This is a genomic window from Acrocarpospora macrocephala, assembly GCF_009687865.1.
GTDB lineage: Bacteria > Actinomycetota > Actinomycetes > Streptosporangiales > Streptosporangiaceae > Acrocarpospora > Acrocarpospora macrocephala.
On record NZ_BLAE01000076.1, the window covers coordinates 1 to 57,547 of the forward strand.

The following is a 57,547-nucleotide window of genomic DNA, read 5'->3' on the forward strand; positions in this document are numbered from 1 at the left end:
GGCCAGCTGCATGGCGAGCCGGATCAGACGGGAGGCGCCCGCATCGCTCATCCCTGCTGAGGCGCGCAGCCAGGTCCCGGTGGAGGCGTGCCCGCCGCTGCCGGCACTCCTGGCCTCACCGGACGCATGCACCCGCCCCACCCGAGCGGCGATCGCCGAGTCAAGCCGGTCCTGGGCGAACAGCAGGTCCTCCGTCTCGCCTACGCACAACCCGCAGCTCTCCGGCAGGTCGGTCAGCGCAATCCGGGAGGCGAGCTGTCGCATCTGGGCCACCAGCACCCCGGAATCCCCCGGCTCGGCAGAGCCCTCCGGCCCCGAGCAGGCGCCGCCGGTGCAGCGGCCGGCGTCAGTGGAACGGCCAGCGTCAGTGGGGCTGTCGATGCGGCGGCCAGCGTCAGAGGAGCGGCCAGCGTCGGTGTCGGTGGAGCGGCCGGTGTTGGGGGAGCGGCCGGTGTTGGGGGAGCGGCCGTGGAGGAACTGCGGCCATGCGTTCTGCCGCAGTGTGTTCTGCTGCCCCGCGTCGCCGTCTGCGTCGCTGTAGGCGTCGTCGGCGGAACGCTGGGGCGGGACGTAGTCCGGGTCCAGCATCGTGCCCTTCAGGAACGCGGGCAGCTCGCGTCCGCGGGCATCCCCCGCACGGGAGGAATCCCGCACGTCGAACAGTGACCCGAGCATGGAAGGCGCCCCCCTCTCGCACCGGCGGATCCGAACAACCACCCTCACGCTATCGGGCTGCTACGACAAAACCTGGCCTTGATCCACAACAAAACCGCAGGTCACACGACTTGTGAAAAGATCTACCCACCTGGCGCCATCCCCGGGTTGAGAGAGCTCTCCGATCCCGGGACAGCGGGTGAAGCGCTGCAGGTCACAAGGTGATCGCCTACAGCATGGCGTGGCCGGAAAACGCGACAAGACCCCACAGAACGGCGGTTACCACACACAACCGATCAACGGTGTCGATCAACGGTGTCTCGTTGTCCGTGCAGTCGGCCACGCCGCCGGTCCTGCCCGCCATCCACGCCATCGCCAACCACTCTGACCAGCACGAACAGGTGAGCAAAGGGCGGCGAACCCGTGCACATCACCGACCCCCGCCAGGCCTGGGCACAGCTCCCCGATCCCCGGGACCCACGCGGGCGACCTCACCCGCTGGTCGTCATCCTCGCGCTGGTCCAGGCGGCGATCGTGTCCGGAGCGGTCTGCCAGGCCGCCATCCGGCACGGGATCCCAACAGCCCCGAGCCGGTCCTGGCGCAGCTCGAAGTCCGGCGCGACCGATGGACCGGCCGCTATCAAGCCCCCGCACCCCGACACACCGTCGACCCGAGTGTGACACGACCGCGCAGGTCAACGCAGCACACCTCGACGCCGCGCACGCCGCTCACTGGGCCGCCCAGCTCACCGATCTATACGAACGACCCCCGACGAGCTGATCCCCTTGACCGTGGACGGCAAGACCCAGCGCGGCACCGCACACAGCCCCGCCCAGCATCGGCTCGGCGCCCACCTCGCCCCGCGGCGGCCTGACCATCGCTCAACTCGATGCCGGCTCCAAGACCAATGAGATCACCGAGACCACCGCCTTCCAGCTGCCACTGAACCAGCTCTCGGACCTGACGAACACGGTCATCGGAGCGAACATGACGCGGACATGATGCACTGCTGGCGCGCCCACGCCTGCTACCCGCACCGCCGCGGCGCTTCCTCCCTCTTCCCGGCCGGCCGGAACCAGCCCGGCTTGTTCGACCAGCTCGACAACCTGGCCTGGAATCTGGCCTGGAACCAGGTTCTGATCGCCTGGACGACCTACGACCGTGGCCACGCCCGGATCGAGATCCGTACCATCCAGGTCCGACCCGTCCCGCCCACAACCCGGTTCCCGCACCCTAAACAGGCCTACCTCGTCGAACCTCACGTCTTCGACCTGAACTGGAAGCCCTTATCGAGCGTAGCGGTGCTGGGCGTCACGAACCTGACCGTGACAATGGCCGGTCCCCGCTGCCTGGCCGAACTCGTCCGCAGCCAATGGTCTATCGACAATCGTGATCATTACGTCCGGGACGTGACCGTCAGGGAAAACCGCTGCCGGGTTCGCACCGCCTCGGCCCGTCGATCCCGGCCACCATGCGTAGCTACGCGATCGACGCGCTACGCCTGCTCAACTTCACCAACATCCCTCTTCGGGTGCCGGGTGCCGCTGGGCCCGCGACGACTTTCACAACCCGCTGATCGCTCTCGGTCTCACGATCTGAGAACTCCTTCAGCCCTGACGAACTCCCAGCGGGATGAATGGCGGTGCTACCCGCGAATACGCAGTCCACGAGGCGTGGGATGGAACCCTGCTGCCTCCAGGGCGGCCCCCAGCGGTGACGATGTGATCGCAGTCCCGTCCGCTCGCTCAACGGTCAGCTTGCCCAGCGCCCCTTCTCGTACGGCGGTCGCCAACGCGGTCACCGCCGGGCGAAGGTCATCCTCCGCCCCGAAGGAGAGCAGCGTCTTGCCCCCACGCTCCACATAAAGGATGAGCCGCCCGTCGACCATGACCACCAGCGACCCCGCCTTGCGCCCCGGGCGATGGGTGACGTCCTCGGCCCGGTCGGGCCACGGCAAAGCGGCTCCATAAGGATTGGCCGGATCAGCAGCCGCCAGCACGACCGTGCGCCGAGGCGGTCGACCGTGGCCATGGGCCGTCACCCCGGCCTGCCACAGCGAATCGAGCGGCGACGCGCCATGGCTTGCCGCCTCGGCTTCCGCGGCGCTCGACGGCGCCATGGCCCGCATCCGATCGACGGCCCCCGGACTGGCGAACTGCGCCCCGCCCAGACCTTCGACGAAGTAGCCGCGACGGCATCGCCCGCTCTCCTCGAACGCTCGAAGCACCTGGTAGACGGCCGAGAATCCGCCAGGCAGACGCTCCGAGGTGACGCCGCCCCTGGTCAGCACGCCATGTCGCTCAAGCAGCACCTCGGCCTGCGCGTGGGCGCGCTGGGTGCCGTCCCCGGCGGGCTCCGGCAGCAACCACCACCGGCCGCCAACCGTCGGCGGCCCCGTACGCGTCGGCAGGACCGCGCGCCGCCGCCGTGTCGCCGCCGGTCGATGCGCGGGCCTGCCCGTGCCCAGCGTCGCCCGCAACGGCGCGAGCGTGTCCCCGGTCACCCGCCCCGACCAGACGAGATCCCACAACACGGCCGCCAGCGTCTGATCATCCGGCACCGCCCCCGCGCCGGGCGTCACCCGATTCGACAGATCACGGAAGAAGAGCGCCCCACCCCCGCTGAGAACCCCCAGCACAAGGTCGTGCAACGGCGTCATGGTGATCTCGGCAGGCTCCGGCATGAGCAGCGGAGCCGTATCCGCGAAATACAGCGAAACCCACCCGTCCCCACCCGGCAATGACCCCTGACCAGACCAGATGACATCACCCGAAGCCGTCAGCTCGTCCAACAAAGCCGGCGAATACCCCGGAACCCGCCCCGGCAGCACCAACGTCTCCAACGCCGAAGCCGGAACCGCCGCCCCCTGCAGCCGCTCGATCGTATTCACCAGAGCGTCCATCGCCTGCATCGAACCCCGGCCGCCCGGCGACCCCCGATTCTCCGAGCCATACGCCGACACCATCCGGCCGGAGCCCCGCTGAGCATCCGGCCCGTCAGGTTCACCGCCACCAAGGCGGTCCCGATTCGCTGGTGCCCCGTGGGTATCGAAGAGCTGTGTGGTCACGCCATGCCACTGCGGCAGGAACGCGGCCAGCACCTCGGGCGGAACCGGTTCCACCTCCTTGCGGAGCCGGGCCAGCGACCGGCGCCGCAGCAGCCGGAGCACACCGGTGTCGCACCACTCCTCACCACGGCCACCAGGACGGAACTCACCGCTCACCACACGCCCGGACGCCGCCAGCCGCCGGAGCGCGTCGTTGACCACCGCGATGCCCACGCCGAAGCGGGCGGCAGCCGTACCGGCCTCGAAGGGTCCGCGGGTGCGGGCGTGCCGGGCGACGAGGTCGCCGATCGGGTCGGGGGCGGAGGATCGTTCGCCGCGGAGGGTCGCGTCGGGCGGATCCAGGAACTCCAGCGGCACGCCGACCGGGAGCGGCGCGCCGAGCGCGTCCCGCAGCCGCCAGGCGTCCTCGATCGCGGCCCACTGCTCCTGGCCCGCGACCCGCACTCGGATCGCCCGCCGTGCCCGTTCCAGATCGGCCAGCCACCCGGGGTCGCCCTCGCGGATGGACACGTCCTCGGTCAGTAGCGGACCGTGCGACCGGAGCAGATCGGCCAGATCCTCCGCGTCCCGCAGCGGCCGGTCGAGCCGGGCCAGTTCGCGTTCCGACTCCGCGATCACGTCAGGATCGAGCAGCTCCCGCAGATCCGCCTGGCCCAGCAGCTCCGCGAGCAACGACGTGTCCAGCGCGAGCGCCTGCGCCCGTCTTTCGGCGAGCGGCGCATCCCCTTCGTACATGAACGCGCCGATGTAGTTGAACAGCAGCGACGCCGCGAACGGCGACGCCTGGCCGGTCTCCACTTCGACCACTCTGACCCGCCGCGCCGAGATGTCCCGCATCAGCTGGACCAGCCCGGGCACGTCGAACACGTCCTGCAGGCATTCGCGCATGGTCTCCAGCACGACCGGGAAACTCGCGTACTTGCTGGCCGCGCCCAGCAGCTGCGCCGCCCGCTGCCGCTGCTGCCAGAGCGGGCTCCGCTTCCCCGGCGTACGGCGAGGCAACAGCAGCGCCCGCCCCGCGCACTCCCGGAACCGGGACGAGAACAGCGCGGAACCGCCCAGCTCCTCCACGACGATCTGCTCGATCTCCTCCGCGTCGAACGCCGCGAGATCCGAGGGCGCGTCGTCCAGCGTGTCCGGCACCCGCAGCACGATCCCGTCGTCGGAGTGCACGGCCTGCACGCCCACCCCGTATCGTTCGCGCAGCCGCCGCCCGATCGCGAGCGCCCACGGCGCGTGCACCCGCGCGCCGTACGGCGAGTGGATCACCACCCGCCAGTCGCCCAGCTCGTCGTGGAACCGCTCCACCAGCAGCGTACGATCATCCGGCACGTAGCCGGTGGCGTCACGTTGTTCCTTCAGATACGCGAGCAGGTTCGCGGACGCGAAGGCGTCCAGCCCGGCGGCCTGGACCCGCTGGCCGGCCGCCGCGCCGCCCGCCGACAGTTCGCGGACGAACGCGCCGATCGCCCGGCCCAGCTCGGCTGGCCGTCCCAGCGTGTCACCGTGCCAGAAGGGCAGCTTCCCCGGCAGCCCCGGGGCAGGGGAGACCAGCACGCGATCCGCGGTGATCTCCTCGATCCGCCACGAGGTCGCCCCCAGCACGAAAACGTCCCCCACGCGGGACTCGTAGACCATCTCCTCGTCCAGTTCCCCGACCCGGCTGGACTTCTCCCCGACCAGGAACACCCCGAACAGCCCACGATCGGGAATTGTCCCGCCATTCGTGACCGCCAGCCGCTGCGCCCCCGGCCGCCCCTGCAGCACGCCCGTCACCCGATCCCACACCAGCCGGGGCCGCAGTTCGGCGAACTCCTCGCTCGGATAACGCCCCGCCAGCATGTCCAGCGTCGCATCCAGCGCCGACCTGGGCAGAGTCGCGTACGGCGCTGCTCTCTTCACCAGTTCTTCGAGCTCGTCGACCGTCCACTCGTCCACGGACGTCATGGCGACGATCTGCTGGGCGAGCACATCGAGCGGATTGCGCGGATACCGCATCTCCTCGATCTGTCCGCTCTTCATCCGCTCGGCCACCACCGCCGTCTGAACTAGATCCCCCCGATATTTCGGGAAAATCACCCCTCGCGACACGGCTCCCACCTGGTGCCCCGCCCGCCCGATCCGCTGCAGCCCGCTGGCCACACTCGGCGGCGCCGCCACACACGCCACCAGATCGACCGCCCCCATGTCGATCCCCAGCTCAAGACTCGACGTGGCCACCACAGCCGGCAATCGCCCCGACTTCAGCGCCTCCTCGATCTGCGACCGCTCTTCCTTGGAAACCGACCCATGATGCGCCCGCACCACCTCAGGCACCGCCCCCTTGGACGCCCCCGCCTGCGCCATCATCGCCGCCGGCGTCCGCAACGACCCAGCAGGCCCCCCTTCCCGCCCACGGGCCAACACCTGCTCAAATCCCGCAGCCCAATGAACAGGCTCCCGTTCGACGGGCGTTATGTCGGGTTCCCCGTTGTGCGCCTGGTCAGCCGAATGTCCCCGTTGCCGGAATGTCTCGTCGGCGGGGTCGTCGGGTTGCCGGTCATACGCTTGCTCACCCCCATGAACGGACTCCTGCTCGATGGGTTCCTCGTCGGCGAAATCGTTAGGCAGACGGTCAAACGATTGCTCGGCCTCGGTCTCCTCCCGGTCTTCTGCCTCTGCGGCGAGAGGGATCGGGCGGGTTCGGCGTTCCCAGGCCAGTTCGTTGAGGCGGGTGCAGAGGCGTTCGGAGAGGCGGCGGGAGTTGGCGAAGATGATCGTCGAGTGGTGGGACTCGATGAGGTCGAGGAGGTGCTCCTCCACGTGGGGCCAGATGCTGCGCTGGGCGGGTTCTCCGTGGGTGTCTGACGGCATGCCGGAAACTTCGGTCATGTCTTCGACGGGGACGACGACGTCGATTTCGAGGACTTTGTCGGAAGGGGGTTGCACGATCGTGGCCGGGCGGGAGCCGCCCAGGAAGGCGGCCACCTCGCTGACCGGGCGCACCGTCGCGGAGAGGCCGATTCGCTGGGCGGGGCGGGGGAGCAGGGCATCCAGGCGCTCCAGGCTGAGGGCCAGATGGGCGCCTCGCTTGGTGGGCGCCACCGCATGCACCTCGTCGATGATCACCGTCTCGACGCCGCGCAGGGCTTCCCGGGCCTGCGAGGTCAGGATCAGGAACAGGGATTCCGGCGTGGTGATCAGGATGTCGGCCGGGTTCGCGGCGAAACGGCGCCGGTCCTCGGCCGAGGTGTCCCCAGACCGAATAGCGACGGATATATCCGGCACCGGAAGCCCCAGCCGCCTTGCCGTCTGCTTGATCCCGGTCAGCGGCGCCCGCAGGTTCCGCTCGACGTCCACCGCCAGCGCCTTCAACGGCGACACGTAGAGGACCCGGCAGAGGCGTTTGGGCTTGGCTTCACGCTTACCCCGCCGACCCGCCCCGGGACCCGGGCTACCCGATCCGGGACGTGGGTGAGCCGACCCGGGACCTGGGCTTACGGGAGACATCTGCCCTGCGGCGAGCCGATCGAGGGACCAGAGGAAGGCCGCGAGGGTCTTGCCGGAGCCGGTAGGGGCCACGACGAGGGTGTTGTCGCCGCGGGTGATCGAATTCCACGCGCCTTCCTGGGCGGCGGTGGGCACGGCGAATGCTCCGGCGAACCATTCCCTGGTCACCGGGTCGAAGCGCTCCAGCGCGCTGCCGCTCATCGAGTCTCCTTGAGCGTCGGAACCCATGGCTTCGGCCGTGGCGAGAGAGTCAACTCAACCCCCGCCGTCGGTCTGCCCCCCATCATGCATCCCCGCACCGACACAATCCCGCGACGCCCGCCTTGATCCTTCTGTCATCGTATTACCGCTATATCCCGTTTTGCCCCAGCAAAGAGGGGAACGGCGCCAGCGTGTCCAGAGGGCCGTAGATGGAGGAGATTGTGGGCTGCCGTGACGGATTGATCGCCCTTTTCGGGGGACAATCACCTGAACTATGGACATTGACTATGCGGCCATCGAGTCAACACGTGAAGGAATCCGCGACCGCTACCTCCAGGAGCGGCGGCCGCCCAGCAGCGCACGTGGCCTCCACCACTTCGCCCTGCTCTCCTCCAACGTCGAACGTACGATCCAGTTCTACCAGGAGCTGCTGGAGTTCCCGCTAACCGAGATCTTCGAGAACCGGGACTACAAGGGCTCCAACCACTTCTTCTTCGACATCGGCAACGGCAACCTGCTGGCCTTCTTCGACTTCCCCGGCCTCGACCTCGGCCCGTACCAGGAGGTTCTCGGCGGCCTGCACCACATCGCGATCTCCGTCGACCCCGTCAGCTGGGAACGGCTGCGGGGCAAACTGGAGGCGGCAGGCGTACCACACGTCCTGGAAAGCGGCGCCTCGATCTACTTCCGCGACCCCGACGGAGCCCGCCTGGAACTCCTCGCCGACCCCCTCGGCGAAATGTACGGCTCCCGCGTCCTCTAACCCCTCGTCGGGCTCAACCTTCAGCGCCGGGAAGCGCGGCGGGTGCGGGGGACTCCTTCGCGGGGGACCGGGGCGTTGGCGGCGTGTCGTTCCGCGCGTTCGGCCTTCTGCTCGATGATCGCCTGGCGGAGCAGGTTCCGCAGGCGCTTCTTCCTGGCCTTGCGCTCGTGCCGGATCGCGGGGGTGAGCTTGGGCATGGGGGCCTCCCAGTGCTTGCGCCTCGGCGTGTCCCTCGGTCGCGCCCGTTCCGTCGTGGATTCTTCCTATCCCAGTCGCGGCCATACTTGAACCCATGCGCCTCACTGAATTCTGGGATCGGATGAACACCCACTTCGGCGCGGGGTATGCGGAATCGTGGGCCCGTGACTACGTCATCGCCGACCTGGGCGGCCGGACGGTGGAGCAGGCCCTGGCCGACGGCGTGGGCGCCAAACAGGTCTGGCGAGCCGTCTGCCAGGCCGTGGACGTGGACACGCGCCTGCGCTGACATACCTCTGGCACTCCTCTGGCACGCGGAGCCGCGGCACGCGGCGGATCAGGATTCGGCCAGGAGTTTCTTGACCGAGTCGGCGGTGAGATCGAGGTCCTCGGCGCTTTCCTGGCCGTCGGGCGACCAGAGGAAGAGCCAGCCGTCCTTCGCGGGCGTGGCGAAGACGATCGTCTGCCTGCCGGTGTGCGGGTGCCAGACCCAGAGGACGGGGTCGTCGCCCCCCAGCATGCGGCTCACGAGCCCGCGCTCCGGTAACTGCTCGGCCAGCGCCTCCAGATGGGTACGGCGTTGCCGGGCGTACGCGCTGGTGCTCGCCACGTCGCCACCTAGGGGTTCGCAGTTCCTCGGCCGCGCGAACGGCCCGTTTCCTCAAGGATCGCTGCAGGTCAGTGGCATGGCAACAGCTCAGAGAGAATGCCCGGGAATGTGACTCTGAGGTTGGGGTGGCCAGTGGCATTCGTGGGTGTTTGCGCAGCCCCCGCGGAGCGTATCTCGCGTTCCGGGTGAGATCGAACAGTCGTTCGGCTATATTTGACCTGCCGCCTTGGTACGTCGCCTCTCCCGTGAGGCTCCGGAAAATGTCGGCGGCACCCCGTAGCTTTCCGGTGACCGAGAAAACCACGACCCTCACAGGGGGCACCCCAATGGCAATCAACGACCGCGAGAAGGCCCTTGAGACCGCCCTCGCCCAGATCGAGCGGCAGTTCGGCAAGGGCTCCGTCATGCGCCTCGGCGATGATGCCCGAGCCCCCATCGAAGTGATCCCGACCGGGGCGATCGCGCTGGACGTCGCGCTCGGCATCGGCGGCTTCCCCCGCGGCCGGATCGTCGAGGTCTACGGCCCGGAATCCTCGGGTAAGACCACGGTCGCCCTGCACGCGGTGGCCAACGCCCAGCGCGCGGGCGGCATCGCCGCCTTCATCGACGCGGAGCACGCGCTCGACCCCGAATACGCCAAGAAGCTCGGCGTCGACGTGGACGCGCTCCTGGTCTCCCAGCCGGACACCGGCGAACAGGCCCTGGAGATCGCCGACATGCTGATCCGCTCCGGCGCGGTGGACATCATCGTCATCGACTCGGTGGCCGCCCTGGTCCCGAAGGCCGAAATCGAGGGCGAGATGGGCGACAGCCACGTCGGTCTCCAGGCCCGCCTGATGTCCCAGGCCCTGCGCAAGGTCGCCGGCGCCCTCAACAACACCGGCACCACCGCCATCTTCATCAACCAGCTCCGCGAGAAGATCGGCGTGATGTTCGGATCTCCAGAAACAACGACGGGCGGTAAAGCGCTGAAGTTCTACGCCTCGGTGCGCCTTGACGTTCGCCGGATCGAAACCCTCAAGGACGGCACCGAGCCGGTCGGCAACCGCACCCGCGTGAAGGTCGTCAAGAACAAGATGGCCCCGCCCTTCCGCGTCGCCGACTTCGACATCTTGTACGGCTTCGGCATCTCCCGCGAAGGCGGCCTGATCGACATGGGCGTCGAACACGGCTTCGTCCGCAAGGCCGGTGCTTGGTACACCTACGAAGGCGACCAACTCGGCCAGGGCAAGGAGAACGCCCGCAACTTCCTCAAGAACAACCCCGACATCGCCAACGAGATCGAAAAGAAGATCAAGGAAAAACTCGGCGTCGGCCCCCGCATCGACACCCCTCCCGCTCCTCCCACCACCCCCGCCCCCACAACCACCTCCACAGCCCGCACCAAGTCCACCCCCAAGCCCGGCGACGTCTAACCCACCCCCTCCAACGCCAGCGCCCATGTCCAAGGGCTAACCGTGGTTCTCCCACCCACCCCCTTGTAGGGCGCTGGCGCTCGCCCCCCTCGTGTGATGGGTCACGCCTTGCCAGGAAGTGCCTTGGACACCGGCCTTTGATCCTTCTATGGCGGTGGTTTCGGGGAGAAGGGTTTCTACCCGCGTTCCTTTGGGCGCGGGTGCCTGGCTCTCCGGGGGTGGGCTTGAGAGGTGCCTGGGTGTTGGTGCTGGGTTTCTTCTGAGGCTGGCGGTTTCGGGGGAGGGCGGTGCCTGCCCGTGCTCTCTTGGGGGTGGGCGCTTGAGCCCCCGAAGGGGATAGACCACGTCCATGACGACGGCCACATGCGCGGCGGTTGTCTGATCGGCGGTGGATTTCCCCACCCTGGAATTGGTGTGGCGACATGACCTGGAATTTGGCTTTTGAAGCGCTGTGCGGATAAGTCGAATATCAAAGTCTATGCTGGGTGGAAGTTAGTTTTGGGGGTGGTGCCATGAGTGGGTCCGGCGCTCAAGGTGTTGAGGCTCAAGGTGTTGAGGTGGCTGAATCCAGTGCGCTACGGAATGTGGCGTTTGATCTTGATGCATATATGCGGCGTAGTCGGAGCGGGTCTTGCTTCGTCTGTGCCGTGGTCGAGGGTAAGCCTGGATACGATCTTGAGCAGATCGTGTATGAGGACGAGCAGCACATTGCCTTCTTGGATCGTTACCCAACGATGCCCGGCAAGGTGCTGGTCGCTCCGAAGACTCATGTCGAGCACGTGGTGCGTGATTTGGATGAAGACGCATATCTGCGGTTGATGGGGATCGTTCGTCGAATTGCTCTCGCTGTTGAACAAGTTGTCCCGTCCGAACGCACCTACCTGCTCTCGCTGGGCAGCCAGCAGGGCAATTCACATCTCCACTGGCATATCGCCGCGTTGCCACCTGAAACTCCGTATGAGCAACAGCAATATCACGCCCTGATGACCGAGAACGGTGTAATCCCCTGGACGATTGAACAGGCGGTCCTCCTCGCCCATCAACTCCGGACAGTTCTGGCCGGGCGCCAATGATGGACCGTTGGGAGGACTTCGGTGGCGGGACTTCAAACCGCAGGACGTCGAGGCGCGGATCGTCCGAAGGCGGGTCTTCTGAGGGCGGGTTTTCTAGTCGCGGGACGTCGAGGCGTGAGTCGTTCGAGCGCGGGTCGTCGGAGGGCGGATCGTCCGAGGGTGGGTCTTCTGAGCGTGGGTCTTCCAACCGCGGGACGTCGAGGCGTGAGTTGTTCGAGCGCGGGTCGTCGGAGGGCGGATCGTCCGAGGGTGGGTCTTCTGAGCGTGGGTCTTCCAACCGCGGGGCATCGAGGCGTGAGTCGTTCGAGCGCGGATCGTCCGAGGGCGGATCGTCCGAGGGTGGGTCTTCAGGTCGTCGGTCTTCTAATCGCAGGACGTCCAGGCGTGAATCGTCCGAGCGCGAGTCTTCGGGGCGTGGATCTTCCGAGCGGCGAGATGAGGTTAGTCCGGAGGCCAAGGCGCGAGCTGTTTGTCTGCGGCTGCTGACGCTGGCGCCCAGGACTCGGGCGCAGCTGGCGGAGGCGTTGCGTAAGCGGGAAGTGCCTGAGGATGTGGCCGAGGCGGTTCTGGAACGGTTCTCGGAGGTCGGGCTGATCGATGATGAGGCATTCGCCGCCGCATGGGTGAGTTCGCGGCACACAGGACGAGGTCTTGCCAGGAGGGCGCTGGCTCAAGAACTGCGTCATCGCGGAGTGTCCGAGGACACGGTGAAGGACGCTGTCCAACAGCTCGACCCAGACGAGGAAGTGGAAACCGCCCGGCGCCTGGTGGCTCGAAAGCTCCCCGGCACCAGGAACGCCGACCCCCAGGCACGAACGCGCAAGCTGGTCGGCATGCTGGCCCGCAAGGGCTACTCACCCGCCTTGGCCTTCCGCATCGTCCGCGAGGCACTCGAACACGAAGGCATCACCGACCCCGACAGCGCTCAAGACGACGACATCCTGCAAGCCGAGATCCACGACGACGAAATCTAGAAAGACCGCAGCGACCGCATTACGGATGCATCGGCGGCTTGGTGAGCATCAAGCGGTGTGCAACCGGAGGCCTCTATCAATGGGGTACGGAGTGTCACCCCGGCGAGACCGCCTTCGAAGGAAGATGCCATGAGCCGCCTGACCGCATACATGATCGTCTTGTACCGGAACATGAGCCGCCTGACCCGCTACATCGTCACGAGCGTCATCGCCGTGCTCGTCGTCGGCGTCGCGATCGCCGGAATCACCAGAACCTGGAACACAAACGTCGTATACATGCTGGTAGTGGCTGGGGCGATCACCATCGTTCAAATTCTTCGCGCAGGTCCACCAGACAAGGAACCTGATTCCGAGCAGTGATGCCGTATTTACGCCGAAAACCCTGTAGCGGATCGAGGGGTTCGGCGACCTCCCGGAGATGGATGCCCGCGATCTCGCATGGCCCCGCCGTGATCGTCGACTTCGTCACGGACCATTTCGACCTGTGTCTCGCCGCGTTCCCGAGCGCCCGGTGAGGCGGCCGTGCGGCTCCTTCAGGTAGCGGGCGGGGTGGTTGCAGATCTGTTTGAGTCCAGTCAGGAGATTCACCACAGGCCGCGCCTGGCCATGCAGTCGGCGTCGGCGATCCGCGCCATGCCCTCGCGGACTGCGGCCGTGGAGCGCGGGACTCGGAGACGAGGGCACCCTGGCCTTCCCGGTGCCTGGTGGTCTGAGGCGAGGGCACGCTCGGTTCTCCCCGGTGCCTGGTGGTCTGGGGTGAACGCCTGCTCGTACTTTCGCGCGCTGGGGCGCGGCCACGGCTTGCCCAGGGAGGTCGATGACGCAGGGGGGCGAGGCAGGCCCGCGCTGGTGGTCTGGGGTGAACGCCTGCACAGACTTTCGCGCGCTGGGGCGCGAGCACGGCTTGCCCAAAGAGATCGACGACGCAGAGGGACGAGCACGCCTCCCCGGCGCTGGCGGGTCTGGGACGAGGGCCTGCATGTGCTTCCGCGCCGGGGCGCGGCCACGGCTTGGCTGGGGAGATCAATGACGCCGGGGAATCGATGAGGCCAAGGAGCGCGCCGGGCGGCCAGCCGAGAGCCTTGATCTTGTCATGGGTCAGGTTCTCGACTTGTGATCAACGGAGGGCAGCCCACGTCGGCTCCCCCGGGGCCAGTGGTCTGGGTAGCTCGCGGATGGGTGGTCATCTTGACATCGGTGGTGACATCAATGATTCCGAAAGCCGTCCGCCAGCGAGCACGAGCGGCTCCAGGTCGGGTGCGGGCTGGAGGGTGACGTGGCGTTGGCAGGGGGTGAAGGTTGAGGGTGAGGTGGTTGGGGGAGGTTTGGGGTGAGGTGTATGGGGTGTTAGGGGTTGGGGTTTTCGGGGGAGGGCTGTGGGTTGGGGACTGGGGCTCCAGAGGTTGTGGGTCGTCGGGATGATCGAGGAAAAGTCGCTTGACAGAGCGTCTTTGCTTGCTCGTTACCTCTCTGACGCTTAATCTCGACCGCAGTGAGGAGTTACTCCGCGCAGCGCGGATTGCCATAACGGTGAGTTACGGACCCTGACCGCTCTTGGGTGCGATATTTGCCCTGGTGACGCCAGTGTGACGCCACCAGGCGTTGCCGTGCTGTGCGTGTGACCCCTTTACCGGCTGACGCTAGGAGGGGTGGGCGCGCAATGGATATGACGATCGTGATCGTGCTGGCAGTGGCGGTGCTGCTGGCGGCGTTCGTAGCGATTGCCGCCCTCCTGGTTCTGTTGCTGCGCCGTACCGCTCCGAAGGAGACCGGGCCGACAGCCGAGCAGATCGCTCAGTTGAAGGCGGAGTTGACTGAGAAGGAGTTGGAGCAGGCGCGGCGGGACGCCGATGAGATCCGAGTGCGGGCCGAGAGCGACGCGGGGGAGATCATCCGCAAGTCTGAGGCGCTGGTGGAGAACGCGGCGCTGATGCGGCGGGAGGTTGAGGAGGAGTCGCGGATCCTCAAGAACGAGTTGAAGGAGCTGCGCGCCGATCTGGAGCGCAGGGAGAACCGGCTGGGGGAGCGTGAGCAGCGGCTCGACGAGGAGGCGCGCCGGCAGGCCGAGCGGGCCAGGCAGCTGGCGGAGACCGAGACCGAGCTGGCCGATCGGCGGGTTGAGCTGGATCAGGTGGCGGAGAAGCGGCGGCAGATCCTGGAGCGGGTCGCGGGGCTGACGGCCGAGCAGGCCAAGAACGAGCTGGTCAAGGAGATCGAGAACCAGGCCAAGCGGGAGGCCGCGCTGATCGTCCGGGAGATCGAGAGCGATGCCCGGAAGGAGGGGGAGAAGCGGGCCTGCAAGATCGTGACGCTGGCGGTGCAGCGGGTGGCGACCGAGCAGACGGCCGAGTCTGTGGTGAGTGTGCTGCACTTGCCGGGGGATGAGATGAAGGGCCGGATCATCGGGCGCGAAGGGCGGAATATCCGGGCGTTCGAGTCGACCACCGGGGTCAATCTGATCATCGATGACACGCCGGAGGCGGTGCTGTTGTCGTGTTTCGATCCCGTTCGCAGGGAGACCGCCAGGTTGACTCTGGAGAAGCTGGTGCTCGACGGGCGGATTCACCCGCAGCGCATCGAGGAGGCCTACGAGCGCAGCAAGGCCGAAGTGCAGGATCTTTGTGTACGGGCGGGGGAGGATGCCCTGGTCGAGCTGGGCATCACCGATATGCACCCCGAACTGGTCACCCTGCTCGGCCAGCTTCGCTACCGCACGTCATACGGGCAGAACGTGTTGAAGCATCTCATCGAGTCGGCGCACATCGCCGGGATCATGGCCTCGGAGCTGCGGCTCGACCGTGATCTCGTCAAGCGCTGCGCGCTGCTGCACGACATCGGCAAGGCGCTCACCCACGAGGTCGAGGGCAGCCACGCCCTGATCGGCGCCGAGATCGCCCGCCGGTATGGCGAGCACGAGGACGTCGTGCACGCCATCGAGGCCCACCACAACGAGGTCGAGGTCCGCACCGTCGAAGCCGTCCTCACCCAGGCCGCCGACGCCATCAGCGGCAGCCGCCCCGGCGCCCGCCGCGAATCCCTCGAAGCCTACGTCAAGCGCCTGGAGCGCCTGGAGGAGATCGCTCAGTCCTACGAGGGCGTCGACAAAGTCTTCGCCATGCAGGCCGGCCGCGAGATCCGCGTCATGGTGCGCCCCGACAACGTCGACGACATCCAGGCCCAGGTGATCGCCCGCGACGTCGCCAAACAGGTCGAAGAGGAACTCACCTACCCAGGCCAGATCCGCATCACAGTAGTCCGCGAATCCCGGGCCACCGAATTCGCCCGCTGATCCCCGACGCTCTGGCAGCCTCAGGGCCGCCAGCCGAATAATTGATCCGGCTATCTCGCCGTTATCCGGCGCCGATACCTCCGCGTCAGTTCTCGCCGCACCGGTGCCTATCACGGCCCGTTGCGGTTGGAGCTGGGCTGGCTTGATCCCGGGCCGGTACTTTCCGATTAATTCTCGCTGGACCGGCACCTATCACCGCCCGGTTGCGGCAGGAAGGATCGGTTCCCGGGTGGTCGAGCGGACTGCCCAGTGGCCGTCAGTTTTCTGGTTCGGGGCGGAAGAGTTGTTCGTAGAAGGCCAGTTCGGCTGCCAGGGCTGCGGTCTTGCTTTCCAGGCGGCGGAAGCCGTGGCTTTCGCCCTCGAAGGACAGGTAGGTGCAGGGGACGCCACGATCGGTCAGGGCGGTGGCGAAGGCTTCGGCTTGGGCGGGGGGAACCACCGGGTCGGCCAGGCCCTGCATGAGGAGCATGGGGCAGGAGACCTCGGCGGCGCGGGAGAGGGGTTCCCGGGAGGAATACAGGGATTCCGGGCCCACGAGCCACTCGACGTAGCGGGATTCGAAGTCGTGGGTGGCGGCGACCAAGGGGGCCAGGGCGCTGACGCCGGCGATGGAGACGCCGCCGCAGAAGACGGTGGAGGCGGCGCAGGAGGCCATCACGGTCCAGCCGCCCGCGCTCGCGCCCCGCACCGCGATCCGAGCCGGGTCGGCGAGACCTTCGGCCGCGAGCCACTGGGCCGCCGCGACCGTGTCCTCCACGTCCACCACACCCCACTGCCCGCGCAGCCGCTCACGATAGGCACGCCCGTACCCCGTCGAACCCCCGTAGTTGACCTCAAGAACGCCGATCCCTCGCGTGGTGAAGAACGCCTTCTCCAGGCTCAACTCGGTCGTGGCATGCCCAGTCGGACCCCCATGAACGAAAACCACATAGGGCGCGGGTTCCGCCAAAGGCGGCGGATAGAGGTAGGCGTGGACGCGGCGGCCGAAGCTGCCTTCAATCTCGACTGAGCGGGGTTTGGGCAGATAGGCGATGTCGGGCAGTTCGGCGATGTCACGGCGCAGTCCCTCGACGCGCCCGGTGACGATGTCGACGCGGACCACCGAGCGGGGCACGTCGGAGCCATAGGCGATGCCCACCAGGGCGTTCCCGTCCGCGCTCAGGGCGGGCCGCCAGCCGGAATACGGGACGTCGAGGTCGGCGAGGGATCCGGTCTCCGGATCCAGGATGCCCAGGCGCAGGTCCCCCTGTCCGTGCAGGACCGCGAGCCGGCCGTCCCCCAGCACGAGGTACGGCAACCCGCCCAACTCCCACAACGGCCACGCGAACTCCTCCTCAGCCGGATACAACGCCTGCGAAGAAGTCCCGAAGATCCCGATCTGATAGAGGTTCCACCACCCCGACCAATCAGAGATCAGATAAAGGTTCCGATTATCCCGCCACTGCGGCGCGAGCACGGACTCGCTCATCCCGCCCTTGACCGTCCACGAACTGCCGTCCTCAAGCCGCGTGATCCGCAACTCGGTCCCCGTCCACGGCAACCGCGGATGATTCCAGCAGATATAAGCGAGATGCTCCCCATCTGGCGACAAAGCCGGAGAAGCATAGAAATCGCTACCGGCGACCACCTCCGTCACCTCACCCGACAAGGTCACCGAAGCAAGCGCCCGATCCACTTTCCCGTCGTGATGCCGCTCCCGCACACACCAGACCACCCCGGCGGCGAACAGCAGATCGCCGTACCGATGCTCGGAATCCGCCGTCAACGCCCGGGGCGTACCCCCGTCGGTCAGGTAGAGCCGCTGGTCGGAATGGTTGACGAAGACCACGCCCACGCCGGGGACGACCACGTAGGACCGCCCGCCGTACTCGTGCACCCGCGACCGCGCGTCCCAGGGGGCGGCGATGAGCTCGCGGCGGGTGCCGTCGGCGGCGCGGTGGACGATGGTGCGGCGGCCCGCTTCGGCCGGTCGGTCCTCCTCCCACCAGACCTCCTCGCCGAGCACGGTGGGGAAGCCGAGGCGCAGCCCTGACCTGGCCACGTCGGCGGTGGAGATCGGCGGTCGCTCGGGGGACATGACTGGCATCCTGCCGGAAAAGCGGGGCCGTGTGTGGCCGGTTATCCCTTTTCTAGGACGGGCGGCGACAGGTACCTCGTGGCCAGCAGCCCCAGGTAGTCGATCACCGCCCGATGCCATGACCCGTCCTCGTACATCGTCCGAAGCGCCTCCTCCACGTCATCCCGCAACCCGATCGCGTTGGGCGCGAGGCGGATGCCGTACCGCACCTCGGCGAGATCGCGGCCGAGGAAGCGGAAGCGGCCGGGATACTGCGCGGAGATTCCGGCCAGGACGGGGGCGTCGGCGATGATCGCGTCGATGCGCCGGTCGGCGAGGAGCGGGCCGCAGGCGGCGGGCACGTTCGCCTCGGCGACGAAGACGTTCTGCCAGGTGGTGCCGAAGCGTTCGACCAGCGGCGCGACGTCGGCGCGGGTGCCGCAGACCCGCGCCGATCGCAGGGCCCGGAGCGTGCGCAGCTCCTGCGTGCGGACCAGCAGGTCCTTGGTGGTCACCAGGTACGGCCCGGCGTAGCGTCCGCCGACCGCGCCGAGGCTGAGATCGGCCTCCCCGGCGTCGAAGGTGTAGCGGATCTGGTCGTCCCGGTATCCGAGCTCGCGCGCCACGTAGTGCGCCACCGCGATGTCGAACCCGGCCCAGCCGCCCCCGGGCAGCTTGTCCACCAGCCCGGGCTGCCCCGCCCGCACCCCGATCACGAGGCTGCCGCTGCCCCCACACGCGGTGAGGAAAACGGCCGCCATACCCAGAACAACGACGCGCCACACCCGATCAGGATCAGATCAGGCGCGCGCTACGCCCCGCAATGACACGTCAAACCTTGACCACCCCACGTCTACAACGACGCCGGGGCCGTCACGGAATCGGGTGGCGCGACCGGTTTCGCGGTGGTTTTGCGGCTGCGCCGGCTGCGCTTCTCCAGCCAGGTCGCCACCTGCCCGACCGCCACGTTGATCAGGATGTAGATGAGCGCCATCACGATCACCGACGGGATCAGGTTGCGGAAGTTGGAGGGCAGGATGCGCGCCCCGGCGTTCAGCAGGTCCTCGTAGGCGACGATGAAGCCCAGCGCGGTGTCCTTGAGCAGCACCACCAGCTGGCTCACGATGGCCGGCATCATCGCGGTGACCGCCTGCGGCAGCAGGATCAGCCGCATCGCCTGGCCCTTGCGCAGCCCGACCGCGAGGGCGGCCTCGGTCTGCCCGCGCGGCAGCGACGAGATGCCCGCCCGGACGATCTCGGCGAGCACCGAGCCGTTGTACATGACCAGGCCGAAGACGACGGCGCTGAAGGAGGTGACGGTCAGGCCGAAGACGGCGCTGCCGCCGTACTGGGCGAAGAAGATCATGATGAGCAGCGGGATGGCCCGGAAGAACTCGACGATCGCCCCGGCCGGGATGCGGATCCAGGTGTGCTCGGACAGCCGGGCCATGCCGAACACGAACCCGAACGGCACGGCGATCAACGCCGCCGTCGCCGCCGCGCTGAGCGTGTTCCACAGCCCGGGCAGGATCAGATTGACCCAGACATCCGCCCGCAGGAACGGCTCCCACAACGCCGCATCAAACTGGCCTTTTTCGTCAAATTTCCGATAGCCCAGGTAGGCCAGCACGACCAGTAGCACCGCGAACAGCACGGTGAGCACCAGGTTGCGCCGCCGCCCGCGCGGTCCCGGGGCGTCGTAGAGAACGCTGGCTCTCATCGTGCCACCGCCAGCCGTCGGGCCAGCCAGCCGAACAGCAGCCCGACCGGCAGGGTGAGCACCAGGAACCCGAGCGCGAACCCGAGGAAGATCGGGACCACCGCCTCCTGATGCCGCTCGAACAGGGATTTCATGGTGAGCGAGGCCTCCGCGACGCCGATCGCGGCGGCGATCGTGGTGTTCTTGATCAGCGCGATCAGCACGCTGCCCAGCGGCGCGATCACCGCGCGGAAGGCCTGCGGGAGCACGATGTGCCGCAGGTTCTGGATGAAGGTCAGCCCGAGTGCACGGGCGGCCTCCGCCTGCCCGATCGGGACGGTGTTGATCCCCGATCTGATGGCCTCGCAGACGAAGGCCGCCGTGTAGAGCGACAGGCCGATGATGGACAGCCAGAGGTAGTTGACGGACAGGCTCTCGGAGAACGAGACATCCAGCACCAGCCCGAGCCCCAGCCCGCAGAACACGATCACCAGGGTGAGCGGCGTGTTCCGCAGCGCGTTGACATAGGTGGCGGCCACGGTGCGGAGCACGCCCAGCGGGCTCACCCGCATCGCGGCCAGCACCGTACCCAGCACCAGGGCGGCCACGGCGGTGGCCAGCGTGAGCCGTAAGGTCAGCCAGAACGCGCCCAGAATGACCGGCAGCTCGTCGAAGAGAGCGGACACGGCCTACCTACCTCCGCTACCGGCGCTCGATCAGTACCGCTCCAGCGCCGGAGGCGAGGCGAAGAACTGGCCGAACTCGCCGAAGTTGGCGTCGACGTACTTCTTCCAGGAGCCGTCCTTGAACATCTTGTCGATGGCGTTGTTGATCTTGTCGCGGGTTTCCTTGTCGTCCTTCTTCAGGCCGATGCCGTACTTCTCCTCGGAGAAGGGCTGGCCGACGAGGCGGAACTTGCCGGGCGACTGGGCGGCGAAGCCGGCCAGGATGGTGGCGTCGGTGGAGATCGCGTCCACCTGGCTCTGCTCGAGCAGCGGCAGGCAGGCGCCGTAGCCCTGCTGCTCGGTCAGGTACTGGCCCTTCCACGGCTCGCCGAACTTCTCCACCAGCCGGGCGGGAGAGGAGGACCCCTGCGCGCCGCAGACCTTCTTGGTGGCGAGCGAGTCGACGTTGGCGATCCCGGTGTCCGCGGCCCGGGTGAGGATGTCCTGCCCGGTGATCAGGTACGGCCCGGCGAAGGAGATCACTTCCTTGCGGGCGTCGGTGATCGAGTAGGTGGCGACCACGATGTCGACCTGACCCTGCTGGATGAACGGCTCCCGGTTCGCGGAGACGGTCTCCTTGAACTCGATCTGGTCGTCGCTGTAGCCCAGTTCCTTGGCGACATACTTGGCCACATCCACGTCGAAGCCCTTGACCGAGCCGTCCGGCTGCTTCAGGCCGAGCCCGGGCTGGTCGAACTTGACGCCGATCACAAACTTGTCGTCGCCACTGCAGGCGGCAAGACTCGTGGCCAATGCCGCTGCGGCCAAAAGAACGGCTCCGATTCGGCGGACTCGCATAACTGCCACCTCTTCCAATTCACTGAGCCGGGTCTCGGCTCGGGGGAATGTGCGATTCAGTGCGTAAGGATCTTGCTGAGGAAGTCCCGGGCGCGGTCGGTGCTCGGATTGGTGAAGAACTCGTCGGGGGCGGCCTGCTCGATGATCTGGCCGTCGGACATGAACACCACGCGGTTGGCGGCCCGGCGGGCGAAGCCCATCTCGTGGGTGACCACCAGCATGGTCATGCCGTCCCTGGCCAGGGAGATCATGACGTCCAGCACCTCCTGGACCATCTCGGGGTCCAGCGCGGAGGTGGGCTCGTCGAAGAGGATCATCTTCGGGTCCATGGCCAGCGCCCGGGCGATGGCCACCCGCTGCTGCTGGCCGCCGGAGAGCTGAGCGGGGTACTTGGCCGCCTGGGAGGCGATCCCGACCCGTTCGAGGAGCTCCATGCCGCGCTGTTCGGCCTGAGCGCGGGCGATCTTGCGGACCTTGGTCGGGCCGAGGGTGACGTTCTCCAGGATGGTCTTGTGGGCGAAGAGGTTGAACTGCTGGAACACCATGCCGACCTCGGAGCGGAGCCGGGCCAGCGCCCGGCCCTCCACCGCGAGGGAGTGGCCGTCGAAGGTGATGGACCCGGAGTCGATCGTCTCCAGGCGGTTGATGACGCGGCAGAGCGTCGACTTGCCGCCACCGGACGGGCCGATGACCACGACCACCTCGCCACGCGTGACGTCCAGGTCGATGTCTCTCAGCACGTGCAGCGCGCCGAAGTGCTTGTTTACCTTCTCCAGACTGACAAGTGAAGTCGATCTGTCGGCTTCCGTCATGGTCAACAAAAGTAAGGGGGTCTTCATAACCAAGTCACTAACCAGCCGGTACCGATCCCATCACGGCTTTTCCCGGAATCCTCCTGGTCGGTGGCCCATGCCGGCCGGGACAGGCGCCCGATTCAGTGGCGGCATGAGTGATTCCTTCCGGCGCCACGCCGCCGCCGGGTCGTTGGTGGCCTGGCCTGTCCTGCTCTTCCTCGCCTTCCTCACCTCGCCCCCCGGGACCGACCACAACCCCGCGCTCTTCCTGGCTCACACGACGAAGGTGCAGGTCAGCGCCGTGCTCTTCCTGTGGGCCACGGCGGCGATGATCCCCGGCATGCTGGCGCTCGCCGGGCTGCTGCGGGAGCGCGCGCCCCGGCTGGCCAACCTGGGCGCGGCCGTCGGCATGATCGGTTCCGCCGCCGCGGTGAGCCTGTTCATGACCGACTTCTACGACCTGGCGCTCGCCCAGACCCTGCCCGCCGACCAGGCGGTGGCGGTCACCGCCGCCGCGGGCGACATGGCGGGGTTCGTCTACGGGATTCTGATTCCGGCGTTCCTGTCGCATGTGGGGGCGCTGATCCTGACGATCTCGCTGGCCGCGACGCGGGTCGGGCCGTGGTGGCTGCCGGTTCTGGTGGTCGCCGGGATCGCCATCCCGTTCCTCACCGCCGAGCAGCCGCCCGCCGTGCAGTCCACCGGGGCGCTGTGCCAGCTCGTCGCGTACGGCTGGGCGGCGTGGCGGGTGCTCAGAACCCCGATTCCCGCGCGCGGCTGACCGCGCTGACCCGATCGCCCACATGCAGCTTGGCGAAGATGTTGGAGACGTGGTTGCGCACGGTCTTGTGGGTCAGCGCCAGCCGCTCCGCGATCTGCGGGTTGGTGAGATGCGAGGTCATCAGCCCCAGGATCTCCCGCTCCCGGGGCGTCAGCTGCGGCAGGCTCTGCTCGCGCCTGGCCAGCCCGGAGAAGTAGCCGATCAGGCGGTTGGCGATGGCCGGGCCGAACACCGCGTCTCCGGCGGCCACGGCCCGGATCGCCCGGGACAGTTCCACCCGGCGGGCGCCCTTGACGACATAACCTCGGGCGCCCGCGCGCAACGCCGCGAACACCGACTCGTCGTCGTCGGACATGCTCAGGATCAGCACCCGGATATGCGGGTTGTCGCGCAGAATGCGTTCGGTGGCGACCACGCCGCCCATGCCCGGCATGGTCAGATCCATCAGCACGACATCCGGCTGGAGCTGGTTGATCAGCGCCAGCGCCTGCTCGCCGTTGGCGACCTGGTCGACCACCTTGATGCCGTCCAGCGGCGAGAGCAGCGCCACCAGTCCCGCCCGGAACGCCGGATGGTCGTCAACGAGCAGGATGTTGATGGGTTCCATGGTTTTCCCCTCTGGCCGGGAGCTTCGCGAGCACGCGGGTGCCGCCCTCCTGGCGTGGTTCGATCGTGCACCATCCGCCCAGTTCGGCGGCACGGTCGCGCATCGACAGCGTGCCGACCCCGGCCTTGCCTTCCGGCCCGCGGCCGTTGTCGCACACCTCAAGGCTAAGCGTCTCGTCGATGGCGGACAGACGCAACCAGGCCCGCGACGCGCGGGCGTGCCTGCGCACGTTGGCCAGCGCCTCGACCGCGATGTGATAGGCCGCGACCTCGGTCGCGGCGGGCAGCGCGGGCAGCTCCGCCGGGGCCTCGATCCGGATCGTGAGCTCGCCCGGCAGGCCCGCGACGTGCGACGACAGCGCCCGCAGCAGCCCCAGCGAATCCAGCGCGGGCGGCCGCAACCCCTCGATCAGCGCCCGCACGTCCGCCACCGCCGCCTCCGCATCCCCGATGATCTCCTCCAGCAACTCCCTGGCCGGCCCAGGCCCCACCAGGTCCTGTACGGCTTCCGCCCGCATCGTCAACGCCGCGAGCGTCGGCCCGAGCCCGTCATGGAGATCGTTGCGAATCCGGCGGCGCTCCTCCTCGCGGGCCACGACCAGGCGCTCGCGGGAACGCCGCAGATCGGCCGACAGGCGTTCGGCGTGGACGGCGACGCCCATCCGCCTGGCCAGCTCCGCGAGCACCCGGCGGTCCTGCTCGCCGAGGTCGCGCTCGCCCGGGCGGGGGGCCAGGATCAGCCTGCCGACCTGCTCGTTCTGGTAGGTCAGTGGCACCACGATGCGACCGGGGGGCGGGTCGTCGTCGGTGAGGTCGATGGCGGCGTAGGGGAGTTTGAGCGCTTCCGCCACGGATTCGGCGGCTGCGGTGAGGACCGTGCCCGGTGCCGCGGTCTGTTCCAGGCGGTGGCCGAGGAGGGTCAGGGCGGCGTGGGGGTCGTCGCGGGTGCCGTACATGAGGAGGTTGACGGCGCGCTGGACGCGGGCGCGCAGGGGCGCGAAGACGACGGCGACCAGGCCGGCGGCGGCGATGGACAGGGGGAGGCCGTCGACGGCGTGGAAGACCGCGCCCAGGTAACCCACGATCAGCACGTAGCCGCCGGTGACGAAACCGGACAGGACGGCGTAGACGAGGGTGCGGTTGATGACCAGGTCGATGTCGAACAGGCCGTACCAGAGGACGGCCACGCCGATCGCGGCCAGGACGAGGGTCATCGCGGCCGCGCCGGCCAGCTCCCAGAACGGGCTGAGCACGGGCCAGACCTGGTCGGGGAAGCCGTCGCGCAGGCCCGCGATCAGGCGTGCGATCACGATCAGCCCGGCCAGGCTCACGGCGTAGACCAGCCACTTGACCTGGGCGCGCTCGGTGCCCCTGGTGTGGCGGGCGCGCATGGCCAGGTTGGCGGCGCCGGCGATGAACAGGATGCCGGTGAAGATGGGGAAGCCGGTGTCCGCGATCTGGGCGGCGTCTTCCATGGCTGGGACGCCGAGGGGGTTGATCACGGCGGTGCCGTACCCGAGCTGGCTGTTCGGGCCGGGGCGGAGGGCGCTCGGGATCGCGGCGAGGGCGGCGGTGACGGCGGCGGCCCACAGGAGCGGGCGCCAGCGGGGGGACGGGAGCCGTCCCGATGGGAAGCACAGGGGGATCGCGGCGATGGCGAGGTTCGCCGGGATCCACAGCCAGGTCTGCGGCCAGGCGAAGAATGTCGCTTCCGGGTTGTTCACGGCGAGCTGGCCGGAGGCGTCCAGGAGGGCGAAGGACAGGCCGGTGGTGGCCAGGAGCAGGCCGATCATGTTGCCCGGGCGGCGCACGTTGATCAGGCCGCCGATGATCGCGCCGGCCGCGACGAAGACCAGGTGGCTCTGCTGGATCAGGTCGGACCCGTTCCGTACGCCCAGCGCGACGGCCGCGACGACCAGGAGCAGGCTCGCCACGCAGGCGCCCCAGGCCGCGAATCGCACCCTGACCTCCCGGAATGCAGCTCCGGTCACAGGGTATCGGGGGATTTGCCCAAGTACATAGGACAGTGTCCCGGGCGCGTTACGCTCGCGGGAGCGCCTAGGCTTGTGGGTTGAGATGACTGCCACGACTCAGGAGAGCACCAGGACGTACGAGGTACGGACCTATGGGTGCCAGATGAACGTCCACGACTCCGAGCGTCTGTCCGGGCTGCTGGAGGACGCGGGATACGTGCGCGCGCCCGAGGGGGAGCCCGCCGACGTCGTCGTGTTCAACACCTGTGCGGTGCGGGAGAACGCCGATAACCGGCTTTACGGGAACCTCGGGCATCTGCGGCCCCGCAAGCTCAGCAATCCGGGCATGCAGATCGCGGTCGGCGGGTGTCTGGCGCAGAAGGACCAGGGCGAGATCGTGCGGCGGGCGCCGTGGGTGGACGTCGTGTTCGGCACGCACAACATCGGGTCGCTGCCGGTGCTGCTGGAGCGGGCCCGCATCGCCGAAGAGGCCCAGGTCGAGATCAAGGAATCCCTGGAGACGTTTCCGTCGACGTTGCCGACCAAGCGCGAGTCGGCTTACGCGGCGTGGGTGGCTATTTCGGTCGGGTGTAACAACACGTGCACGTTCTGCATCGTGCCCGCGTTGCGGGGCAAGGAGAAGGATCGCCGTCCCGGTGACATCCTCAGCGAGATCCGCACCCTGGTCGATCAGGGCGTGCTGGAGATCACCCTGCTCGGGCAGAACGTCAACACCTACGGTGTCGAGTTCGGCGATCGCCTCGCCTTCGGCAAGCTCCTGCGTTCCTGCGGTTCGGTCGACGGGCTCGAGCGGGTCAGGTTCACCTCGCCGCATCCCGCCGCGTTCACCGACGATGTCATCGCCGCCATGGCGCAGACGCCGAATGTCATGCATCAACTGCACATGCCGCTGCAGTCCGGGTCGGACCGGATCCTGAAGGCGATGCGCCGCTCGTACCGGGCTGAGCGCTATCTCGGCATCATCGAACGCGTGCGCGCGGCCATGCCTGACGCCGCGATCTCCACTGACATCATCGTCGGCTTCCCTGGCGAAACCGAGGACGACTTCCAGGGCACCCTCGACGTCGTGCGCGCCGCCCGCTTCGCCAACGCCTTCACCTTCCAGTACTCGATCCGGCCCGGCACGCCCGCTGCGACCATGCCCGACCAGATTCCCAAGGCCGTCGTCCAGGAGCGGTACGAGCGACTGGTCGCCCTTCAGGAAGAGATCGCCTGGGCGGAGAACAAGGGGCAGGTCGGCAAGGTCCTGGAAGTCCTCATCGCGGAGGGCGAAGGCCGCAAGGACGGCGCCACCCACCGCCTCTCCGGCCGCGCCCCCGACAACCGCCTCGTCCACCTGGCCCCCGCTGACGCCCGGCCCGGGGACATGGTCACCGTCGAGGTCACGTACGCGGCGCCGCATCACCTGGTCGCCGACAAGGTGCTTTCGGTACGCCGCACTCGTGCGGGCGACGCCTGGCAGAACCGCCAATCCCAGCCTTCGGGCCCGGCTGCGGTGAATCTCGGCATGCCCAGCATCGGCCGCCCCGCCGCCACGACCGAACCCCTCGCCTGCTCGTAGCCGGACTCCTGCGAGGCCATGCTGCGGGATCGGCCGCGATATCAGCGGACCGCTACCCGCTGTCCCCACCATGACCGAGCAGTACCTCTTCGGGGGCTCCACCGGTTGCTTGACGGAATCGCAACCGTCACTGGCCCGTGATGTCGTGCAGAACCTCGTAGCAATAGTCGCGGCGGATGTCGTGGAAGGTGGCGCAAGGGTCGGGGATTCTTGTGGTTGGTTTGTTTGGCTTTGGTTTTGCTGGCCGGGTTTTCGAGGGTGAGAGGGGCCTGGGGGGCAGGCTGATCTTGCTTTTGGTGGGGTTAGGGGCGGTTGGTGGGGGTTTCAGGGTGGGGAGTGGGAGAGGGCGGGAGCCGAGGAGGCCGCCAGCCAGGGGGCCGAGGTTGGTGAGGGCTTCGGGGAGTGTGGGCAGCGGGCTTATGGGAGGTGGGGTGGAGGTTTGGTGATCGTTTGGGGGAACTGGTCCGCCTGAATGAGGGAGGGCGTTTTGGCTGGGAGTTTGGGCTGTGAAGGGCGTTTGGCTGGGGCCGGAGGTCTCTTCGATGTTGATGGCGAGCCAGACGCCTAATCCGGCGGTGGCGAGGACGGTGGTTGCGCCTGCCGTTGCCAGCAACGTTCGGGGCCAATTCATGCGTGGTGATGAGAAGTCCGGCAATGTCGTAATTTCTCTCGTGATTCCTGCGCTGTTAATACGTTACCGAGAAGCCACACAAGGCCATATTCTTCCGGGCAGGGATGAATGAGGTCCAGGGTGGGGATGGCCCGCTGTCAGGCTGGGTATCCCGCAGCGCGGTGCGCGGACAAAGGACCGGTCAGGTTGTGCGGCGCCGTCGGAATCGAACTATCGCACATCTCAATAATGATGTCCTCACCGTGACAGTTCCTCGTCGAAGACATTCCGCCGTTATGTGGTCACAAGGAACGGATGAATCTGGAGTGTGGTGAGGAAGGTTTCTGCCGTGCTGGTATTCGGTTTCCGCTGTCATCGGTCATGCGTTAGTGTGTTCGAGTCGTAACGCTATGTTGCTGGTGTGGGGAGGGGCTTCAGGTGCGGCTGCGCTACAACTACCGGCTCTACCCCGACGCCTCCCAGCGCCAGGCGTTGGCCCGATTGTTCGGGTGCGTCCGGGTGGTGTGGAATGACGCGCTGGCGATGCGTAAGGCCGCGCGTAAGGCTGGGTTGCCGTGGATCGGTGGCGGGGATCTGCAGAAGATCTGTATCACCGCGGCGAAACGGACACCGGAGCGGGAGTGGCTGGGTGCAGTGTCCGCGGTCCCGCTTCAGCAGTCGCTGCGGGACCTGGACGTGGCGTATCAGAATTTCTTCGACTCGGTCAGTGGGAAGCGTAAGGGTCGGCGGATGGGGTTGCCGGTGTTCAAGTCGCGCCGGGATCGGCGTCAGTCGGCCCGGTTCGCCCGCAACGCGTTCCGCTTGGGCGGTGATGGGACGCTGTATCTGGCCAAGATCGGGAAGGTCGAGGTGCGCTGGTCGCGTGAGCTGCCGGCGGCGCCGTCGTCGGTCACGGTCGTTCAGGATGCGGCGGGCCGCTTTTTCGCGTCGTTTGTGATCGAGGTTGATGATGCCGGGCAGGTGCTGTCCGAGGCGGAGGCTGAGGTCGGGATCGATCTGGGTTTGACTCATTATGCGGTCCTGTCGGACGGCACGAAGATCGCCAATCCGCGGTGGCTGCGCCGCCGAGCCAAGCGGCTGGCCCGGCTGCAGCGGGCGCTGTCACGCAAACGGAAAGGATCGAAGAACCGGGAGAAGGCGCGGATCGCGGTGGCTCGCCAGCATGCCAAGGTGGGCGACGCGCGCCGGGATTTCCTGCACCAGACCAGCACGTCGATCATCCGTGAGAACCAAACGGTGGCGATCGAGGATCTGGCGGTGCGGGGTCTGGCCCGCGGCCGACTGGCCAAATCAGTCAACGACGCGTCCTGGGGCGCGTTCCGTACCCTGCTGGGCGGGAAGGCGGCCCGCTATGGGCGGACGCTGACCACGGTCGACCGGTGGTTTCCCTCCTCCCAGTTGTGCCCGTGCTGCGGCTGGAGGAACGGAAAAGCACCGCTTCAGATGCGGGAGTGGGACTGCCCGTCCTGTGGGGAGCACCACGAGCGCGACCTGGCGGCCGCGCTGAACATTCTGGCCGAGGGCATCCGCCTGCGCGCACAGGCAACGGAGGCATCCCTCGCAGAGGGAAGACAGGACAAGGACATGGTGGCCGCCGGGCTGGCGGACACTCGAAACGACTGTGGAGGGCGGGTAAGACCAGGCGAGGCAATTCCGAACCTGGCACCGCCCGCAACCTACGACGCCCGCGCGGCGTAGCAGAAGCAGTAAGGATCCCACGGCGACGTGGGGAGTTCCGGGCGTTCACGCCGGGGAGGAGGCCAATGGGGCTAGTGTGGTCGCTCATCCACGCGGGTGGCATGGATTTCCCAAGACATCGGCAAGGAGGGTTCGCGGATGCCCCGGTTTGGGCGGCGCAGTGCCTGGTTGGTCGTTGGCCTGAGCGGTCTCGTGTTCGGTGCGGTCGCGTGCGGATCGAGTGGTAGCCGGGTGGCCGGGGATCTGACGGAGGAATCACCGGTTCCGGTCGACTCGTACGTGGTGCCCACGAAGCCGTCCGCCAGCGCTTCCAAAACACGCAAGCCGAGTCCAACGGCCAAGGCGCGGAGAATCTCCAAGCCCGGGTCCGCTGTTGCCGACGCCCGGGGATCTGAGGATAAATCCGGACGTCTCGGCAGTGTTCCCAAACGTTCCGCCACCTCCCCGACCCAACCGGAACGCCGGACGGACGCGGCGCAGCGGTCGCTGGAAGACGAGGCCGTGCGGTTGACCAATGCCGCTCGCCAGCGGGAAGGGTGCAGAGCGTTGCGTACGGAAGAACGGTTGCGCACAGCCGCCCGCGCGCATTCCGCCGACATGGCCGCGCGCCGCTACTTCAGCCACGATTCGCTCGACGGCCGTTCTCCGTGGGACCGGATCAGGGCCACCGGCTACGCCTATCCCGCCGCCGAGAACATCGCCCGAGGTCAGCGCACCCCCCGCGAGGTGGTCGACGCCTGGCTGGACAGCCCCGGTCACCGCGCGAACATCATGAACTGCGACCTCAAAGCCATCGGCATCGGCGTACGGCTCGGCACCGGCGGCCCGTGGTGGACCCAGAACTTCGGCTCCCGCTGATTCGTCCCTGCTGGGCTCCCTAGCCTTGGCGTCGAGGCCTGACGATCGGAGATCGTCGCCGGGATTTGTCCCTGGCCGATTCGCCCGAAACCGCCCCTGACCTGCCCGTTAGATGCCTAAAACATCATTTTTGTGCATCTCTTTCTTGTTCTTGGCTAGTCTGGCGGAACCCTTCGGAAGCCGTTGAGGTTCCCGAGCAGCAGCCAACCCGCAGGGAGTTCCCCCGATGGACGGATCCACGCCAACAGGCAGAACCCGCCCCAAACGACCGCGCTCGCGCGGCAATCCTCGTGCCATCCTGATCGGCGTCGCCCTGGTGGCGGCCGCCGTGGGGGGTGGCGGGGTCGTGTACGCGATGTCCAGTAACGACACTCCTGTCACGCAACCAGCCCCTACCTCTACCACTTCGGAGGACGCCACCGCTCCGCTTGCCGACGATCCCGCGGAAGACCCCGCCGAGTCCGGCGAACCGGACGGGTCCACCGAGCAGGATGCCGATCCGGCCGGTGACGACCCGGGCAACAGCGCCCAGGGCGGCCAGGCCGATCCTCCCGCCCAGAACTCCACCACCAAGAAGGACAAACCAACCGAAACAACCCCCAAGACCCCCGCGACTACGAAGCCCAAGCCCACGACAGGCCCCACTGACAACCCTGACGAAATCGACCGGGGCAGCGGTGCGGGCGCGGTAGAACCCGGAGGCCCGGTCGGCGGCTATTAACCAGCTGCCCCATGGACAAGCCGCCGGCCAGCGACTCACCGCCGCAGCTGTCCAGATCACGACTTTCCTCTTAATACGAGGCATCACCCCGTCGTGTGCCACCCGGTCGGGAAAGGCCATTACCGTCCAGGTTGCACAGGGCAAGATCACGGCGTCGCCGGAGCGAAACCCCGCGCTTCCGGCTACGGACGCCTCGTCGATTCGGCAGGTTTCGTGGGTGAGGGATCGGGGAAGCCCTCGCTCAGAAAGGCCCGTGCGGTGCGGTATTCCGCACGGGCCTCTCTATGTCTCGCGCCGGAATCGCCCGCGCCGAAACTGTCGGTGGCAGGGCGGAGAATGAGGGCATGACTGAGACGGTTGCCTTCGGGAGTGTTCCCACCGAGCTGGGAGACGTGCTGGCCGCAGTCACTCCGGCCGGGGTCGCGGGGATGAACTTCCGGGACTCCAAGCGGGCTCGGGAGCGGTTCGCCGCGCGGTTGGGGTTGCCGATCGTCGAGGATGACGCGCGGGTGAGCCGGGTGCGGGCGGAGCTGGCGGCCTATTTCGCGGGCGAGTTACGGGAGTTCACCGTTGCCGTCGACTGGCGGTTGATGTCGGGGAGCCAGCGCCGGGTGCTCGGGCTGCTGTATGAGTCGGTGCCGTTCGGCAAGGTGGTCACCTACGGCGACCTGGCCGACGAGACGGGCGTGCCCGCCAGGGGGATCGGATCGATCATGGGAAGCAATCCGATTCCGATCATCGTGCCATGCCATCGCGTCGTGGCAGGGGATGGGCTCGGCGGGTTCAGCGGCGGCGACGGCGTGGAGTCCAAGCGCTGGCTGCTCACTCACGAGGGCCAGCTGCCATTGGCGCTGTTCTAAGGACTATCCCGTAAGTCGGGGTAGTCCGGGTTGCGGGTGCGTCTGTCCGGCGTGGTCCCCTTCGCGGAGGTCTCATCCGGGTCGGTGTCCCGTCCTGTCCGGCACTTCGCTGAGCAGAGGCCACCAGGGCGGCTGCCGCGTGATCCCGGCCCGCCGCGATGGCGGGGGAGAGGGATCGGCTGCGGTTGAGTTCAGACAGGGCTTCTTGCAGCCCTTGGATCGTGTAGGTCTCGATGAGCTGGACGGCCCGTGAGTAGTCCACGCGGGCCGTTTCCGGGTGCTCGCCAACCGGACCAGCCTGACCATGTTCCAACTCGACACCCTGTTCGGCATCTCCGACTTGTTCGGTGTTGCTGGCGGCTTTGAGTTCGAGGACGCGGGTGGCGAGGTCGGCGGCGCCGGGGCGGTCGGGTGGTGTGGCACAAAGCGGCCCGCGGCGATGGCTTCGGTGATACTCGGCCGTGCACCGGATTATCACCGACTCCGCGCCCCATCTGGCCGCCCTCCTCGGCTCGCTCCCGACTGATCGGCGTGAACGGATCGGCGCGAACTGTGGGTGGTCGACGGAACGCGCATCCTGGTCCACGACAAGACCCGCACCGCCAAGCCCTTGGGGTGAGCGAAGCCGCGAAAGCGGCCAGGCCGGGCTTAACGTGCCGTTGGGGGTGAAGCGGGGAGCCGCCCGTGGGTTAGGGCGGCTCCAGTGCGGGGGGTTTAGCCGGGCTCGCCGTCGATCTTGTCGGCGGCCCTTCTGGCGGCGTCGGCGCCCTTGTTGATCTGGTCGCGGTATTTGCCGCCCGTGGCCCTGTCGGCTGCGCGTGCGGCGCTGTCGATGCCGTCCATGACCTTGTCCTCGACCTTGTCGCGCATGCCGCCGGACTTGTCGCGCGGGTCCTGCTTCATGCCGTCGGCCCGATCCTTGGCGGAGTCCGCGCCCTGGCGCATCCTGACGTTCTCGCCGGTGGCCTTCGGCTGCGAGGGGGTGTCCCGCATCTTGTCTCCGGCGCCGCCGAAGATCTCCCGTACCTTGTGAAAGAACGACATTGTGTCCCCCGTGTGTGTGACTGGCGCCGTCAGGGCGGGATCAGCCGGGCTGGCCGTCGATCTTGTCGGTGGCCTCCTTGGCCTTTTCGGCGGCGGTGTCGACGTACTTGTCGTACTTGCCGCCGGTCTTCTCCTTGGCGATGTCGGCCGCCTTGTCGACGCTCTTGTCGGCGGCGTCCTCTACCTTGTCGGCGTGGCCGACGAGCTTCTCCTTGACCTTGTCGAAGATCGACATCTTGAAATCCCCCGTTTCGCGGCGCGACGTGGCACCGTACGACTAATTGGTACCCCGGGGCTTGGGACACTTACCGGGTGGGGCAGCTACCAGTGATCGCCGTCGTGGGGCCCACGGCGGCCGGAAAGTCCGATCTGGCCGTCGATTTGGCGTTGCGGCTGGGCGGCGAGGCCATCAACGCGGACTCGATGCAGCTTTACCGAGGAATGGATATCGGCACGGCCAAGCTGACCATCCCCGAACGAAAAGGTGTATTGCATCATTTACTCGACATATGGGACGTTACTCGCACGGCCAGTGTCGCCGAGTACCAGAAGCTGGTCCGCCCGCTGATCGACGACCTGCGCGGCAGGGGCGTGGTTCCGATTCTGGTCGGCGGCTCGGGCCTGTACGTCCGGGCGGCGCTGGACGATCTCGAGTTCCCGGGGACGGACCCCGACATTCGCTCCCGCCTGGAGCGCGAACTGGCCGACTTGGGCCCGTCCGCCCTGTACGCCCGGCTGGCCGAAGCCGATCCGGTCGCCGCCGCCGCGATCCTGCCCACCAACGGCCGCCGCATCGTCCGCGCTCTGGAGGTCATCGAGTTCTCCGGCCGCCCGTTCTCGGCCACGATGCCGTCCTACGACTCGGTCTACCCGAGCGTCCAGATCGGCCTGGAAGTCCCCCGGCCGGAGCTGGACGAGCGGATCGAGCTCCGGGTCGAGCGCATGTGGGCGGCAGGGTTCGTGGACGAAGTCCGTACGCTCAGGGAAGAGGGCCTGGCGGGCGGGCTGACCGCCAGCCGAGCCCTCGGGTATGCCCAGGTGCTGCGGTTTCTGGACGGCGAGTGGTCGGAGGAGGAGGCGCGGGCCGAAACGGTCAGGGCGACCAGGAGGTTCGCGCGCCGGCAGGAGTCCTGGTTCCGCCGGGATCCCCGGGTGCGGTGGCTGCCGTATGACGCGTCTGACCTTGTCGATCAGGCCGCTAGGCTGGCGACATGCGGTTTGTGAAGGGGCATGGGACGGAGAACGACTTCGTCATCCTGCCTGATCCCGAAGGGCGGCTGGACCTGTCCGCGGAGCTGGTCTCCCGGTTGTGCGACCGGCGGGCCGGGATCGGCGGCGACGGCATCCTGCGGGTCGTGCCGTCCACGTTCGTGGCCGAGGCCGAGCGATACGCCGCCCAGGCCGAGTGGTTCATGGACTACCGCAACGCCGACGGCAGCGTGGCCGAGATGTGCGGGAACGGCGTGCGCGTCTTCGCCCGCTACCTCGTCGACGCGGGGCTGGCCACGGCCGGGGAGTTCGGCGTCGCGACCCGGGATGGCGTGAAGCGGGTCAGGCTCGGCATGGCGGGGGACGTGACCGTCGACATGGGCCGGCCCAAGATCCTCGGCGAGAGCCGTACCTGGCTGAACGGGCGGGAGTATCGCGGCCTGAACGTGAACATGGGCAATCCGCACCTGGCCTGCGTGATCGACGACCCGGTCACCGAGCTCGACCTGGACGCCCAGCCACGCTATGACCACGCGGTCTATCCCGATGGCGTCAACATCGAGCTGATCAACCCGGTGGGCGATCACGCCGTCTCCATGCGCGTCTACGAGCGCGGTTCGGGCGAGACCCGTTCCTGCGGCACCGGCGCGGTGGCCACCGCCGTGGCGGCCGCGTACGCCTCCGGTGAGAAGACCGGGGTCTGGAAGGTCCGCGTGCTCGGCGGCACCCTGAAGATCACACTCGACTCCGACACCAGCTACCTCACCGGCCCGGCCGCTCTGGTCGCCTCCGGTGAGTACCACGACATCGCGATTTAGACCTAAAAACCCCGAAGAACGCGGCATTTGGGGGCGTATCCATCTCTTGTGGCGGGTGGGTTCGGCGTTGACGCGCGCGCGTTTGGGACATGGTCGGTGACCTGGCAGACTGACTGCCCATGGACGTGGACATCTGGTCGTGGGTCGGTGGCACCCAGCGGCAACTTCATGAAGCCGGAAACGCCGGTTTGGCGATGGCGCTGGGCGACGTGCCCGCCCAGGCGCTGGAGGGGCGATACGGCCAGCTCGACGTCGTGGCCCCAGCTGTCGCGCAGCAGGCGGAGGAGCTGGAACAGCCGTGGCTGGAGCTCTTCGCGCGATACTGGCATGTGATCGGCCGGGTGGGTGACCGGGCCAACGGCGCCGTCGCCCTCGCGGACGCCAGGGAACTGGCCGAATTCGCCCAGCGATCCGACGTCAGTGACTGCCCGGCCGCCTCGGCCGCCGCGGAGGCGCTGGCGATCACCCTGGCCAACACGGACGGGCCTGGATACGCGGACGAGCGCCTGGCCATCCTGGGCCGCGCGCTCGGCACGGTGGGTCCCGACTCGCTCGCCTTCTCCGGGCTCACCACGCAGTATGTGTCGGCGCTGCTGGACGACGGCAAGCCGGCCGAGGCCGTCACCTACGCCGAGGCGGCCGTGGAGCGGCTGCGCGGCGTGGGCAGGGAGGCCTCCTGGGAGCTGGCCGCGGTGTCCGCCCGGGCGCTGCTGGCGGTCGGCCGCGGTGAGGACGCGCTGGCCGCCCTGCACGCCGCCAACGGGTTCAAGCCCGACGATCCGGTCGCCAAGGCGCGCCGGGAGGGGCTGCTGCACTCCGGCATCCTCACCGAACTGGGGCGGATCGAGCACGCGGTCGAGTCGCTGCCCGACCTGGACGTGGTCGGCGAGCACCCGCGCGAGTGGGTGGAGTGGTCGCAGGTCGTCAGGAAGCTGGCGGCGGGGGCGTCGATCGCCAACAGCTGGCAGCTGGGCCGTGTCATGCGGCAGTGGATGAGCTACTTCGAGACGATGGGCGGGCATCGGGCCCAGGTGGAGCTGGCGCTGACCGCCGGACATCTGGCGATCGCCCGGCAGGGGGCCTGGCAGGCGCGCGAGCTGGCCGATCTGGCCGAGGCCGTGCTGCCCGAGCTGCAGTCCACGGCCGGGCTGCCGGAGCGGATCGCCGAACTGCGCGCGGCGGCCGACGCGGCCCCCGCGGTGCCCCCGCCCGGGCCGCAGGACGAGCTGGTCTCCTACTTCGACGCGGCCGACGGCCGCACCGCGGATCCGGAGCGCTGGGTGGGCTGGCTGTGGCCGCAGTCCGGCAAGGATCTGGAGGCCACGAGGCGGCACACCACGACCCTGGGTTTCCTGGGGTACGCACCGGTGGGGGCCGACATCTACTGGAAGATGATCGTCGTGGACGCCGATCCGGCGAACGCCGAAGAGGAGGACATCGCCTACCTGACCGGTCTGCTGATCGAGGCCGAGCAGGACGATCGGGTGCTGGACCTGGCCTCCCGGCTGAGCTCGCCGGAGTCGCATCTGGCGCTGGCGCGGCTCTACCGGGCCAGGGAGCGGTGGGAGGAGACCTCAGCCGAGGCCGAGCTGGCCGTTCAGGGCGGGGCCGGGCTTGAGGGCCGCCGGCTGTGGTCGGCCGCCGTGCAGCATCTGGGAGACAACGCGGCCGCGGCCGAGATCCTCAAGCCGGTGCTGGCGGAGGGCGCCGAGGGTGAGGAAGAGGACATCTGGCGCGTCATCGTGCTGGCCACCGCCACCGAGGACTGGGCGACCGTGCGCGAGGGCGCGGCCAAGCTGGGCATGCCGCTGCAGTCGGCGGAAGGGCCGATCGAGGAGGAATGGCACCTCATCCGGGCCATCCTGCCGGCGCCTGACGGCAGCCAGCGGGAGGTGCTGGCGGTGCGCACCGGTCCGGCGACCGCGCGCCTGGCGATTCCGCAGCCGCGTGGCATGGAGTACAACGCGGGGGACGTCGTCGTGGTGGACCCGCGACCCTTGGAGCCGATCCCGGACTCCGAGGAGGAGCGCGAGAACTTCGTCATCCCGTTCGCGGGGGTGTCCATTCTCCGGCCGGGTGGTTTCACCAGCTGGTTCTTCGATGGCGCCGCGCCTGGCGAGCACGAGTGGACCGAGTTCAACGAGTTGCTGGCCGAGCGTGGCTGGCCGATGTGGGTCTACAGCGACGACAGCTACAAGGTCACGCATCCGGGCACGGGCGAGCCGCTGCCCGGTGTGTTCGGCTGGATCGCGATTCCGCCGTCGGTCACTCCGGCCGAGCTGGACGCTGTGCTCGACGACGCGACCGAGCAGTGGGTGCATCCGCTGGCCTGGCTGGACCTCTCCCGCGAGGTCGGGGTCGAAGCCGAACGGCACGAGCGGATCGTGAAGGAGTACGGCCTTTAGAACGGGTAGAACGGGGTTCGGTATGGTGGCCGGGTGATTCTGGAGAGATTCCGGCTGGACGGCAAGGTTGTGGTGGTCACGGGGGCTTCCTCCGGGCTTGGGGTCGCGTTCGCGCGCGGCTTCGCCGAGGCGGGCGCGGATGTGGTGATCGGCGCCCGCCGGGTGGAAAGGTTGGCGGATACGCGGCGGCTGGTCGAGGAGACCGGTCGCCGCTGTCTCGCTGTTTCGACTGATGTGGCTGTGGCGGAGGATTGCCAGGCGCTGGTGGACGCGGCCATGGGGGAGTTCGGTCAGGTTGATGTCCTGATCAACAACGCTGGGGTGGGTACGGCGGTGCCTGCCCTGAAGGAGTCGCCCGAGGAGTTCCGGCGGGTGGTGGATGTCAATCTGCACGGCAGTTACTGGATGGCGCAGGCGTGTGCCCGGGTGATGCGGCCGGGGTCCTCGATCGTCAACATCGGCAGCATCCTGGGGGAGACGACGGCCGAACTCCCGCAGGCCGCCTACAGCGCGTCCAAGGCGGCGATCATCGGACTCACCCGAGACCTCGCCCAGCAATGGACCTCCCGCCGGGGAATCCGCGTCAACTGCCTGGAACCCGGCTTCTTCGCCTCCGAAATGACCGACGAGTACCCGGATGGCTACCTAGACCGGATGCTCACGCGAAGGGTCCCCATGGGCCGCCCCGGAGACCCCGCCGAACTGGTGTCAGCAGCCGTCTTCCTCGCATCCGACGCCGGCTCCTACATAACCGGCGCCATCCTCCCAGTCGATGGCGGCATCTTGATCACCTAAGTGCCCCGCCACCTGTACGACATCCGCAGAAGCTTGCCGGATTTCTTCCCACCCACCCAGCCCTTTGTTTACCCGCGGGCTCCGCCCGCCCCCGCCATCGCCGTGGCTGTCGGCCAAACGACAGCCATGGCATCGTGGCTGTCGGCCAAAACGACAACCACGGCGTCGTGGTTATCACGCCCCGCCTTTTGCGACGCTGGCGCTCGACCGCCTCCAGGCGGCTCCAGCGGATGCCCATGCTCGTCCTGACCGGGCCGCGCGGATCAGGTCCTCGTTGACGACGGTGGGGCGTCCGCCGATCCTGCTGCGGACACGGGCTCCAGCACGAAGACGGGGATCACGCGGTTGGCCTTTTCCTGGTATTCGGCGTATGGCGGATACGCGGCGACCGCGCGTTCCCACCACTCGGCCTTCTCGTTCCCGGTGATCTCGCGGGCCTTCATGTCCTGGCGTACGGATCCGTCCTGGAGTGCCACGTGCGGGTCGGACTTGACGTTGAAGTACCAGACCGGGTGGCGTGGGAAGCCGCCCTTCGAGGCGACGGCCGCGTAGCGCCCCTCGTGTTCCACGCGCATCAGCGGGATCTTGCGGATCTTGCCGCTCTTCGCGCCGCGCGTCGTGAGAATGACGACGGGCAGGCCCGTGTCCCAGAGCGTCGTCCCCTGCGTGCCGCCTGAGCTCTCGTACAGCGCGACCTGTTCGCGCACCCACTGCGCCGGACTCGGCTCGTACTCGCCCTCAAGAGGCATCCCGTTCACCTCATCGTCGGATTCGTCCTCACCATACTGCCGGGCGTGCGATGGGCCGCTGGATCCGCGATGAGTTTCCGGATCGGTGGGGGTTGTAGTCCTGACGGAAGTATCGACCCGGAAGGACCGCACTCATGTCCACCAACGAAGAGCAGATCCGCAGCCTGATCGAGCGCTGGGCCGAGGCGGTCCACGGTGGCGACTTGGAAGGGGTTGTCGCCGACCATGCCGAGGACATCGTGATGTTCGATGTGCCGCCGCCGCATGAGGGGGTTCGCGGCATCGAGGCCTACCGGAAGGCGTGGTCGCCGTTCCTCCAGTGGCAGGCGCAAGGGGCCTTGTTCGAGATCGTGTCGCTGGACGTCACCGCTGGTGAGGACGTCGCCTTCGCCCAGGCACTGTTGCGCTGCGGCATGCCTGACGACGACCCGGACCGGCGGCTGCGGCTGACGCTCGGTCTGCGTGAGGAGGACGGCCGGTGGGTGGTCGCTCACGAGCACCACTCGTTCCCGATCATGGATGTGGGTGCGGCCGAGCACGAGGTGCGGCTGGTGCACCAGCGGTGGTTCGAGGCCACCGCGGCCAAGGACCTGGACGACATGATGGCCGCCATCGCCGGTGACGTCGTCTCGTACGAGCATGAGGCGCCACTCCAGTACGAGGGTGTGGCGGAGGTGCGGGAGGTCTGCGCGCGGGGCCTCAACGTGGCCGCCGACGTCAGCTGGGACGTCCCCGACCTGAAGATCCTGGTCAGGGAGGACCTCGCGGTCGCATGGGGGCTCAACCGGGTCCGCGTCGGCCAGGAGTCCGAGAGCTGGTCGCGCGGGACCCGGGTGTTCGAGCGGCGAGGCGGTGCGTGGGTGCTGATCCATCAGCATCTCTCCTTCCCGTTGGACCCGCGCACCGGCGAGGCGAGTACCGGCCTGCGCCCGTGACGCGATCGCCGCGTACCGTCGGGTCGAGAGCCGGGCTTTCCATGAGGGCGGACATATGCAAACGCAGGAAACGCTGCTGGAGGCGGCGCGAGCGGGAGACCCTGTCGCCTTCGAACACCTGGTGGATCCGTATCGGGCCGAGTTGCGCGCACACTGTTACCGCATGCTCGGCTCGGTACACGACGCGGAAGACGTGCTCCAGGAAGCCCTGGTCCGCGCGTGGCGCGGGCTGGCCCGCTTCGACAACCGCGGCTCGGTGCGCCCGTGGCTGTACAAGATCTCCACGAACAGGTGCCTGACGCTGCTCGAACAGCGGCGCCGCCGGGAGTTGCCGACCGACCTCACCCCGGGCACCGCACCGGTGACCGAGACAGTCTGGCTCGAACCGTATCCCGAGAGCCCCGAGGCCCGGTACGTGGCGCGGGAGGGCATCGAGCTGGCCTTCGTCGCCGCGCTGCAACACTTGACGCCCCGCCAGCGTGCGGTCCTGGTGCTCCGGGAGGTTCTGGAGTTCTCCGCGGCCGAGACTGCGGAACTGCTGGACACCACGGTCGCGTCGGTCAACAGCGCGCTGCAGCGGGCCCGCGCTATCGTCGGTGACCGCCTGCCCGAGCGGGGCAGGCCGGTTGACGAGGACGGAGTCCGGAAGCTGGCCGCGCGCTACGCGAGCGCGTGGGAGGTGGGCGATGTCGACGCCATCGTGTCCATGCTGACCGAGGACGCCAAGTACTCCATGCCGCCGCTGCCCGAGTGGTTCGAGGGCCGTGCCGCCATCCGGGCGTTCCTGCTGGATAAGCCGTTGACCCGGCGTTGGCGAATGCTTCCCGCGCGGGCGAACGGGCAACTGGCCTTCGGCACGTACATGTGGGACGCGGACCGGGCGGCATACACGCCGGCGGGGCTGGACGTGCTCACGCTACGCGGTACGAAGATCGCCGAGGTGGTTTCGTTCCTCATCGCGGACTTTTCGCGGTTCGGCCTCCCGAGCAATGTTGTGGACTGATCCCGTCCCGGGGAGACTTCCCGCAGCAGCAACCCGGGCGCCGACCAGTTCGTCGATGTTCATCGGGGCGCGCCATGACCACCCGGCATCAACGAACCAGGTCACAGAACAAGATCACCCCAAGTTCTTCCACGCGTCCACCATCCAGGCGCTCATGCCGCCCATGCCCTTGATCGAAAGTCGTGCCCTCCCTGTGGCCTGCGTGACCCATAAATGATGGATTTATGGGCATTTGCTATACCTAAGTTGGTGATTTCTTGACTTGGGGGTAGCGGTGCGCAAGGCGATCGTCGGGATGATCATGGCGGTTGTCGTGGTGAGTGGGTGCGCGCCGTTGGATGCGGGCATCGGGGTGGACTCGCCCGGCGATCGGGTCAAGCAGAGCGGGGAGGGTGAGGCGACCGGCACCAATCCCCTGGACAATCCGGACGGGACCAAGCCAGGGCTGGCGGCGATCACCTCAGCGGAGGATCGTGCGGCCGCGCGTGAGCTGATCGAGAAGGTCGCCACCAAGGGGCGGGGACCGAAGACCGGCTACGACCGGGATGAGTTCGGGTACGCCTGGGCGGACAACGCGGACGACATTCCGTACGCCCGGAATGGGTGTGACACCCGGAACGACATCCTCCAGCGTGATGGACAAGAGCTGAAATATCGGGATGGGTCGGATTGTGTGGTCGTGGAGATGACGATCTTCGATCCGTACACCGAGAAGACCGTCGAGTGGCTGAAGGCCGACGCGTCCGAGATCCAGATCGATCACATCATGCCGCTGTCCTACGACTGGCAGATGGGCGCGTCCCGCTGGACCGACGCCAAACGCAAGCAGATCAGCAACGATCCGCTCAACCTGCTCGCGGTCGACGGCTCCATGAACTCCTCCAAAGGCGACTCCGGCCCCGCCTCCTGGCTCCCGCCCATCCGCAAGATCCGCTGCTCCTACGCAGTCCGCTTCGCCCAGGTAGCCCTGAAATACGACCTACCCGTCACCGCCCCCGACAAGGCCACGATGCTCGACCAGTGCGCCTGACCAACCCCAACGGATGCCGCGCCACCCTCGTGCTGACCTTCACGACGTGCCCGAGGGCTTCGGCGGCGTTCCATATGGGCTGATTTCCGCTGCGGGGCTTGGGCTGGAGCCGTTGGCCGGGTCTGGGCTTGGGGCCGGTTCCGGGCAGACGGCGCCGGGGTCGTCTGCCACGGCGGGAACAGTGTCGGTGATCTTCACCTCCAGCTGGGCGGTGGACCCCAGCAGGCTGCCGACCGGCGCCTGAGCCTGGTCCGCGTCGACGACCACCTGACGTTCGCCGAGAAGTTCATACGTCGTGGCGTCGAAGATGATCTCCTGGCGGATCCCACGGAACTCGCGCCCGGCGCCGAGCCCGTGCCGTCCGGCGGCGTCCTGCGCGTTCTCGGTCACCGTGACGCCGGGGATGGTCGCGGCGGCCTTGAACAGAGCGGCCCGTTGCGCGGGCGGAACGTAGTTCTCGCGAAGAATGTCCCCTACCGCAGTCCACGCCGCCTGATCCGGTCCGCTCCCGTTCCGCCCTTCGTCATAGAGAAGCGCCCGCATCCCGGCCACGTCATCGGGCCACGTGCTGAGCGAGAAGTAGTCGTATCTGGCCCACAACGGTGCCACGGTGTCGCAATGAGTGAGCTTCATCAAGCTGACCTCGCCGATGTTGTCCCACGCGTAATCGGGAACCGGCCAGCCAGGGTAGGCCTTGGGTTCCAGACGCTCGCTCTGCAGCACGCCCGCCCGGGAACCGTCGGCGGACTGCCAGATGGTCCGATTGTTCCGATAGAGGTATCGGCTCGTCCCGCCGGAACTCACCGCAGTCGCGCTGTACATGACCTGCGAACTGACCTCGATGTACTGATCCGCGCGCGGCCGGAGATCATCGCCGGCGGCCTGCCCGGCAGCCCGCCCAAGCAGCTCCTCGGCGGACATCTTCGCCATCTCCGGCGTGGCCAGAGCCACCGGAACGGCCTCCCGCGCGGGTCCGTCCATGACGGCCACCGCGGTCGCCGCCACACCCACCGCCAGAGCACCCGCGAGCACCAGCCGGTACGGCTTGCGCCGCGTCACCCGCAACCGGGCACGTGCGGCGGTCCTGGCTTCAGGCGCGTAAGGATCGACATCGGGACGGATTTCGGCGACCAGCTCGATTTCATCGTTCATTTGGGAGTCTCCAGGTGGTCTCGGAGTTTGGCGCGGATCCGATGCAGCCGGGAGCGCACCGTGCCGACGGGGATGTTCATCGCCTCGGCCGCCTCCTCGTAGCTGAGGTCGGCCCAGGCGATCATGAGCAGCAGTTCCCGCTGCTGGGCGGAGAGCTTGGCCAGCGCGAGGGCCAGCGCCGGGCGCATGGCCTCGGCGCTGGCCCGTTCCGCGCTGCGCTCCTCCTCGTCCACCGTGGTCTCCCGCGGGGCGCGGGCCATGGCCTTGAGCCTGCGCACCTCCGACCGGCGATGGCCGGCGATGAGGTTGGCGGCGATGCCGTACAACCAGGGGCGGGCGTCGGAGCGGGTCTGGTCGTAGCGGTGGCGTTTGCGGAACGCGATGAGGAATGTCTCCGCGGTGACGTCGTCGGCTTGTTCGCGGTGGAGGCGGCGCGCGGCGTAGTCGTGGATCTCGTCCGCGTGCCGGTCGAACACGATGGCGAACTCGTCGGGGCGTTCGAGCGAGGCGCGGATGAGCGCGGCATCGTCGATTCGGGGCAGCGCGTCCGTGTTCACCACGCGTGCTGTCCGAACATGGGGGGATCCTTCCGTGGGCTTCGCCTCTACTCCGCCGAAGCCCACGAGCGAGTTCCATCCGCGTCAAACGCGTGCGTCCATGCCTCGGCCAGAGCACGCCGCAACGAAAAGCGCCGATCAGCCGGGATGTACACCCCGGTGGGTGTCGCCGGGTGGGCACGCCGCAACGAGAAGATGTCGCCGAGTTCAGATGGCTGCGTGTTCCCTGCCGTGACGAGAACGTGTCAGGCCGGGGGCTTAGGGGGTTGGGGCTGGGCGGGAGCCCCGGATTTCCAGGGAAGCCAGGAGGGCGGTGCTGGCTTCGGTGATGGCGGCGACCGCCTGGTCGAAGGCGGCGGCGTTGTGGGCGGCGGGGGCGCGGAAGCCGGAGATCTTGCGGACGTACTGGAGTGCCGCTGCCCGGATGTCGTCGTCGGTGACCTCGTCCGTGAAGGGCGGACGCAGGGTTTTGATGCTTCTGCACATGGTTCGAGCCTATCTATCGTCCAGATCCGAAGGCTTCCACGCCGAAATCGTGGGCGATCTTCCGCAGGCCCTGGGCGAGCTCGTCGCGGTTGAGGGCGCTGATGCGGTCGGCCGGCCCGGAAACCGACATTCCGGCCACCACGCGGTCTCCGTCCGAGACGGGCACGGCCAGGCAGTGCACGCCCAGCTCTTCCTCACCGAGATCCATCGCGTATCCGCGCTCCCGGACCGTCACCAGTTCGGCGAGCAACCGGTCCACATTGGTGATCGTGTGCTCGGTCCGGCGGGGGAGACCGGTCCGCCCGAAGACGGCCGCCGCGTCCGCTCGGTCCGCCAGGAGAACCTTGCCGACGGCCGTACTGTGCGGTAACACCCGCCGCCCCACCTCGGCGAACATCCGCAACCGCCGCGGCGATGGCACCTGCGCGACATACACCACGAAATCGCCCTCAAGCACCGCCATGTTCGCCGTCTCGCCCGACAATTCCACCATTTTCGTGAGGTACGGCTCCGCCCACCCGCCCACCAGACGCTCGGCCACCTCGCCGATCCGCACCAGCGATCCCCCCAGCGCGTACCGCCGATCCGACTCCTGCCGCACATACCCCCGGGCCAGCAACGTCTGCAGCAACCGGTGAATCGTCCCGTACGGCAGTCTCGTTCTGGCCGCGATCTCCGAAAGGCCCGCTTCGCCGCCCTGATCCGCCAGGGCTTCCAGGATGTCCAGAGTCCGATCGACGCTCTGCACGCTCATCCGCGCACCGCCGTGCCACGCAGCGACGCGTCCAGCACCTGGGCGGTGTGCGCGACCGGGATCGGCTGCTCGCCGCCGCGGCGCATCGCGGCCGTGATCTGCATCGTGCAGCCGGGATTCGCGGAGACCAGCAGCTCGGCGCCGGTCGCGCGGACCCGCTCCGCCTTGCGGTCGCCCAGATCGCGGGCGGCCTCCGGCTGGAACAGGTTGTACGTCCCGGCGGAGCCGCAGCAGATCGACGACTCGGCGACCTCGCGCACGGTGAGGCCGGGAATGCCGTTGAGCAGTTCGCGGGGCTGGGCGCGGATGCCCTGCGCGTGGGCGAGATGGCAGGCGTCGTGGTAGGCGACGGTCACGTTCAGCGGGTGGCGTTTCGCGGCGGGGCCCAGCTCGACGAGGTATTCGGCCAGGTCGCGCACCTTGAGCGCGGCGGCTCTCGCGGCCCATTCGGGTTCGTCGGCGAGGATCTCGGCGTAGTCCTTCATGGTGGAGCCACAACCGGCCGCGTTCACCACGATGGTGTCGACGCCGGCGCGTTCGAAGGTGGCGATGGTGCGTTTGGCGAATTTCCGGGCGTCGTAGCCGGAATGCAGGGAGAGCGCGCCGCAGCAGCCCTGACCTGGGGGAATGATGACGTCGCAGCCTTCCATGGCGAGCACGCGCGCGGTGGCGGCGTTGACGCCGGGGAAGAACTCACCCTGCACGCAGCCGGTGAGCAGGCCGACGGTGGCCCGGTAGGGGCCTCGGGCGGGTACGCGCCTGGGCAGGCGAATACGGCGGGCGGGTGGGGGAGCGAGTTCGGCCATCGCGCCGAGTGACGGGTTCACCCGCGCCAGGAAGGGCCGCAGCTTTCCGGCCAGGCGCATCGGGAGTTTCAGCAGGCGCAGGCGGCGCGGGTACGGGAAGAGGGCGAACACGATGCCGCGGATGGCGCGATCATGCGGGGTCCGGACGTGTTCGCGTTCGACTTCGGCGCGGGTCTGCTCGATCAGGCGGTCGTACTGCACGCCCGAAGGGCACGCGGTCACACAGGCCATACATCCCAGGCAAGCGTCGAAATGCCCAGCCATCTCGGGCGTGATCGGGGTGCCTTCGACGTGCTGCTGCATGAGGTGGATCCTGCCCCGCGGCGAGTCCATCTCCTCGCCCCAGAGCACGTACGTGGGGCAGGTCGGCAGGCAGAACCCGCAGTGCACACAATCCTTGATCAGCTCAGGGTCCATCAGATCCCTCCCACAAAACGCCCCGGAGACAGCCGGCGATCCGGATCGAAGCGCGCTTTGACCCGCTTCATCAGATCAAGGGCACCGATCGTCCCCCACCGATCAACTCCATTGCCCGCCCCGGAAACCACCACAAGCCGCCCCCCGATGCCTTCTACCTGGTCTCGCAGTCGAGCGATGGCGGTCAGGTGGGTTTCATCCGGTACGGCCAGGTGGAGTACGCCACTCGCGGCCGATCCACGCAAGACGTGACCGGACATCGAGGCCGAGGCGACATCGCGGAGCACCGGTCCGATGCTTCCGGGAGGAACCCTGATCTCCATCAGGATTCCGCCGTCAGGGAGGTCTCCCCACCATTCGGGTGGGTTGTCGGTGATCTCCGGCCGAGACAGAAGCCCCAGGGCTGGGTTGTTCCCGCTGGATGCCTCAATGCCGGATATTTCGAGATTGGTCATCGCGTGCTGGATGGCCGCCGCCCGGGACGGCGCCGCCGTGCCTTCGAGGAGGACAGACATAGTGTAACCAGGCGAAACAGCTGACCAGTTCAGCTCGATCGCGGACGGCTCGGCCTGCGAGGCGGCCAGCTGGGTCACCAGCGCGCCGATGAGGGTGGCGTAGTCGGCCGGGGAGTCGTTTTGTTCCGGGGTTGGGTATGTGGCGGTCACCCATTTGCGGGTGGGTGGGAGGGGATGGAGGCGGAAGGCCGCTTCGGTGATGATGCCCAGGGTGCCGTACGAGCCGGTGAAGAGTTTGCCCAGGTCGTAGCCTGCCACGTTCTTGACGACCTTGCCGCCGGAGTGGGCGGTAGTGCCGTCCGCGAGGACCACGGTGATGCCGATGACGAGGTCGCGTGGCGTGCCGTACCGGAATCGGCGAGGGCCGGAGAGGGCGGTGGCGAGCAGGCCGCCGACGGTGGTGCCGGGGACGGGGATGTCCAGGGCGAGTTCCTGGTTCTCGGTGGAAAGCTGCTGATTGAGGGATTCGAAGGTCGTTCCCGCCTGCACGCGGACGACCAGGTCTCCGGCGGCGTGTTCCAGGATCTCGTTCATGCAGCACAGGTCGATGAGCAGGTCGCAGCGTTCGGGCGGCGGCCCCCAGTCCAGCTTGGTGCCCCCGCCCACGGGCGTCACCGCGAGATCATGCTCGGCGGCGGCCCGGAGCAGCGCCGCGACCTCCTCGGTGGACTCCGGCAACGCCACCCATTTCGGCTGAACTCCGGCGACCGCATCGCTGGGATCGGCCGTGCGGATGGTCACCCCGGTCCCGGCCAGCGCGTCATGCGGCATCAGAACAGCTCCGCCTCATACGGATGCGGCTCCTTGCGTACCCTGGGAATCTCGCCACACAGCCGAGGCGTCGGAAACACCTTCCCCGGATTCGACAGATTCCCCACATCGAAAGCACACCGGACGAGCTGCATCGTGTCCAAATCCTCGTCCGTGAACATTCTCGGCATATATCGGGACTTGTCGACGCCGACGCCGTGTTCGCCGGTGATCGAGCCGCCGTACTCTATGCAGAGATCGAGGATGCGCCCGCTCACCAGCTCCGCCCGCTCGCCCTCCCCGGCCACCGCGTCGTCGAACAGCACCAGCGGATGCAGGTTCCCGTCCCCGGCGTGGAACACGTTCGCCACCCGGATCCCGAACTCCTCCTGCAGCCGATCGATCCCCGCCAGCACCTCCGGCAGCGCGGTCCGCGGCACGACCCCATCCTGAACGATGTACGCCGGGCTGATCCGCCCCACCGCCGCGAACGCCGACTTGCGCCCCTTCCAGATGGCCGCCCGCTCCTCCGCCGACGCCGCCACCCGGATCTCGAACGCCCCCGCCTCCCGGCAGATGCGATCGACCTCGGCGAACTGCAGGTCCACCTCGGCCTCCGGCCCGTCCAGCTCGACCACGAGCACGGCCCCGGCTCCCGCCGGATACTCGCACCGCACCGCGGCCTCCGCCGCCTCGATCGCCAGCGCGTCCATCATCTCGATCGCGGCGGGCACGATCCCGGCCCCGATGATCGCCGACACCGCCCGCCCGCCGCCCTCGATCGTGGTGAACGCCGCGAGCATGGTCGTGACGGCCGCGGGCGCCCGCGACAGCCGTACCGTGATCTTGGTGGCGATCCCGAGCGTGCCCTCCGACCCGATGAACGCCCCCAGCAGGTCATATCCGGCGTCCATTTCGGACAGTTCCACGATGTCCCCATCCGGGGTCACCAGCTCGAGCCCCAGCACATGGTTGACCGTGAAGCCGTATTTGAGGCAGTGCGCCCCGCCCGAGTTCTCCGCGACGTTGCCGCCGATGGAGCAGATCTGCTGGCTGGAGGGGTCGGGCGCGTAGTAGTACCCGGCTTCCCTGACCGCCTCGGTGATGGCCAGGTTGGTCACTCCGGGCTCGACCACCGCGCGGCGGTTCGCCAGGTCGATCGAGAGCACGCGCCGCATGCGCGAGGTCACGATCAGCACCCCGTCCGAGCGGGGGAGCGCGCCGCCGGACAGGCCCGTGCCGGAGCCCCGGGCCACGAACGGAACCCGGAACTCCTGGCAGAGCCGTACCACGGCGGCGATCTGCTCGGCCGTCTCCGGCAGCACCACCACACCGGGCGTCGCCCGGTGGTAGGTGAGGCCGTCGCACTCGTAGGTGCGCAGCCGGACCGGATCGGTGATCACGGCCTCGTCCGGCAGCACCTCCCGCAACCGGCCGGCGAGCAAATCCGTCATACCGCCATCTTCGCTCACGTCACGGCATACGGGCATACGCGGGGAGGGTCAGGAACTCGGCGAAGTCATCGTCCAGCGCGACCTCCTTGAACAGGGCCGCGGCCTGGGCGTACCGCTCCTCGTCATATCCCGGCTCGGCGGCGATCTCGGCCAGTTCCTCGGTGATGATCCGCTCGACCAGCTCCTTGGTGACCACCGCGCTGGTGTCCGCGAGCCGGATCTCGCTCCTGATCCACTGCCAGATCTGGGAGCGGGAGATCTCGGCCGTCGCCGCGTCCTCCATCAGGTTGTGGATCGCCACCGCGCCGCTGCCGGCCATCCACGCCGCCAGGTAGCGCAGCGCGACGTCGACGTTGTTGCGCAGCCCGCCCTCGGTGATCTCGCCCGGCGTCTTGGAGACCGCCAGCAGATCGGCCGCGCTCACGCTGACCTCCTCGCGCAGCCGGTCGAGCTGGTTCGGCCGCTCGCCCAGCACCGAGTCGAACACCTCGCGGCAGATCGGCACCAGATCGGGATGCGCCACCCAAGAACCGTCGAAACCGTCCCCGGACTCCCGCGTCTTGTCGGCCCGGACCTTCTCCAGCGCGACCTTGTTCACCTCGGGATCCCGGCGGGACGGGATGAACGCCGCCATCCCCCCGATGGCGTGCGCGCCGCGCTTGTGGCAGGTCCGCACCAGCAACTCGGTGTACGCGCGCATGAACGGCGCCGTCATCGTCACCGCGTTCCGCTCGGGCAGCAGGAACTCCCGCCCCCGGGTACGGAACTTTTTGATCACGCTGAACAGGTAGTCCCAGCGCCCGGCGTTGAGCCCGGCGGAGTGGTCGCGGAGCTCGTAGAGGATCTCCTCCATCTCGAACGCCGCCGGATAGGTCTCGATCAGCACGGTCGCCCGGATCGTCCCCTGAGGAATGCCCAGCAGCTCCTGCGCCCGGACGAAGACGTCGTTCCAGAGCCGCGCCTCCAGATGGGATTCCATCTTCGGCAGGTAGAAGTAGGGGCCCTTACCCTTGTCGATCTGCCGCTGCGCGCAGTGGAAGAAGTAGAGCCCGAAGTCGAACAGCGATCCCGACACCGGCTTGCCGTCCACGGTGATGTGCTTCTCGGTGAGGTGCCAGCCCCGCGGCCGGACCACGACCGTGGCCAGCTCGGCGTCGTCCTTCAGCGCGTACGACTTCCCGCCGCTGCTGAAGTCGATCGTGCGATCCAGCGCGTCCCGCAGGTTGAGCTGGCCGTTGACGGCGTTGTCCCAGGTGGGGGAGTTGGCGTCCTCGAAGTCGGCGAGCCACACCTGGGCGCCCGAGTTGAGCGCGTTGATGGTCATCTTGCGGTCCACCGGACCGGTGATCTCGACCCGCCGGTCCTCAAGACCCGGCGCGGGCGGCGCCACTCGCCAGTCGCCCGCCCGGATCTCCGCCGTCTCCGGCAGGAAGTCCAGCGTGCCCCCGGCGGACAGTTCGGCCTGCTTCACCTGCCGCGCGTCGAGCAGCTCCAGGCGGCGGGCGTCGAACTCGCGCTGCAGGGTGGCGACGAAGGCGAGGGCCTCCGGCGTGAGGATCTCGTCGAACCGCTCCAGCATCGGCCCTTTAATCTCCACGGACGACATCCTTTCCATAATATGGAAAAAGTCTTCTATCACGTGGAATCGACGCTACTTCATCGGTTTTCGGGGGTCAACGTGGGGGTCGCCTCAGGGGGTGCTCGGGGGTATCCCGGATGGGCGCAGCCTCGGGAAATCCACAGAATCAGAGCATGCGAACAAAGCGGAACCTGGCCCTCGCGGGCGCGGTCATCGGATCGGCCCTGGTTCTTACCGGCTGCGGCCTCGACCTGAACTTCAACAGATCGCAAAGCGTGGAGAAATACGACGTCACCGACAAAGTGACGGCCCTCGCCGTGGACGCCGGCTCCGGCGACGTGATCGTGAACGAGTCCGACCGGACCGGCATCCAGGTCACCGAGACCCTGAACTACCGGGGCGCGCAGCCCACCGACGGGCACGAGGTGTCCGGCGACACCCTGAGACTCGCCTACGACTGCAACGACTGCTCCATCGACTACCGCGTCGAGGTCCCCCGCGGCCTCAACGTGCGCGTCGACACCGGCTCCGGCACGATCACCCTGCGCTCCCTGACCGGCCCCATCGACGTCTCCACCGGCTCGGGCGACATCGAGGCCAACGGCCTGACCAGCAAGACCGCCCTCGCCGACACCGGCTCGGGCGACGTCGAGCTCAGGTTCAACGCAGCCCCCGACAACACCCAGGTCACCAGCGGCTCCGGCGAGGGCGTCGTCTACGTCCCCAAGGGCACCTACCACGTCACCCTGCAGAGCGGCTCGGGCGAGCACACCGTCCAGGTCGCCCAGGACCCCGCCTCCCCCAAGAAGATCACCATCAAGACCGGCTCCGGCGACGTCAAGGTCCTGGTCTAGCCGAGCACCGGGAAGCTGCTGGACGCATCGTGGGCTGGGCGGGCGATTATCAGGGTGCGCGATCTTTGGGTGTCATGCCACCATCGAAGGGAAGACACCACGGTGTCGGACTGTTGGTCTAGTAGAGATGACATATATGCGCAACGAGCCAGAGGACATCGGCGACTACGAACTTGAGGAGCGTCAGGCGCTCAGACGCGTCGCGGGTCTCTCGACGGAGCTCACGGATATCACCGAGGTCGAATACCGCCAGCTCAGGCTGGAGCGGGTCGTCCTGGTGGGAGTGTGGACCAGCGGCACGGCCTTCGACGCGGAGAATTCGCTGCAGGAGCTCAAGCTCCTGGCCGAGACCGCCGGATCCGAGGTCCTGGAGGGCCTGATCCAGCGCCGCGACAAGCCAGACTCGGCCACGTATATCGGGTCGGGCAAGGCCACCGAACTCCGCGACATCGTCTCGACCAGCGGCGCCGACACCGTGATCTGCGACGGTGAGCTGACGCCAGGACAGCTGCGGCAGCTGGAGGAGATCGTCAAGGTCAAGGTCATCGACCGGACCGCCCTCATCCTCGACATCTTCGCCCAGCACGCCAAGAGCCGGGAGGGCAAGGCCCAGGTCGAGCTCGCCCAGCTGCAGTACCTGCTGCCGCGGCTGCGCGGCTGGGGTGGCAACCTGTCCCGCCAGGTCGGCGGCCGCGCGGCGGGCGGCGTCGGCATCGGCGGCCGCGGCCCCGGTGAGACGAAGATCGAGCTGGACCGGCGGCGGATCCGCGAGCGCATGGCCAAGCTGCGGCGCCAGATCAAGGAGATGTACACCTCCCGCGAGACGAAACGGCATCGCCGGCAGTCGCGCGAGGTGCCCGCGGTGGCCATCGCCGGATACACGAACGCGGGCAAATCCTCGCTGCTCAACCGGCTGACCGGGGCCGGCGTCCTGGTCGAGGACGCCCTGTTCGCGACTCTCGATCCGACGGTACGGCGTGCGCGCACGCCCGAGGGCCGCCTGTTCACCCTCGCCGACACGGTGGGATTTGTCCGGCATCTTCCGCATCAGCTGGTGGAGGCGTTCCGGTCCACCCTGGAGGAGGTCGGGGACGCCGACCTGATCCTGCACGTCGTGGACGGTTCCCACCCCGATCCGGAATCCCAGCTCGCGGCCGTCCGCGAGGTGTTCTCGGAGATTTCCGGGGTGCGGGATGTTCCGGAGATCGTGGTGGTGAACAAGGCGGACGCGGCCGATCCGGTGGTGCTGGCGCGGCTGACCATGCGGGAGCGGCACAGCATCGTGGTGTCGGCGCGTACGGGGTCGGGGATTCCCGAGTTGATGGCGCTGATCGAGCGGGAGCTGCCGCGTCTCGATCATGAGGTGCACATGCTGGTGCCGTACGACCGGGGGGATCTGATCGCCCGGGCGCACCAGGAGGGCGAGGTGCTCTCCGTCGACCACACGGGCGATGGGACCATCCTGCACGCCCGCGTCCTGCCCAGCCTGTTCCACGAACTCGACCGGGTCGCCAAGCCCGTGGAGACGGTGTAGGACGGCGTCGAAGCCCCGGGTCCGCTCGGCATGCTTCTGGCGCGTGTCCAGAAGCGGACGCCACGGGATCATGGGCGCATGTCCGAAATGATGCCCTGCGGGGTGCCAGGTCGCGTGCTGAGCTGCTCTTCTGCCCGAGCGGGTCTTGGGTGGTCACGGCCCTGACACCCCGTCTGACGTCCGGCGAGGTTATCGTTTCGAGATCATGAAAACGAGCCGGAAGCGGGCAGAGAACCTGTTTCGACCGACCCAGTAAAGGTGACAAATCGGAGAATTAGGGGAGGCCAGCCCTAAAGCGGAAGGAAAACGACACTGGCCCACCGGGGTCGGCGTTGCTAGGATAAGCCAAGCCTTACGCGACAATCTTGCGCGGGTACACACGATGACACCTGTGAGTGCTGTTACACCTGGGGTGCGGGTGCGTTTGCCGGGTCTGAGCTGGAGCGACAGACTCGGAAGTGACGGGGGAGAAGGACGGGTCAACCGGATGCCAGGGAGGCGAACCGGCGTTCTTCTCAATAACCCTGTACAGCGAGCCGACCTGTGAAATAACGTAACTGAACTGAAATCGCCGAGGCTACCCTCACGGCGATCCGGTCATCGCACAACCCGGTGCGCGATGAGAGCAGGAGACCCCCCAATGACGTCCGGACACGGAGCGGACCCAGCGGGCGCGGCGCCCACGAGCTGGGCTTCCGCGGCGTCCTCAGGGACGTCGTCACGGATGGTGGTCGGATGACCGTTCGCCTTCTCACCAACATCGGCCGCCTCTGGACCGGCCATGACGTGTGCAGCAACGCGTCGATCCTGGTCCACAACGACCGCATCGCCTGGGTCGGCCGCGCGGCTGACCTGCCGCAGTCGGTGCCCGGCGTCGTCGACGACATCACCGACGTCGACCACGTCGAGAACCTCGGCGGCGCGCTCGTCACGCCCGGCCTGATCGACGCCCACACCCACCCGGTGTACGCGGGCAACCGCTACGCCGAGATGGCCATGCGCTCGGGCGGCTCCTCGGTCTCGGCGATCACCGCCGCTGGTGGCGGCATCGGCTCCACCGTCACCGTGACCCGCGGCACCGACCCGTGGACGCTCTGCAACGGCGTCCGCGAACGTCTCCGCGAGTGGCTGCTCAGCGGTACCACCACGGTCGAGGCCAAGACCGGCTACCACCTCACCCGCGACGGCGAACTCGCCGACGTGCGCCTTCTCCGCGAACTGGAGAAGGAGCCGATGATGCCGCGCGTGCACGTCACGTTCCTCGCCGCCCACGTCGTCCCGCCGGAGTACTTCGGCCGCCAGCGCGACTACGTCGAAGCCGTCGCCGCCTGGTGCGCGGACGCCGCCGCGGCCGGAGCCGACAGCGTGGACGTCTACTGCGACGACGGCCACTTCAGCCCCGACGAGGCGCGCTGGGTGCTGGCCTCCGGCCGCAACGTCGGCCTGCTGCCCCGGGTGCACGCCGGCGCGTACAGCAAGCGTGGCGCCGTGCAGCTCGCCGCCGAGATGGGCTGCGCCTCCGCCGACCTGCTCCACCACATCACCGACGAGGACATCGCCCTGATGGCCCGCTACGGCGTGCCCGCCGTCGTCTGCCCCGGCACCGCCCTCTCCAGCGGCTCCCTCCCGCCGGTCCGCCGCCTGATCGGCCAGGGCGTCCCGATCGCCCTCGGCAGCGACCACAACCCCGGCCACTGCGGCATCACCTCGATGGCCCTGGTCATCAGCCTCGCCGTCGCCGCCTTCGGCATGAGCGTCGGCGACGCCCTCCGCGCCGCCACCCTCGGCGGCGCCCAGGTCCTCGGCGCCCCCGACCGAGGCGTCCTCGCCCCCGGCCGCCTCGCCGACATCGTCCAATGGGACGCCGACCACGAAGGCGCCTTCGCCTGGGCCTTCGGCCTCAAACCCCGCCGCGTCTGGCGCGGCGGCACCCCAGTCCAGTAACCAGCGATCTTTCATATAAGTGACGGCGGTTCATGGCGTCGCCATTTATGTTGCGTCGACGCCGGACAGATCGCAGTTGACGGGATCCCCGCCCTCCACCTCTCTCGCGACCCCCGAGAGTCCTCGACCACGATGTATCGCTGTTGCGATGCCGGCGACCTGCTCATTCGGTGGATGGCGATCAGCTGGTGGGTAATCTCTCGATATGTCGGTCGTTGTGGTCACGGACTCCTCGGCCTACCTGCCGCCTGTTGAGGCGGACAGGTGGGGCGTGACGGTCGTTCCATTACAAGTGATCATTGGTGGCCGCGAGTTCGACGACGGCGCTCAGATCGACGCTAAGGGCGTCGCCGACGCGTTACGGGAGTGGACACCCGTCACAACGTCCCGTCCCGCCCCACAGCGTTTCGCGGACGCCTACGAGGCCGCCGCCGCCCGCGGGGCCACCGGCGTCGTCTCGGTCCATCTTTCCAGTGAAATGTCCGGCACACTCGACGCCGCCAGGATCGCCGCCAAGCAAGCCCTCATCCCCGTCGAAGTAATCGACAGCCGCTCCATCGCCATGGGCCTCGGCTTCCCCGTCCTCGCCGCCGCCCGCGCGGCCGCGCTAGGCGCCACTCTCCCCGAGGTCGCCGCCATCGCCCGAACCACCGCCGCCGCCACCCAGAGCTTCTTCTACGTCAACACCCTCGAATACCTCCGCCGAGGCGGCCGCATCGGTGCCGCCGCCACCGTGCTCGGCTCCGCCCTCGCCATCAAGCCCCTCCTCCACCTCACCAACGGCTCGATCACCCTCCTGGAAAAGGTACGGACGACGACTCGCGCCCTAGCTCGCCTGGAAGACCTGGCAACATCCACCGCCGGCGAAACCCCCGTGAACATCGCGATCCAACATCTCTCCACCCCCACCCAGGCCGATTCCCTAGCCAGCCGCCTCACGACCCGAATCCCCAACCTCAACCACATGATGATCGTTGAAGTAGGCGCCGCGATAGCCGCCCACACCGGCCCCGGCATGCTCGCCGTAACCATCTCCCCCCAACCCTGACCAACATCCCGAATCGGCTGGCCACTTGGGGACAGCACCCCACTATCCACAGAACCCCGTTCGGCCACCCGCGGGCTAGCTCGCCTCTCTAAGGTCGCAGCCGTGGGAACCAGGGAACGCCAACAAGCCGAACGAGCCGCCATCGAAGTTCGCCTCCACCGGCTAACCTCTCGCGCCATCCCTGGACCCTCCACGCCCTCCACCCCATCTCACGACATTCACCCCACACTTCCTCCCACCACTTCCCAATCTCCATACTCCTCGCCTTTTCCCGTCACATCCCAGCTTTCTCCAGCCCACCCCTCGTTTTCATCCGCTACCTCCCATATCAGCCACTCTTCGCCTCTGGCCACTGCCGTTCGCGACGCCCATCCCCTTCCTTCGGCCGCCATCTCCCATTCCTTTTCTCCAAATCCCATACCTTTCACGCCGGGACCCCCTCCGTCATTCGGTGTTGCGGCCCCATCTGGTACGGAAGAGTTGCCGCACCAATTCGACCCACAGGACCGCCTCAGGCCTTACGACGGAATGGCCCGCGAGTCCGCTTATGGGAGCCAGGCGGAGGTTAGCCGTCCCGACGAGGTGAAGAGGGCAACGCAGAACCAGGATTACGATCTGGATAGATCGCCGACGGCCACTCTTATCGGGCACGGAAAGGGCAGGAGTGGAACAATTTCCGGCCGCCTCCGCGAGCTGCTTGGAGATAGCGAACGTTTCGACCCTGGCCGCCCAGGCGTAAGGGCCCTGATACTGCTCGGGATCGCCGCCGCCGTGGTGGCCGGAATCTACGCATGGCGATCACAACCTGTCCCCGAACCCCTTCCGCCACCCACCCCCGCCAGCGCCGGATCTCCGGCCACCCCCTCACCGACCTCCAGCGTGACGATCCATATCACCGGCAAGGTCCGCGACCCAGGCGTCCTGGCATTACCCATCGGCTCAAGGGTCGTAGACGCCATAACCGCAGCCGGAGGCATAAGGAAGGGCGCCGACACCGGCCCACTCAACCTCGCCCGCCGCTTGGTAGACGGCGAACAAATCGTCGTCGGCCTCCCGCCCCCTCCCGGATCCCACCCACTAACCGACCCCGCAACCACCAACATCCTCAGCCTCAACTCAGCAACCGCCGACCAACTCGAACAACTCCCCGGCGTCGGAGAAGTCCTCGCCCAACGCATCATCGAATACCGCGACACTCACGGCGGCTTCCAAAGCATCGAACAATTACGCGAAGTCTCCGGCATAGGAGAAAGAAAATACGCCGAACTAAAAGACAAAGTGTCCCCGTAGTCCATAAATTAGGGTCTTCGAAGTCATCCAGGAGCCTCTGCCGAAGGTGCCTGGAGTCCATCAGGCTCTTAGCCTCGCGAAGTTCGGTGCGGTTAATTTCTCTGTAGCCATCACACTGATGGGCTTCCCGATCAAGTTCGTATGGCCATCAATAAAAACGGGGGCATTTCGAGTGGCCATGCCTAGGGCCGAGGATGGGTCCGTGCATGAGGACGAGGATGAGCTTGTTCAGTCGGGCCATTCTCTGGTGCTGGTTGGGCCAGCGGTTTCCGCGTGGGTTGTTGCGCTGATTTTGGTGGCGTGTCCGGCGTTGGTCGGTGGCCTTATGGCGGCTGCTTGTTTGGGAGTCGGGGGCTGGGTGGCCTGGTTCGGAAGCCGGGTGGGAGTAAGTGAGCGATGGCGGAACGTCGTTGTTGGGAGCCTTTGCTGTGCTGGGGTTGTGGCAGGAGTGGTGGCAATCAAAGTGCACGCGGTCACCACAGGTCCCGTTGCTGAGTTGGCGGCTCGGAATGCGGTGGTAAAGGCGGAGATCGTGCTCACCGGCGATCCACGCGCGCGGTCGCGGTCTGGGGGTTCGGGCGCGAGCGTGGTTGTGGAGGCACAGATTGTGCGGCTTGAACTTCGCGATGGGTTGGCGCTTCAGGCGCGGCGGTCGGTGATGGGGACCGACGCGGGCTCTGCGGGCAGCGCTTCGGAAGCCGACGCGAGCCAAATCGGTGTGCGGGGAGCGGTGGGGGCGGATTCGGCTGTGGTGATCGGCACGGGAGCCCCGCGCAACGCTCTGGAGGCTGACGCGAGCCGAGTCGGTGTGCGGGGAGCGGTGGGGGCGGATTCGGCTGTGGTGGTCAACGGGGTGGGGGTGGAGTCGGCTGTGGGTGTGGTTGGGGTGAGGGTGGATTCGCC

50 protein-coding genes and 1 pseudogene are annotated in these 57,547 nt (G+C 67.8%); 26 read left to right on the forward strand and 25 right to left on the reverse strand.

All coding sequences use genetic code 11. The features are described from left to right. A partial coding sequence (locus tag Amac_RS44805; RefSeq protein ID WP_218041667.1) for a hypothetical protein occupies positions 1-675 on the reverse strand: 675 nt, incomplete at its 3' end. A 402-nt stretch (positions 676-1,077) separates the two neighbouring features. Between Amac_RS44805 and Amac_RS44810 the strand changes: the two genes are divergently transcribed. Then, a complete protein-coding gene (locus Amac_RS44810) occupies positions 1,078-1,335 on the forward strand; it encodes a transposase family protein (RefSeq protein ID WP_155360550.1) in 258 nt (85 codons plus the stop codon). A 201-nt stretch (positions 1,336-1,536) separates the two neighbouring features. On the opposite strand, the gene Amac_RS44815 is transcribed toward Amac_RS44810, so the two are convergent. Beyond that, on the reverse strand, positions 1,537-1,917 hold the full coding sequence (locus Amac_RS44815; RefSeq protein ID WP_155360551.1) for a hypothetical protein: 381 nt from the start codon (positions 1,915-1,917) through the stop codon (positions 1,537-1,539). A gap of 383 nt (positions 1,918-2,300) precedes the next feature. Next, complete coding sequence (locus Amac_RS44820) at positions 2,301-7,412, reverse strand: Lhr family helicase (RefSeq protein WP_155360552.1); 5,112 nt, start codon at positions 7,410-7,412, stop codon at positions 2,301-2,303. A gap of 274 nt (positions 7,413-7,686) precedes the next feature. Between Amac_RS44820 and Amac_RS44825 the strand changes: the two genes are divergently transcribed. Next, positions 7,687-8,175 (forward strand): VOC family protein, encoded by a 489-nt coding sequence (locus Amac_RS44825; protein WP_155360553.1) that lies wholly within the window; start codon positions 7,687-7,689, stop codon positions 8,173-8,175. Positions 8,176-8,195: 20 nt separating this feature from the next. Here Amac_RS44825 and Amac_RS44830 read toward each other — a convergent pair whose 3' ends face one another. Beyond that, positions 8,196-8,372 (reverse strand): hypothetical protein, encoded by a 177-nt coding sequence (locus tag Amac_RS44830; protein ID WP_155360554.1) that lies wholly within the window; start codon positions 8,370-8,372, stop codon positions 8,196-8,198. Between the two features lie 95 nt (positions 8,373-8,467). On the opposite strand from Amac_RS44830, the gene Amac_RS44835 reads away from it, so the two are divergent. Further along, complete coding sequence (locus Amac_RS44835; protein ID WP_155360555.1) at positions 8,468-8,662, forward strand: DUF3046 domain-containing protein; 195 nt, start codon at positions 8,468-8,470, stop codon at positions 8,660-8,662. A 48-nt stretch (positions 8,663-8,710) separates the two neighbouring features. Here the strand turns inward: Amac_RS44835 and Amac_RS44840 are convergent, their stop codons facing one another. Further along, positions 8,711-8,983, reverse strand: coding sequence for a hypothetical protein (locus Amac_RS44840; protein ID WP_155350245.1), 273 nt, complete (start codon positions 8,981-8,983; stop codon positions 8,711-8,713). A gap of 326 nt (positions 8,984-9,309) precedes the next feature. Here Amac_RS44840 and recA point away from each other — a divergent pair, with 326 nt between their 5' ends. The 5 genes from recA to rny all read left to right on the forward strand — a co-directional run bounded on the left by recA (position 9,310) and on the right by rny (position 15,734). After that, entirely contained in the window at positions 9,310-10,398 is a 1,089-nt protein-coding gene (gene recA / locus Amac_RS44845) for a recombinase RecA (protein ID WP_155360556.1), read from the forward strand. A gap of 557 nt (positions 10,399-10,955) precedes the next feature. Further along, the gene (locus Amac_RS44850; protein WP_246269102.1) at positions 10,956-11,471 is read left to right on the forward strand and encodes an HIT family protein; all 516 of its coding nucleotides are present in this window, start codon (positions 10,956-10,958) and stop codon (positions 11,469-11,471) included. After that, positions 11,471-12,445 carry a regulatory protein RecX gene (locus tag Amac_RS58230; RefSeq protein WP_155360557.1) on the forward strand — a complete coding sequence of 325 codons (975 nt, stop codon included), beginning with the start codon at positions 11,471-11,473 and terminating at the stop codon, positions 12,443-12,445. The genes Amac_RS44850 and Amac_RS58230 overlap by 1 nt, the downstream gene beginning before the upstream one ends. Positions 12,446-12,574: 129 nt before the next feature. Further along, the gene (locus Amac_RS44860; RefSeq protein WP_155360558.1) at positions 12,575-12,805 is read left to right on the forward strand and encodes a hypothetical protein; all 231 of its coding nucleotides are present in this window, start codon (positions 12,575-12,577) and stop codon (positions 12,803-12,805) included. 1,300 nt (positions 12,806-14,105) lie between these two features. After that, positions 14,106-15,734 carry a ribonuclease Y gene (rny, locus tag Amac_RS44865; RefSeq protein WP_373869696.1) on the forward strand — a complete coding sequence of 543 codons (1,629 nt, stop codon included), beginning with the start codon at positions 14,106-14,108 and terminating at the stop codon, positions 15,732-15,734. Positions 15,735-15,990: 256 nt separating this feature from the next. Here the strand turns inward: rny and Amac_RS44870 are convergent, their stop codons facing one another. The 6 genes from Amac_RS44870 to Amac_RS44895 form a co-directional block, all read right to left on the reverse strand. Beyond that, positions 15,991-17,811, reverse strand: a complete 1,821-nt coding sequence (locus Amac_RS44870; RefSeq protein WP_246269104.1) for a S9 family peptidase — start codon at positions 17,809-17,811, stop codon at positions 15,991-15,993. A 41-nt stretch (positions 17,812-17,852) separates the two neighbouring features. After that, positions 17,853-18,575 (reverse strand): type 2 periplasmic-binding domain-containing protein, encoded by a 723-nt coding sequence (locus tag Amac_RS44875; protein WP_155360560.1) that lies wholly within the window; start codon positions 18,573-18,575, stop codon positions 17,853-17,855. A gap of 68 nt (positions 18,576-18,643) precedes the next feature. Next, the gene (locus Amac_RS44880; protein ID WP_155360561.1) at positions 18,644-19,510 is read right to left on the reverse strand and encodes an amino acid ABC transporter permease; all 867 of its coding nucleotides are present in this window, start codon (positions 19,508-19,510) and stop codon (positions 18,644-18,646) included. After that, positions 19,507-20,175, reverse strand: coding sequence for an amino acid ABC transporter permease (locus Amac_RS44885; protein ID WP_155360562.1), 669 nt, complete (start codon positions 20,173-20,175; stop codon positions 19,507-19,509). Before Amac_RS44885 ends, Amac_RS44880 begins: the two co-directional genes overlap by 4 nt. Before the next feature lie 30 nt (positions 20,176-20,205). Beyond that, a complete protein-coding gene (locus tag Amac_RS44890) occupies positions 20,206-21,012 on the reverse strand; it encodes a glutamate ABC transporter substrate-binding protein (protein WP_155360563.1) in 807 nt (268 codons plus the stop codon). 56 nt (positions 21,013-21,068) lie between these two features. Next, positions 21,069-21,824: an amino acid ABC transporter ATP-binding protein gene (locus Amac_RS44895; RefSeq protein WP_155350254.1), complete on the reverse strand. Its 756-nt coding sequence runs from the start codon at positions 21,822-21,824 to the stop codon at positions 21,069-21,071. 133 nt (positions 21,825-21,957) lie between these two features. Here Amac_RS44895 and Amac_RS44900 point away from each other — a divergent pair, with 133 nt between their 5' ends. Continuing rightward, complete coding sequence (locus Amac_RS44900) at positions 21,958-22,587, forward strand: hypothetical protein (protein ID WP_155360564.1); 630 nt, start codon at positions 21,958-21,960, stop codon at positions 22,585-22,587. Here Amac_RS44900 and Amac_RS44905 read toward each other — a convergent pair. Together Amac_RS44905 and Amac_RS44910 are read right to left on the reverse strand one after the other, a co-directional pair. Continuing rightward, on the reverse strand, positions 22,559-23,194 hold the full coding sequence (locus Amac_RS44905; RefSeq protein ID WP_155360565.1) for a response regulator: 636 nt from the start codon (positions 23,192-23,194) through the stop codon (positions 22,559-22,561). The two genes, Amac_RS44900 and Amac_RS44905, sit on opposite strands and share 29 nt — an antisense overlap. Continuing rightward, positions 23,166-25,154: a GAF domain-containing sensor histidine kinase gene (locus Amac_RS44910; RefSeq protein WP_155360566.1), complete on the reverse strand. Its 1,989-nt coding sequence runs from the start codon at positions 25,152-25,154 to the stop codon at positions 23,166-23,168. The genes Amac_RS44905 and Amac_RS44910 overlap by 29 nt, the downstream gene beginning before the upstream one ends. A 115-nt stretch (positions 25,155-25,269) precedes the next feature. Between Amac_RS44910 and miaB the strand changes: the two genes are divergently transcribed. From miaB to Amac_RS44935, 5 genes are all read left to right on the forward strand, one after another. Next, the gene (gene miaB / locus Amac_RS44915) at positions 25,270-26,748 is read left to right on the forward strand and encodes a tRNA (N6-isopentenyl adenosine(37)-C2)-methylthiotransferase MiaB (protein ID WP_155360567.1); all 1,479 of its coding nucleotides are present in this window, start codon (positions 25,270-25,272) and stop codon (positions 26,746-26,748) included. 1,048 nt (positions 26,749-27,796) lie between these two features. Continuing rightward, a complete protein-coding gene (locus Amac_RS44920; protein WP_155360568.1) occupies positions 27,797-29,077 on the forward strand; it encodes an RNA-guided endonuclease InsQ/TnpB family protein in 1,281 nt (426 codons plus the stop codon). A 138-nt stretch (positions 29,078-29,215) separates the two neighbouring features. After that, positions 29,216-29,935, forward strand: a complete 720-nt coding sequence (locus Amac_RS57580; protein ID WP_155360569.1) for a CAP domain-containing protein — start codon at positions 29,216-29,218, stop codon at positions 29,933-29,935. Between the two features lie 226 nt (positions 29,936-30,161). Beyond that, positions 30,162-30,656: a hypothetical protein gene (locus Amac_RS44930; RefSeq protein ID WP_155360570.1), complete on the forward strand. Its 495-nt coding sequence runs from the start codon at positions 30,162-30,164 to the stop codon at positions 30,654-30,656. A 344-nt stretch (positions 30,657-31,000) separates the two neighbouring features. Further along, a complete protein-coding gene (locus Amac_RS44935; RefSeq protein WP_155360571.1) occupies positions 31,001-31,516 on the forward strand; it encodes a methylated-DNA--[protein]-cysteine S-methyltransferase in 516 nt (171 codons plus the stop codon). A 714-nt stretch (positions 31,517-32,230) separates the two neighbouring features. On the opposite strand, the gene Amac_RS55630 is transcribed toward Amac_RS44935, so the two are convergent. Both Amac_RS55630 and Amac_RS44945 read right to left on the reverse strand, forming a co-directional pair. After that, positions 32,231-32,560: an Rv0909 family putative TA system antitoxin gene (locus Amac_RS55630; RefSeq protein WP_218041668.1), complete on the reverse strand. Its 330-nt coding sequence runs from the start codon at positions 32,558-32,560 to the stop codon at positions 32,231-32,233. 40 nt (positions 32,561-32,600) lie between these two features. Continuing rightward, positions 32,601-32,795 (reverse strand): antitoxin, encoded by a 195-nt coding sequence (locus tag Amac_RS44945; protein ID WP_155360572.1) that lies wholly within the window; start codon positions 32,793-32,795, stop codon positions 32,601-32,603. 77 nt (positions 32,796-32,872) lie between these two features. Here Amac_RS44945 and miaA point away from each other — a divergent pair, with 77 nt between their 5' ends. From miaA to Amac_RS44965, 4 genes are all read left to right on the forward strand, one after another. Next, positions 32,873-33,784, forward strand: a complete 912-nt coding sequence (gene miaA / locus Amac_RS44950) for a tRNA (adenosine(37)-N6)-dimethylallyltransferase MiaA (RefSeq protein WP_155360573.1) — start codon at positions 32,873-32,875, stop codon at positions 33,782-33,784. Beyond that, positions 33,772-34,587 (forward strand): diaminopimelate epimerase, encoded by an 816-nt coding sequence (gene dapF / locus Amac_RS44955; protein ID WP_155360574.1) that lies wholly within the window; start codon positions 33,772-33,774, stop codon positions 34,585-34,587. The genes miaA and dapF overlap by 13 nt, the downstream gene beginning before the upstream one ends. A gap of 119 nt (positions 34,588-34,706) precedes the next feature. Continuing rightward, positions 34,707-36,992, forward strand: coding sequence for a tetratricopeptide repeat protein (locus Amac_RS44960; RefSeq protein ID WP_155360575.1), 2,286 nt, complete (start codon positions 34,707-34,709; stop codon positions 36,990-36,992). A gap of 33 nt (positions 36,993-37,025) precedes the next feature. Continuing rightward, positions 37,026-37,787 carry an SDR family NAD(P)-dependent oxidoreductase gene (locus Amac_RS44965; RefSeq protein ID WP_246269106.1) on the forward strand — a complete coding sequence of 254 codons (762 nt, stop codon included), beginning with the start codon at positions 37,026-37,028 and terminating at the stop codon, positions 37,785-37,787. A gap of 263 nt (positions 37,788-38,050) precedes the next feature. On the opposite strand, the gene Amac_RS44970 is transcribed toward Amac_RS44965, so the two are convergent. Beyond that, entirely contained in the window at positions 38,051-38,536 is a 486-nt protein-coding gene (locus tag Amac_RS44970; protein WP_155360576.1) for a nitroreductase family deazaflavin-dependent oxidoreductase, read from the reverse strand. Between the two features lie 134 nt (positions 38,537-38,670). On the opposite strand from Amac_RS44970, the gene Amac_RS44975 reads away from it, so the two are divergent. The 3 genes from Amac_RS44975 to Amac_RS44985 all read left to right on the forward strand — a co-directional run bounded on the left by Amac_RS44975 (position 38,671) and on the right by Amac_RS44985 (position 41,504). After that, positions 38,671-39,471 carry a YybH family protein gene (locus Amac_RS44975; RefSeq protein ID WP_155360577.1) on the forward strand — a complete coding sequence of 267 codons (801 nt, stop codon included), beginning with the start codon at positions 38,671-38,673 and terminating at the stop codon, positions 39,469-39,471. A 55-nt stretch (positions 39,472-39,526) separates the two neighbouring features. Continuing rightward, positions 39,527-40,474, forward strand: a complete 948-nt coding sequence (locus Amac_RS44980) for a sigma-70 family RNA polymerase sigma factor (protein WP_155360578.1) — start codon at positions 39,527-39,529, stop codon at positions 40,472-40,474. A 274-nt stretch (positions 40,475-40,748) separates the two neighbouring features. Next, the gene (locus Amac_RS44985) at positions 40,749-41,504 is read left to right on the forward strand and encodes an HNH endonuclease family protein (protein ID WP_246269107.1); all 756 of its coding nucleotides are present in this window, start codon (positions 40,749-40,751) and stop codon (positions 41,502-41,504) included. Between the two features lie 39 nt (positions 41,505-41,543). Here Amac_RS44985 and Amac_RS44990 read toward each other — a convergent pair whose 3' ends face one another. The 8 genes from Amac_RS44990 to aceB all read right to left on the reverse strand — a co-directional run bounded on the left by Amac_RS44990 (position 41,544) and on the right by aceB (position 50,001). Further along, the gene (locus Amac_RS44990) at positions 41,544-42,656 is read right to left on the reverse strand and encodes a CU044_5270 family protein (protein ID WP_155360579.1); all 1,113 of its coding nucleotides are present in this window, start codon (positions 42,654-42,656) and stop codon (positions 41,544-41,546) included. Then, positions 42,653-43,213, reverse strand: a complete 561-nt coding sequence (locus Amac_RS44995; RefSeq protein ID WP_218041669.1) for an RNA polymerase sigma factor — start codon at positions 43,211-43,213, stop codon at positions 42,653-42,655. Before Amac_RS44995 ends, Amac_RS44990 begins: the two co-directional genes overlap by 4 nt. Before the next feature lie 258 nt (positions 43,214-43,471). Continuing rightward, entirely contained in the window at positions 43,472-43,699 is a 228-nt protein-coding gene (locus tag Amac_RS45000) for a DUF2277 family protein (RefSeq protein ID WP_155351989.1), read from the reverse strand. A gap of 13 nt (positions 43,700-43,712) precedes the next feature. After that, a complete protein-coding gene (locus Amac_RS45005) occupies positions 43,713-44,453 on the reverse strand; it encodes an IclR family transcriptional regulator (RefSeq protein ID WP_155360581.1) in 741 nt (246 codons plus the stop codon). Beyond that, positions 44,450-45,676 (reverse strand): (Fe-S)-binding protein, encoded by a 1,227-nt coding sequence (locus tag Amac_RS45010; RefSeq protein ID WP_155360582.1) that lies wholly within the window; start codon positions 45,674-45,676, stop codon positions 44,450-44,452. Before Amac_RS45010 ends, Amac_RS45005 begins: the two co-directional genes overlap by 4 nt. Beyond that, entirely contained in the window at positions 45,676-46,962 is a 1,287-nt protein-coding gene (locus tag Amac_RS45015) for an FAD-binding oxidoreductase (protein ID WP_155360583.1), read from the reverse strand. The genes Amac_RS45010 and Amac_RS45015 overlap by 1 nt, the downstream gene beginning before the upstream one ends. Next, positions 46,962-48,395, reverse strand: coding sequence for an FAD-linked oxidase C-terminal domain-containing protein (locus Amac_RS45020; RefSeq protein ID WP_155360584.1), 1,434 nt, complete (start codon positions 48,393-48,395; stop codon positions 46,962-46,964). The genes Amac_RS45015 and Amac_RS45020 overlap by 1 nt, the downstream gene beginning before the upstream one ends. Before the next feature lie 19 nt (positions 48,396-48,414). Continuing rightward, the gene (gene aceB, locus Amac_RS45025) at positions 48,415-50,001 is read right to left on the reverse strand and encodes a malate synthase A (protein WP_373869943.1); all 1,587 of its coding nucleotides are present in this window, start codon (positions 49,999-50,001) and stop codon (positions 48,415-48,417) included. 146 nt (positions 50,002-50,147) lie between these two features. On the opposite strand from aceB, the gene Amac_RS45030 reads away from it, so the two are divergent. The 5 genes from Amac_RS45030 to Amac_RS56875 all read left to right on the forward strand — a co-directional run bounded on the left by Amac_RS45030 (position 50,148) and on the right by Amac_RS56875 (position 56,644). Further along, the gene (locus Amac_RS45030) at positions 50,148-50,828 is read left to right on the forward strand and encodes a DUF4097 family beta strand repeat-containing protein (RefSeq protein ID WP_170322982.1); all 681 of its coding nucleotides are present in this window, start codon (positions 50,148-50,150) and stop codon (positions 50,826-50,828) included. 127 nt (positions 50,829-50,955) lie between these two features. After that, complete coding sequence (gene hflX / locus Amac_RS45035) at positions 50,956-52,362, forward strand: GTPase HflX (RefSeq protein WP_155360587.1); 1,407 nt, start codon at positions 50,956-50,958, stop codon at positions 52,360-52,362. A 735-nt stretch (positions 52,363-53,097) separates the two neighbouring features. Beyond that, a complete protein-coding gene (gene hutI / locus Amac_RS45040) occupies positions 53,098-54,306 on the forward strand; it encodes an imidazolonepropionase (protein ID WP_155352063.1) in 1,209 nt (402 codons plus the stop codon). A gap of 205 nt (positions 54,307-54,511) precedes the next feature. Beyond that, on the forward strand, positions 54,512-55,354 hold the full coding sequence (locus Amac_RS45045) for a DegV family protein (RefSeq protein WP_155360588.1): 843 nt from the start codon (positions 54,512-54,514) through the stop codon (positions 55,352-55,354). A gap of 879 nt (positions 55,355-56,233) precedes the next feature. Beyond that, on the forward strand, positions 56,234-56,644 hold the full coding sequence (locus Amac_RS56875) for a ComEA family DNA-binding protein (RefSeq protein ID WP_246269109.1): 411 nt from the start codon (positions 56,234-56,236) through the stop codon (positions 56,642-56,644). A gap of 639 nt (positions 56,645-57,283) precedes the next feature. On the opposite strand, the pseudogene Amac_RS55635 reads toward Amac_RS56875, so the two are convergent. Beyond that, positions 57,284-57,547, reverse strand: a pseudogene (locus tag Amac_RS55635) (hypothetical protein); the annotation flags it as partial.

Excerpts from the sequence above, each read along its gene's own strand:
- Amac_RS44820 (WP_155360552.1), bottom strand. The coding sequence starts at position 7,412 with ATGAGCGGCAGCGCGCTGGAGCGCTTCGACCCGGTGACCAGGGAATGG.
- Amac_RS44825 (WP_155360553.1), top strand. The coding sequence starts at position 7,687 with ATGGACATTGACTATGCGGCCATCGAGTCAACACGTGAAGGAATCCGC.
- Amac_RS44830 (WP_155360554.1), bottom strand. The coding sequence starts at position 8,372 with ATGCCCAAGCTCACCCCCGCGATCCGGCACGAGCGCAAGGCCAGGAAG.
- Amac_RS44835 (WP_155360555.1), top strand. The coding sequence starts at position 8,468 with ATGCGCCTCACTGAATTCTGGGATCGGATGAACACCCACTTCGGCGCG.
- recA (WP_155360556.1), top strand. The coding sequence starts at position 9,310 with ATGGCAATCAACGACCGCGAGAAGGCCCTTGAGACCGCCCTCGCCCAG.
- Amac_RS58230 (WP_155360557.1), top strand. The coding sequence starts at position 11,471 with ATGGACCGTTGGGAGGACTTCGGTGGCGGGACTTCAAACCGCAGGACG.
- Amac_RS44860 (WP_155360558.1), top strand. The coding sequence starts at position 12,575 with ATGAGCCGCCTGACCGCATACATGATCGTCTTGTACCGGAACATGAGC.
- rny (WP_373869696.1), top strand. The coding sequence starts at position 14,106 with ATGGATATGACGATCGTGATCGTGCTGGCAGTGGCGGTGCTGCTGGCG.
- Amac_RS44870 (WP_246269104.1), bottom strand. The coding sequence starts at position 17,811 with ATGTCCCCCGAGCGACCGCCGATCTCCACCGCCGACGTGGCCAGGTCA.
- Amac_RS44880 (WP_155360561.1), bottom strand. The coding sequence starts at position 19,510 with ATGAGAGCCAGCGTTCTCTACGACGCCCCGGGACCGCGCGGGCGGCGG.
- Amac_RS44890 (WP_155360563.1), bottom strand. The coding sequence starts at position 21,012 with ATGCGAGTCCGCCGAATCGGAGCCGTTCTTTTGGCCGCAGCGGCATTG.
- Amac_RS44895 (WP_155350254.1), bottom strand. The coding sequence starts at position 21,824 with ATGACGGAAGCCGACAGATCGACTTCACTTGTCAGTCTGGAGAAGGTA.
- Amac_RS44900 (WP_155360564.1), top strand. The coding sequence starts at position 21,958 with ATGAGTGATTCCTTCCGGCGCCACGCCGCCGCCGGGTCGTTGGTGGCC.
- Amac_RS44905 (WP_155360565.1), bottom strand. The coding sequence starts at position 23,194 with ATGGAACCCATCAACATCCTGCTCGTTGACGACCATCCGGCGTTCCGG.
- miaB (WP_155360567.1), top strand. The coding sequence starts at position 25,270 with ATGACTGCCACGACTCAGGAGAGCACCAGGACGTACGAGGTACGGACC.
- Amac_RS57580 (WP_155360569.1), top strand. The coding sequence starts at position 29,216 with ATGCCCCGGTTTGGGCGGCGCAGTGCCTGGTTGGTCGTTGGCCTGAGC.
- Amac_RS44930 (WP_155360570.1), top strand. The coding sequence starts at position 30,162 with ATGGACGGATCCACGCCAACAGGCAGAACCCGCCCCAAACGACCGCGC.
- Amac_RS44935 (WP_155360571.1), top strand. The coding sequence starts at position 31,001 with ATGACTGAGACGGTTGCCTTCGGGAGTGTTCCCACCGAGCTGGGAGAC.
- Amac_RS55630 (WP_218041668.1), bottom strand. The coding sequence starts at position 32,560 with ATGTCGTTCTTTCACAAGGTACGGGAGATCTTCGGCGGCGCCGGAGAC.
- Amac_RS44945 (WP_155360572.1), bottom strand. The coding sequence starts at position 32,795 with ATGTCGATCTTCGACAAGGTCAAGGAGAAGCTCGTCGGCCACGCCGAC.
- dapF (WP_155360574.1), top strand. The coding sequence starts at position 33,772 with ATGCGGTTTGTGAAGGGGCATGGGACGGAGAACGACTTCGTCATCCTG.
- Amac_RS44960 (WP_155360575.1), top strand. The coding sequence starts at position 34,707 with ATGGACGTGGACATCTGGTCGTGGGTCGGTGGCACCCAGCGGCAACTT.
- Amac_RS44970 (WP_155360576.1), bottom strand. The coding sequence starts at position 38,536 with ATGCCTCTTGAGGGCGAGTACGAGCCGAGTCCGGCGCAGTGGGTGCGC.
- Amac_RS44975 (WP_155360577.1), top strand. The coding sequence starts at position 38,671 with ATGTCCACCAACGAAGAGCAGATCCGCAGCCTGATCGAGCGCTGGGCC.
- Amac_RS44980 (WP_155360578.1), top strand. The coding sequence starts at position 39,527 with ATGCAAACGCAGGAAACGCTGCTGGAGGCGGCGCGAGCGGGAGACCCT.
- Amac_RS44990 (WP_155360579.1), bottom strand. The coding sequence starts at position 42,656 with ATGAACGATGAAATCGAGCTGGTCGCCGAAATCCGTCCCGATGTCGAT.
- Amac_RS45000 (WP_155351989.1), bottom strand. The coding sequence starts at position 43,699 with ATGTGCAGAAGCATCAAAACCCTGCGTCCGCCCTTCACGGACGAGGTC.
- Amac_RS45005 (WP_155360581.1), bottom strand. The coding sequence starts at position 44,453 with ATGAGCGTGCAGAGCGTCGATCGGACTCTGGACATCCTGGAAGCCCTG.
- Amac_RS45010 (WP_155360582.1), bottom strand. The coding sequence starts at position 45,676 with ATGGACCCTGAGCTGATCAAGGATTGTGTGCACTGCGGGTTCTGCCTG.
- Amac_RS45015 (WP_155360583.1), bottom strand. The coding sequence starts at position 46,962 with ATGCCGCATGACGCGCTGGCCGGGACCGGGGTGACCATCCGCACGGCC.
- Amac_RS45020 (WP_155360584.1), bottom strand. The coding sequence starts at position 48,395 with ATGACGGATTTGCTCGCCGGCCGGTTGCGGGAGGTGCTGCCGGACGAG.
- aceB (WP_373869943.1), bottom strand. The coding sequence starts at position 50,001 with ATGTCGTCCGTGGAGATTAAAGGGCCGATGCTGGAGCGGTTCGACGAG.
- Amac_RS45030 (WP_170322982.1), top strand. The coding sequence starts at position 50,148 with ATGCGAACAAAGCGGAACCTGGCCCTCGCGGGCGCGGTCATCGGATCG.
- hflX (WP_155360587.1), top strand. The coding sequence starts at position 50,956 with ATGACATATATGCGCAACGAGCCAGAGGACATCGGCGACTACGAACTT.
- hutI (WP_155352063.1), top strand. The coding sequence starts at position 53,098 with ATGACCGTTCGCCTTCTCACCAACATCGGCCGCCTCTGGACCGGCCAT.
- Amac_RS45045 (WP_155360588.1), top strand. The coding sequence starts at position 54,512 with ATGTCGGTCGTTGTGGTCACGGACTCCTCGGCCTACCTGCCGCCTGTT.